42 protein-coding genes are annotated in these 48,664 nt (G+C 72.0%); 27 read left to right on the forward strand and 15 right to left on the reverse strand.

The window, feature by feature from the left end:
• Positions 1 to 1,483, forward strand: a 1,483-nt coding sequence (locus ACFQGU_RS17350; protein ID WP_386768956.1) for a DUF7059 domain-containing protein, incomplete at its 5' end; no start/stop codon positions are given.
• Between the two features lie 15 nt (positions 1,484 to 1,498).
• Here ACFQGU_RS17350 and ACFQGU_RS17355 read toward each other — a convergent pair.
• Complete coding sequence (locus tag ACFQGU_RS17355; protein ID WP_386768957.1) at positions 1,499 to 2,017, reverse strand: MarR family winged helix-turn-helix transcriptional regulator; 519 nt, start codon at positions 2,015 to 2,017, stop codon at positions 1,499 to 1,501.
• 88 nt (positions 2,018 to 2,105) lie between these two features.
• On the opposite strand from ACFQGU_RS17355, the gene ACFQGU_RS17360 reads away from it, so the two are divergent.
• On the forward strand, positions 2,106 to 2,480 hold the full coding sequence (locus tag ACFQGU_RS17360) for a DoxX family protein (protein ID WP_386768958.1): 375 nt from the start codon (positions 2,106 to 2,108) through the stop codon (positions 2,478 to 2,480).
• Between the two features lie 55 nt (positions 2,481 to 2,535).
• Here the strand turns inward: ACFQGU_RS17360 and ACFQGU_RS17365 are convergent, their stop codons facing one another.
• Positions 2,536 to 3,879 carry a glutamine synthetase family protein gene (locus ACFQGU_RS17365; RefSeq protein ID WP_386768959.1) on the reverse strand — a complete coding sequence of 448 codons (1,344 nt, stop codon included), beginning with the start codon at positions 3,877 to 3,879 and terminating at the stop codon, positions 2,536 to 2,538.
• A gap of 169 nt (positions 3,880 to 4,048) precedes the next feature.
• On the opposite strand from ACFQGU_RS17365, the gene ACFQGU_RS17370 reads away from it, so the two are divergent.
• Together ACFQGU_RS17370 and ACFQGU_RS17375 are read left to right on the forward strand one after the other, a co-directional pair.
• Positions 4,049 to 4,762, forward strand: coding sequence for a type 1 glutamine amidotransferase (locus ACFQGU_RS17370; protein ID WP_386768960.1), 714 nt, complete (start codon positions 4,049 to 4,051; stop codon positions 4,760 to 4,762).
• Positions 4,763 to 4,804: 42 nt separating this feature from the next.
• Complete coding sequence (locus ACFQGU_RS17375; RefSeq protein ID WP_386768961.1) at positions 4,805 to 5,479, forward strand: MarR family winged helix-turn-helix transcriptional regulator; 675 nt, start codon at positions 4,805 to 4,807, stop codon at positions 5,477 to 5,479.
• A gap of 71 nt (positions 5,480 to 5,550) precedes the next feature.
• Here ACFQGU_RS17375 and ACFQGU_RS17380 read toward each other — a convergent pair whose 3' ends face one another.
• A complete protein-coding gene (locus ACFQGU_RS17380; RefSeq protein WP_386768962.1) occupies positions 5,551 to 6,255 on the reverse strand; it encodes a gamma-glutamyl-gamma-aminobutyrate hydrolase family protein in 705 nt (234 codons plus the stop codon).
• A 95-nt stretch (positions 6,256 to 6,350) separates the two neighbouring features.
• On the opposite strand from ACFQGU_RS17380, the gene ACFQGU_RS17385 reads away from it, so the two are divergent.
• The 4 genes from ACFQGU_RS17385 to ACFQGU_RS17400 all read left to right on the forward strand — a co-directional run bounded on the left by ACFQGU_RS17385 (position 6,351) and on the right by ACFQGU_RS17400 (position 10,727).
• Positions 6,351 to 7,823 (forward strand): aldehyde dehydrogenase family protein, encoded by a 1,473-nt coding sequence (locus ACFQGU_RS17385; RefSeq protein ID WP_386768963.1) that lies wholly within the window; start codon positions 6,351 to 6,353, stop codon positions 7,821 to 7,823.
• Between the two features lies 1 nt (position 7,824).
• On the forward strand, positions 7,825 to 8,718 hold the full coding sequence (locus ACFQGU_RS17390) for a DODA-type extradiol aromatic ring-opening family dioxygenase (RefSeq protein WP_386768964.1): 894 nt from the start codon (positions 7,825 to 7,827) through the stop codon (positions 8,716 to 8,718).
• Positions 8,719 to 8,809: 91 nt separating this feature from the next.
• Positions 8,810 to 9,685, forward strand: coding sequence for a fumarylacetoacetate hydrolase family protein (locus tag ACFQGU_RS17395; protein ID WP_386768965.1), 876 nt, complete (start codon positions 8,810 to 8,812; stop codon positions 9,683 to 9,685).
• Between the two features lie 106 nt (positions 9,686 to 9,791).
• Positions 9,792 to 10,727, forward strand: a complete 936-nt coding sequence (locus ACFQGU_RS17400) for an LLM class flavin-dependent oxidoreductase (protein ID WP_386768966.1) — start codon at positions 9,792 to 9,794, stop codon at positions 10,725 to 10,727.
• Between the two features lie 36 nt (positions 10,728 to 10,763).
• Here ACFQGU_RS17400 and ACFQGU_RS17405 read toward each other — a convergent pair whose 3' ends face one another.
• The 3 genes from ACFQGU_RS17405 to ACFQGU_RS17415 all read right to left on the reverse strand — a co-directional run bounded on the left by ACFQGU_RS17405 (position 10,764) and on the right by ACFQGU_RS17415 (position 15,637).
• Positions 10,764 to 13,400: a phosphoenolpyruvate carboxylase gene (locus ACFQGU_RS17405; RefSeq protein WP_386768967.1), complete on the reverse strand. Its 2,637-nt coding sequence runs from the start codon at positions 13,398 to 13,400 to the stop codon at positions 10,764 to 10,766.
• 153 nt (positions 13,401 to 13,553) lie between these two features.
• Positions 13,554 to 15,080 carry an APC family permease gene (locus ACFQGU_RS17410; protein ID WP_386768968.1) on the reverse strand — a complete coding sequence of 509 codons (1,527 nt, stop codon included), beginning with the start codon at positions 15,078 to 15,080 and terminating at the stop codon, positions 13,554 to 13,556.
• A 230-nt stretch (positions 15,081 to 15,310) separates the two neighbouring features.
• Positions 15,311 to 15,637 carry a helix-turn-helix transcriptional regulator gene (locus ACFQGU_RS17415; RefSeq protein WP_386768997.1) on the reverse strand — a complete coding sequence of 109 codons (327 nt, stop codon included), beginning with the start codon at positions 15,635 to 15,637 and terminating at the stop codon, positions 15,311 to 15,313.
• Between the two features lie 74 nt (positions 15,638 to 15,711).
• On the opposite strand from ACFQGU_RS17415, the gene ACFQGU_RS17420 reads away from it, so the two are divergent.
• Positions 15,712 to 19,845 (forward strand): putative inorganic carbon transporter subunit DabA, encoded by a 4,134-nt coding sequence (locus ACFQGU_RS17420; RefSeq protein ID WP_386768969.1) that lies wholly within the window; start codon positions 15,712 to 15,714, stop codon positions 19,843 to 19,845.
• Positions 19,846 to 19,975: 130 nt separating this feature from the next.
• On the opposite strand, the gene ACFQGU_RS17425 is transcribed toward ACFQGU_RS17420, so the two are convergent.
• The 5 genes from ACFQGU_RS17425 to ACFQGU_RS17445 form a co-directional block, all read right to left on the reverse strand.
• Positions 19,976 to 20,611, reverse strand: a complete 636-nt coding sequence (locus ACFQGU_RS17425; protein ID WP_386768970.1) for a response regulator — start codon at positions 20,609 to 20,611, stop codon at positions 19,976 to 19,978.
• Positions 20,608 to 21,906, reverse strand: coding sequence for a sensor histidine kinase (locus tag ACFQGU_RS17430; RefSeq protein WP_386768971.1), 1,299 nt, complete (start codon positions 21,904 to 21,906; stop codon positions 20,608 to 20,610). The genes ACFQGU_RS17425 and ACFQGU_RS17430 overlap by 4 nt, the downstream gene beginning before the upstream one ends.
• Positions 21,907 to 22,603: 697 nt before the next feature.
• Complete coding sequence (locus ACFQGU_RS17435) at positions 22,604 to 24,112, reverse strand: S8 family peptidase (protein ID WP_386768972.1); 1,509 nt, start codon at positions 24,110 to 24,112, stop codon at positions 22,604 to 22,606.
• Positions 24,113 to 24,600: 488 nt separating this feature from the next.
• Positions 24,601 to 25,566 carry a DUF1254 domain-containing protein gene (locus ACFQGU_RS17440; protein WP_386768973.1) on the reverse strand — a complete coding sequence of 322 codons (966 nt, stop codon included), beginning with the start codon at positions 25,564 to 25,566 and terminating at the stop codon, positions 24,601 to 24,603.
• The gene (locus ACFQGU_RS17445) at positions 25,557 to 26,219 is read right to left on the reverse strand and encodes a hypothetical protein (RefSeq protein WP_386768974.1); all 663 of its coding nucleotides are present in this window, start codon (positions 26,217 to 26,219) and stop codon (positions 25,557 to 25,559) included. The genes ACFQGU_RS17440 and ACFQGU_RS17445 overlap by 10 nt, the downstream gene beginning before the upstream one ends.
• Positions 26,220 to 26,413: 194 nt before the next feature.
• On the opposite strand from ACFQGU_RS17445, the gene ACFQGU_RS17450 reads away from it, so the two are divergent.
• Both ACFQGU_RS17450 and ACFQGU_RS17455 read left to right on the forward strand, forming a co-directional pair.
• Complete coding sequence (locus ACFQGU_RS17450; RefSeq protein ID WP_386768975.1) at positions 26,414 to 28,135, forward strand: SulP family inorganic anion transporter; 1,722 nt, start codon at positions 26,414 to 26,416, stop codon at positions 28,133 to 28,135.
• Between the two features lie 434 nt (positions 28,136 to 28,569).
• Entirely contained in the window at positions 28,570 to 29,775 is a 1,206-nt protein-coding gene (locus ACFQGU_RS17455; RefSeq protein ID WP_386768976.1) for a tyrosine-type recombinase/integrase, read from the forward strand.
• On the opposite strand, the gene ACFQGU_RS17460 is transcribed toward ACFQGU_RS17455, so the two are convergent.
• On the reverse strand, positions 29,752 to 29,985 hold the full coding sequence (locus tag ACFQGU_RS17460) for a helix-turn-helix domain-containing protein (RefSeq protein WP_386768977.1): 234 nt from the start codon (positions 29,983 to 29,985) through the stop codon (positions 29,752 to 29,754). The two genes, ACFQGU_RS17455 and ACFQGU_RS17460, sit on opposite strands and share 24 nt — an antisense overlap.
• A 358-nt stretch (positions 29,986 to 30,343) precedes the next feature.
• Between ACFQGU_RS17460 and ACFQGU_RS17465 the strand changes: the two genes are divergently transcribed.
• The 15 genes from ACFQGU_RS17465 to ACFQGU_RS17535 all read left to right on the forward strand — a co-directional run bounded on the left by ACFQGU_RS17465 (position 30,344) and on the right by ACFQGU_RS17535 (position 44,901).
• Positions 30,344 to 30,727, forward strand: a complete 384-nt coding sequence (locus ACFQGU_RS17465; RefSeq protein ID WP_386768978.1) for a hypothetical protein — start codon at positions 30,344 to 30,346, stop codon at positions 30,725 to 30,727.
• 38 nt (positions 30,728 to 30,765) lie between these two features.
• Positions 30,766 to 32,106: a hypothetical protein gene (locus tag ACFQGU_RS17470; RefSeq protein ID WP_386768979.1), complete on the forward strand. Its 1,341-nt coding sequence runs from the start codon at positions 30,766 to 30,768 to the stop codon at positions 32,104 to 32,106.
• Between the two features lie 493 nt (positions 32,107 to 32,599).
• Positions 32,600 to 33,415: a hypothetical protein gene (locus ACFQGU_RS17475; RefSeq protein WP_386768980.1), complete on the forward strand. Its 816-nt coding sequence runs from the start codon at positions 32,600 to 32,602 to the stop codon at positions 33,413 to 33,415.
• Between the two features lie 173 nt (positions 33,416 to 33,588).
• Complete coding sequence (locus ACFQGU_RS17480; protein WP_386768981.1) at positions 33,589 to 34,167, forward strand: hypothetical protein; 579 nt, start codon at positions 33,589 to 33,591, stop codon at positions 34,165 to 34,167.
• Complete coding sequence (locus ACFQGU_RS17485) at positions 34,161 to 35,075, forward strand: hypothetical protein (protein WP_386768982.1); 915 nt, start codon at positions 34,161 to 34,163, stop codon at positions 35,073 to 35,075. Before ACFQGU_RS17480 ends, ACFQGU_RS17485 begins: the two co-directional genes overlap by 7 nt.
• A 40-nt stretch (positions 35,076 to 35,115) precedes the next feature.
• Entirely contained in the window at positions 35,116 to 35,799 is a 684-nt protein-coding gene (locus ACFQGU_RS17490) for an SAF domain-containing protein (protein ID WP_386768983.1), read from the forward strand.
• Positions 35,796 to 36,632 carry a hypothetical protein gene (locus tag ACFQGU_RS17495; RefSeq protein WP_386768984.1) on the forward strand — a complete coding sequence of 279 codons (837 nt, stop codon included), beginning with the start codon at positions 35,796 to 35,798 and terminating at the stop codon, positions 36,630 to 36,632. The genes ACFQGU_RS17490 and ACFQGU_RS17495 overlap by 4 nt, the downstream gene beginning before the upstream one ends.
• A complete protein-coding gene (locus ACFQGU_RS17500) occupies positions 36,629 to 38,089 on the forward strand; it encodes a CpaF family protein (protein ID WP_386768985.1) in 1,461 nt (486 codons plus the stop codon). The genes ACFQGU_RS17495 and ACFQGU_RS17500 overlap by 4 nt, the downstream gene beginning before the upstream one ends.
• Entirely contained in the window at positions 38,086 to 39,000 is a 915-nt protein-coding gene (locus ACFQGU_RS17505) for a type II secretion system F family protein (RefSeq protein WP_386768986.1), read from the forward strand. The genes ACFQGU_RS17500 and ACFQGU_RS17505 overlap by 4 nt, the downstream gene beginning before the upstream one ends.
• Positions 38,997 to 39,884, forward strand: coding sequence for a type II secretion system F family protein (locus ACFQGU_RS17510; RefSeq protein WP_386768987.1), 888 nt, complete (start codon positions 38,997 to 38,999; stop codon positions 39,882 to 39,884). The genes ACFQGU_RS17505 and ACFQGU_RS17510 overlap by 4 nt, the downstream gene beginning before the upstream one ends.
• Before the next feature lie 62 nt (positions 39,885 to 39,946).
• Entirely contained in the window at positions 39,947 to 40,147 is a 201-nt protein-coding gene (locus ACFQGU_RS17515; protein WP_386768988.1) for a hypothetical protein, read from the forward strand.
• 95 nt (positions 40,148 to 40,242) lie between these two features.
• Positions 40,243 to 40,605: a TadE/TadG family type IV pilus assembly protein gene (locus ACFQGU_RS17520; protein ID WP_386768989.1), complete on the forward strand. Its 363-nt coding sequence runs from the start codon at positions 40,243 to 40,245 to the stop codon at positions 40,603 to 40,605.
• Positions 40,602 to 41,078, forward strand: a complete 477-nt coding sequence (locus tag ACFQGU_RS17525; RefSeq protein WP_386768990.1) for a TadE/TadG family type IV pilus assembly protein — start codon at positions 40,602 to 40,604, stop codon at positions 41,076 to 41,078. The genes ACFQGU_RS17520 and ACFQGU_RS17525 overlap by 4 nt, the downstream gene beginning before the upstream one ends.
• The gene (locus ACFQGU_RS17530) at positions 41,075 to 41,521 is read left to right on the forward strand and encodes a hypothetical protein (RefSeq protein ID WP_386768991.1); all 447 of its coding nucleotides are present in this window, start codon (positions 41,075 to 41,077) and stop codon (positions 41,519 to 41,521) included. Before ACFQGU_RS17525 ends, ACFQGU_RS17530 begins: the two co-directional genes overlap by 4 nt.
• A 41-nt stretch (positions 41,522 to 41,562) precedes the next feature.
• A complete protein-coding gene (locus ACFQGU_RS17535; RefSeq protein WP_386768992.1) occupies positions 41,563 to 44,901 on the forward strand; it encodes a LysM peptidoglycan-binding domain-containing protein in 3,339 nt (1,112 codons plus the stop codon).
• A gap of 300 nt (positions 44,902 to 45,201) precedes the next feature.
• On the opposite strand, the gene ACFQGU_RS17540 is transcribed toward ACFQGU_RS17535, so the two are convergent.
• The 3 genes from ACFQGU_RS17540 to ACFQGU_RS17550 are packed head-to-tail and all read right to left on the reverse strand — an operon-like array spanning position 45,202 to position 47,396.
• Complete coding sequence (locus ACFQGU_RS17540) at positions 45,202 to 45,924, reverse strand: hypothetical protein (RefSeq protein WP_386768993.1); 723 nt, start codon at positions 45,922 to 45,924, stop codon at positions 45,202 to 45,204.
• 1 nt (position 45,925) lies between these two features.
• Entirely contained in the window at positions 45,926 to 46,564 is a 639-nt protein-coding gene (locus ACFQGU_RS17545; protein WP_386768994.1) for a hypothetical protein, read from the reverse strand.
• Positions 46,554 to 47,396, reverse strand: a complete 843-nt coding sequence (locus ACFQGU_RS17550) for a TIGR04255 family protein (RefSeq protein WP_386768995.1) — start codon at positions 47,394 to 47,396, stop codon at positions 46,554 to 46,556. Before ACFQGU_RS17550 ends, ACFQGU_RS17545 begins: the two co-directional genes overlap by 11 nt.
• 340 nt (positions 47,397 to 47,736) lie before the next feature.
• Here ACFQGU_RS17550 and ACFQGU_RS17555 point away from each other — a divergent pair.
• Positions 47,737 to 48,664, forward strand: a 928-nt coding sequence (locus tag ACFQGU_RS17555; protein WP_386768996.1) for an ATP-binding protein, incomplete at its 3' end; no start/stop codon positions are given.

The following is a 48,664-nucleotide window of genomic DNA, read 5'->3' on the forward strand; positions in this document are numbered from 1 at the left end:
GAGCACCGCCGATCTCGCCGCCGCCAGCCGTCTGCGCTCCACGTTCCTCGACGCCGGGTTCACCGCCGACGGGCTGCTCGCCGTCCTGGGCCCGAGCGCGTACGCCGCCCTCGGGCGCGGCGAGCCCGTGCCTGCCCGGCGGATGCTCGCCGGCCGCAGCGGTGCCGACGTCGTGCTCGCGCACCTGTTCGTCCTCGGCGACGCCGTACCCCGCGAGGCCGTGGCACGGCACCTCCCGCTCGACGACCTCCTCGCCCTCGGGCTCGTCGGCGGGGGAGCCGAGCTCAGGGCAGCCGTGGACGTCCGGCCGTACGGCGAGCCCGACACCGACTGGTACGTCGTGAGCGACCACGGGCCGGACTCGAGCGGCCACACGGTGCCGGAGGTGGCGGTCGACCACGTGCTGGGCGTGGGCGGGGCGAGCCTGACCCTCGCGCGCATCACGCCGCGAGCGCAGGTCGACCGCGCCCTCGACCTCGGCACGGGCTGCGGCGTCCAGGCCCTGCACCTCGGGCGGCATGCGCGCGAGATCGTCGCGACCGACCGCAACCGTCGGGCGCTGCGCCTCGCGGCGCTGTCGGCCGCGCTCTCCGGGCAGCAGTGGGACCTGCGCGAGGGGTCGCTGTTCGAGCCGGTCGGCGGCGAGCAGTTCGACCTCGTGGTCTCCAACCCGCCGTTCGTGATCTCGCCCGGGCACCGCTACACGTATCGCGACGCGGGCCTGCCCGCCGACGACCTCGGGCGGCTCCTGGTGCAGCAGGCGCCGTCGCACCTGCGCGACGGCGGCACCGCGGTGGTGCTGGCCAACTGGCTGCATGTGCGCGGTGAGGACTGGCGCGAGCGCGTCGCCACCTGGGTCGAGGGCACCGGGTGCGACGCGTGGGTCGCCCAGCGCGAGGTGCAGGACCCGGCCGAGTACGTCGGGCTCTGGCTGCGCGACGCGGGCGGCGGGGAGGACCGCGCCGAGCACGACCGCCGCTACGGCGAGTGGCTCGACGCGCTCGCGGACATGGCCGCCGAGGGCATCGGCTTCGGCTGGATCGTGCTGCTCAAGGGGGGCACGTACGGCGCGCAGGGCCCGCGGGTCGAGGACGTGGCGCACGCGCCGCGCCTGCCCGACGGCGCCGAGGTGTCGGGCCTCGTGTCTGCGCGCGCGGCGTGGGCGGGCACCGACGCGTTCGCGCTGCTGGAGTCGACGCCGCGGCGCGTCGAGGGGCTGCGCCTCGTGGAGTCCGACGTGGCGGGGTACGACGGGCGGCTCGGCGCGACGCCGCCGCGGCTCTCGGTGCTGGACGGGTGGCGGCCCGAGGTCGTCCTCGACTCCGTAGGCGCGCACCTCGTCCGCACCTTCGACGGCGCCACGACCGTGACCGAGGCGGTCGACCGTGCCGCCGTGGTGTTCGACCTCGACGCCGACGACGTGCTGCCGGGTGCGCTCATCGCCGTACGCGGCCTGGTCGAGGAGGGCTTCCTCCGCCTGTAGCCGCGGTGACGCGGCTCAGGCGCGGCGGGGCTTGGACGCCGTGGGCGCGTGCCCGTGCGCCACGATCTCCGCGGTCTGCGGCGCCGCCACCTCGAGCACCTTGCGCGCGATGCGTCCGAGCTGGTCGAGCTGCGTCGGGGTCAGCACGTCGACCACGAGCCGCCGGGCCTCGCGCACGTGCGCCGGCGCGCACTCCTTCATCTTCGCGCGGCCGGCGGGGGTCAGCACGGCCTCGACCGCGCGCGGATCGTCGTCGGCCTGACGGCGGACGACGAAGCCCTGCTTCTCCAGCCGACCTACGGCGTGCGAGAGCCGCGACGGCGAGCCGCTCGCGAAGGCGGCGAGCGCGCTCATGCGGATGGCGTGGTCGGGGGCGTCGGACAGCCCGGCCATCACCTGGTACTCGAACGAGTTGAGCCCTGCGTCGCGCTTCAGCTGCGCGTCGATCGCGGCGGGCAGCGCCTCGAGCAGCACCGAGAGCGCGATCCACGAGCGCAGCTGCTCGGGGGTGAGCCAGGGGACGTCGTCAGCCATGGGCGAAGGTTAGCGGAGAGTGATACTTGAACATTCAACTCAAAGGGGTTACGGTGATTTCAGTTGAACATTCAATACAGGAGCTGACATGAACATCGCACTCTGGATCGTCGCCGGGATCGCTGCTGCGGCCTTCCTCGCCGCCGGCCTCATGAAGATCACCGGCAAGCGCGAGCAGCTGCTCGAGCGCATGGCCTGGGTCGCCGACTACTCGCAGACGCAGGTCAAGGTGATCGGCGTCGTCGAGGTGCTCGGCGCGCTCGGCCTGATCCTGCCGGCCGTCACGGGCATCGCACCGATCCTGGTGCCGGTCGCGGCGACCGGTCTCGTCATCGTGATGGTGCTCGCGGCAGCCATGCACCTGCGCCGCGGCGACGGCTTCGCCGCAGTCGTCCCCAACATCGTGCTGGGCCTCATGGCCGCCTTCGTGGCCTGGGGCCGCTTCGGCGCCTACGCGTTCTGATCGCGACGGACGCATGACGGAGGCCCCCGCCGAGGCGGGGGCCTCCGTCATGCGGCTACAGGTGGTAGGCGTACTCGCGGAACTCCCAGTCGGTGACGAACCGCGAGAAGCGCTCGACCTCGTTGCGCTTGTACGTCAGGAACGAGTTCACGAAGAACTCGCCGAGCACCTCGGCCAGCGCGGTGTCGGCCTCGAGCGCGTCGAGCGCCTCGGGCAGCGACTGCGGCAGCATCGGTGCGCTCTCGGGGTCGTAGCCGTAGCCCTCGAGCGGCGCGGCGGGCTCGAGCGTGTCGCGCACGCCGAGGTAGATCGCCGCGCTGACGGCGGCCATGGCGAGGTACGGGTTCGCCGTCGCGTCGCCGAGGCGCACCTCCATGCGGGCAGCACCCCCGCGCTCCGGCGGGATGCGGACCATCGCGCTGCGGTTGTCCAGGCCCCAGTCGATGAGCCAGGGGGCGAGGGTGTCGGGCCCGAACCGCTTGTACGAGTTGATGGTCGGGTTGAGGATCGCGGCGAGCGCCGGGGCGTGCGCGAGGACGCCGGCGATGGCGGCGCGACCGGTGGCCGAGAGACCGTCCACGCCGGCGGGGTCGCCGAACACGTTCGTGCCGTCGGCGTCGACGAGCGAGATGTGCAGGTGGAAGCCGCTGCCGCCCTCCTCGTTGAACGGCTTCGCCATGAACGTCGCGAGCATGCCCTCGTGCCGAGCGATCTCCTGCACAGCCGACTTCATGCGGAACGCGCGGTCCGCGGCGTCGAGCAGGTCGGAGTGGTTGAGGTTGATCTCGAACTGGCCGGGCGAGAACTCGTGGTTGGCCGCCGTCACCTGCAGCGAGGCGTCGCGCATGTTGCGCAGCATCGTGAGGAGCATGCCGCGGGGGTCGCCCTTGCGGCCGACGACGTACACGTTGCCGGGCTGGTCGGCGTACCGGCTCCAGCCCGTCGGGCTCGAGGAGTCGGGCTCGAGGAGGTAGAACTCGAGCTCCGGGCCGATCACCGCGCTGACGCCGAGCTCGCTCAGCTTGGCCGAGACGCGGCGGGCGACCTCGCGGGGCGACTCCTCGGCTGCGAGGCCGCCGAGGACGCTGGTGTCGGCGAGGCACCACGCGGCGCCCGGCTCCCACGGCAGGTTCGTGAGCGTGGTGAGGTCGGGGCGCGCGCTGATGTCGGGCAGGCCGCTCTCGATGCCGCCCTGCACCGGGACGACGTCGCCCATCGGGGTCGTGTGGTAGACCGCGCGGCAGAACGCGATGCCGTGGCCCATGACGCTCTGGAGCTCGTCGATGAGCACGTCGCGGCCGCGGTCGACACCGATGAGGTCCGGGTACGACACGCGGATCACGTCGATGCCCTTGGCGCGCAGGTCCTCGACCAGCGAGCTCACGTCAACCTGGTCCATGCGGGGCTCTCCTGGTCTCGAGCGACGGGAACAGTCGTTCGGATGCGAACGATGGGGGAACGATAGTGGGAGCGATGCCCCGTGGGAAGAGGCTCGCGCAAACTCGCCCGCGCCCTTGCGGCACCGGGGGTCGGGCCATATGTTCGGGCCCGAACGAGAGGAGCCGCCCGTGCGCGCGCTGTTCATCCAGCAGGACCACGTCTCGCCCGTCGGGCCCGTGGGCGACCAGCTCGAGGCGCGCGGGTACGCCATCGAGGAGTTCGTCGTCGTCCCCGAGGACAGGTTCCACGAGCCCAATGTGGCAGCGGTGTTCCCGGACCCGCGCGACTTCGACGTGATCGTGCCGATGGGCGCCCCCTGGTCGGTGTACGACGAGCCCACGATCGGGGCCTGGATCCTCGAGGAGCTGACCTTCCTCCGGACGGCGCACCAGGCGGGCGTGCCCGTGCTCGGCATCTGCTTCGGCGGCCAGGCGCTCGCGAGCGCGCTCGGCGGTGGCGTGGAGCGCGCGCCTGAGGCCGAGGTCGGCTGGTACGAGGTCGACAGCGCCGACCCGGCGCTGGTCGAGCCGGGGCCGTGGTTCCAGTGGCACCACGACCGGTGGATCTCGCCACCCGGATCGGAGGTCCTCGCGCGGACGCCGCGGGCCGAGCAGGCCTTCACCATCGGGCGCAGCATGGGCGTGCAGTTCCACCCCGAGCTCACGCCGTCCTCGCTCCAGGGGTGGTTCGACAACGGTGGGGCTGCGTACCTCGAGGCGCACGGCGAGGACGCCGACGCCCTCATGACGCGCACGGTGGCGACCGCGGCCGACGCGCAGGCCCGCAGCCGCCGGCTCGTGGACCGCTTCCTCGACCGGGTCGCCTCGCGGCCAGTGGGCTGAGCCGGGCGTGCGGACCCGAACGACTCTCGTAGACTCCGCTGCGTGGCTGCCGTGAGCTCGTCGGACAAGGCTGGGTCGCGGGCCGCCTCGGGCGCGCGCCGCGTCGCCGCGCACGTCGTCCACCCGGACGACTGCGACCCGAGCACCTGCCCCTGCGACGACGCGGAGTGCTCGTTGAGCAAGTACGTGCGGGCCACGAATGCGGCGGCCGACCCCAGCCCCACCGGCGAGCACACGCTCGAGGCCACCGAGCAGGCGGTCGCCGAGCGGCTCAAGGGCCTCGAGGTCGACATGGGCGCGATGGCCGCCGTCTCGAACATCTACCGGGCCGCGAACGCCGTCCGCAACCACCTCGAGCGCACGGTGCTCGCCCCGCACGAGCTCACCTGGACCGGCTGGGTCGTGCTCTGGGTCGTGTGGATCTGGGGCGACATCGAGAGCCGGCACGTCGCCGCCGAGGCGGGCATCTCCAAGGGCACGCTGACCGGCGTCCAGAACACCCTCATCGCACGCGGGCTCGTGAAGCGGCGGGTGCACCCCGACGACGCGCGCCGCGTGCTGCTCTCGCTCTCGCCCAAGGGCCAGCGCCTGATGTCCGAGGTGTTCCCGAAGTTCAACGCCGAGGAGGCGTTCGTCTCGAGCCAGCTCGACGCCGCCGCCAAGCTCGCCATGGCCCGCTCCCTGCGCACCGTCGTCAAGCAGGCCGAGAACGCCTGACTCGCTCTGTGTGCGATGAAGGCGACCTTCATCCAATAGAGCCGAACAATTCCGGCCATCACGGCCGGTGGTCAGCGGGCGGCGTCGACGAGGGCGCGGAAGAGGGCCAGCTGCGCGGGGTCGGTGCCGTACGTGTCCTCGGGGTGCCACTGGACGGCGAGGAACCAGCCCTTCGCGTCCGGGAGCACCGCACCCTCGACCGTGCCGTCGGCCGCGTGCGCCACGGGCACGAGGCCGTCTGCCAGGCGGCTGACCCGCTGGTGGTGGTAGCACGACGCAGCGACGGTCGGCCCGACGACGTCGGCGAGCACGCTGCCGGCGTCGACCGACACCTCGTGCACCACGTGCCGGTGCGGCTCGGCCATGTGCTGCTCGAGCTCGCCGCCGAGCGCGACGTTCACTACCTGCCATCCGCGGCAGACCGCGAGCAGCGGCGTACCCGACTCGACCGCCCATCGCGCCACCGCGAGGTCGAAGGCGTCCTGCTCGACGTCGACGTCGTACACGTCGTCGCTCTGGATCTCCTGCCCGTACGTCGACGGGTCGAGGTCGCCGCCGCCCGGGAGGAGCACGGCGTCCACGAACGACAGCCGCCGCGCGACGTCGTCCGCGCTCACCACGCCGTCCGGCGCCCAGGGGTGGATCGTCACGGGCTCGCCGCCGGCCAGCAGCACGGCCTCGGACAGCGCACGCGCGTTGGTGATCGCGCGGTGGCGGTGCGCGGACGCCGAGGACGAGAACCGAGCAGGGATCGCGACGATCGGTGTCCGCGACATCTCTTGACGCCTCCGCAGCCGGGCCATACGTTTGTGTCCGAACGATAGCCCGGACCGGCTCGCTCGACCACCCCATCCTCGCGGAGGCCCGCTCCATGACCAAGGCAGTCGTCGCCGGCGTCGAGATCGACACCCGGCACTGGATCGGTGGCGAGCGCGTCGCGAGCGCGACGACGTTCGAGGACGTCTCGCCGCTCGACGGAACGGTCATCGCCGAGGTGAGCCGGGGAGGCCAGGCCGAGGTCGACGCCGCGGTCGCCGCGGCCAAGGCCGCGTTCCCCGCCTGGGCCGCGCTTCCGGTCGCGGAGCGCTCGGCCATCCTGCTGAAGGTCGCCGAGGGCATCGAGGCGCACATCGAGGACCTCGCGCAGGTCGAGACGCGCGACAACGGCTCGCTGCTGCGCTCGCACCGCCGCGGCGTCATGCCGCGCGTCGCGATGAACATCCGCTTCTTCGCCGAGTACGCCATGACGGAGCTCGGCCACCCCGACTTCGACACCCGCGGCCACCGCAACCACGTGAGCTGGGACCCGGCCGGCGTCACCGCGATCGTCACCCCGTGGAACGCGCCGCTGATGCTCGCCACCTGGCGCATCGGCCCCGCGCTCGCGGCGGGCAACACCGTGGTGGCCAAGCCCCCGGAGTGGGCGCCGCTGACCGCGTCGCTCTTCGCCGACATCGCGCACGAGGCCGGGCTCCCCGCCGGCGTCTTCAACGTGGTGCAGGGGCTCGGTACGGAGGCAGGTGCGCCGCTCGTCGCGCATCCCGACGTACGCCGGGTCTGCTTCACCGGATCGGTGCCGACGTCGATCAAGATCGGCGAGTCGGCGGCGCGCAACGTGACGCCGGTGAGCTTCGAGCTCGGCGGCAAGTCGCCGCTGCTGGTCTTCGACGACGCCGACCTCGACCTCGCGGTCGATCTCGCGGTGGAGCAGTTCGACAACTCCGGCCAGGTCTGCCTCGCCGCCGTCCGCCTCCTCGTGCAGGACGGCATCTATGACGAGTTCCGCACGCGGTTCCTCGAGCGCGCTGCGCAGGTGACGCAGGGCGACAGCCGCGAGGAGTCGTCCGACATCGGTCCGCTGGTGAGCCGGACGCACTTCGAGCGCGTCGACGGCTTCGTGAAGCGCGCGGTCGCCGACGGCGCCCAGGTGATCCTCGGCGGCGAGCCGAACCACGAGCTCAACAATGCGACCGGCGGATTCTTCTACAAGCCGACGGTGTTCGAGGGCGTGGACAGCTCGATGGAGATCACCTGCCAGGAGGTCTTCGGCCCGGTGCTGACGCTGCAGCGGTTCTCCACGGAGGAGGACGGAGTACGCATGGCCAACGACACCGAGTTCGGCCTCGCGGCCACGCTCGTGACGGGAAGCCAGGAGCGTGCCGAGCGAGTGTCGTCCCGGCTGCGGGCAGGCACGGTGTGGATCAACTGCTTCTTCGTCCGCGACCTCTCCGCCCCGTTCGGCGGCAGCGGCCGGTCGGGGATCGGTCGCGAGGGCGGCATCTGGTCGTTCGACTTCTACTGCGACGTCAAGAACTCCGTGTTCGCCCCGAAGGGATGGAACTGACATGGGTGAGGTTGTCGGAGCGGGGCTGCTGTCCCACGTGCCCACGATCATGGCTCCGCTCGAGGAGCGGCTCGCGCTCAACGGCGGCAAGGAGATCTCGCTCGTCCCCGCCCTGCACCGGCTGCGCGCGGAGAAGTTCGAGCAGCTCGACTACGACACCGTGATCGTCCTCGACTCGCACTGGTTCACCACGGTCGAGTTCATCGTGACCTCGCAGGACCTCCGCGCAGGCCTGTTCACGGCCGAGGAGCTCCCGCGCGGAATGTGCCGCATCCCGTACGAGTGGAAGGGCGACCGCGAGCTCGCCGAGGCGATCGCGGCCGAGGGCGAGCCGGCCGGCACCTGGATCACCGCGATCGACGACCCGTACCTCCCGCTGTACTACCCGTCGATCAACCTCTGGTCGTACCTCGGCAAGGGCATGGACAAGCAGTGGATCTCGATCTCGGTCTGCCAGACCGGTGAGACCGACGACTTCCTGCGCGTCGGGCGCGCCATCCGCGCCGCGATTGAGAAGACCGACCGCAAGGTGATCATCATCGCGACCGGCTCGATGTCGCACACGTTCTACAAGCTCAAGGAGCTGCGCAAGCACGAGAGCAGCGACCCGTCGCACATCATCACCCAGAAGGCGCGCGACATGGATCACGAGCGCCTCGAGTGGTTCTTCGAGGGCCGTCACGACCGCGTCCTCGAGACGATGCCGGAGTTCCTCGCCGTGCGCCCGGAGGGCATGTTCGCCCACTACCTCATGATGGCTGCGGCGCTCGGTGAGGACGACTTCAGCGCACCCGGGGTCCAGTACGGCGACTACGAGAACGCCATCGGCACCAGCCAGGTCCACGTGTGGTTCGACCGGCCCGAGGCCGGCTGGACCGCGCCCCGAACCACCTGACCGACGTACGACGCGACGGCGCCCTCACCGGGGGCGCCGTCCGTGCATCCCGACGCACCACCCGCGCTGCCTGAGAACCCTGGGAGAGAACGTGACCGAGTACCGCCGGATCCTGCTCGAGGGCAGCGCCGTCCAGGTCGTGCGCCACGGCGACACGCTCGTCGCCGCCGACGGCCGCGAGGTGGGGGTCGAGGATGCGATCCACCTGCCGCCGTCGGAGCCGACGAAGATCATCGCGGTGCACCTGAACTACGACAGCCGCACGCAGGAGTTCATGACCAAGCTGCCGCCGGCGCCGACGTACTTCCACAAGCCGATCACGGCGATCAACAGCCACAAGGGCGCCGTCGTGCGGCCCGAGGGCTGCCGCTGGCTCAACTACGAGGGCGAGATCGTCATCGTCATCGGGCGCACCTGCCGCAACGTGTCGCCGGCCGAGGCGGGCGACTACATCGCCGGCTACACCGTCGGCAACGACTACGGCCTGCACGACTTCCGCGACACCGACGCAGGCTCGATGCTGCGCGTGAAGGGGTCCGACACCCTCGCGCCGGTGGGCCCGGGCCTCGTCACCGACTGGGACTTCCGCGGCAAGCAGATCCGCACCCTCGTCAACGGCGCCGTCGTCCAGGACGACACGACCGACGGCATGGAGTGGGACATGAACTACCTCGTCGCCGACCTCGCCCGCACGATCACGCTCGTGCCCGGCGATCTCATCTACTCCGGTACGCCGGCCAACTCGCGACCGGTCGTCCCCGGCGACGTCGTCGAGGTGGAGGTGGAGGGCCTCGGGAGGCTCACGAACCACATCGTCACCGGCCCGACCCCGATCCGCACCGACGTCGGCGCGCAGCCGACCGAGAGCGAGGAGGTCGTCTCCACGGCCCTCGGCGGCGACTGGGAGTTCCGCGGCATCCGCACCCCGTCCAAGGACCTCTACCCGAGCACCGTCCAGGAGAAGTAGCCCCCGCAGCCCGCTGAAGGACGCGAGTTACTGCCCAAATGCACGCTGAACGACGCCGCTCAACGAGCATTTGGGCAGTAACTCGAGGAAGAAGGGGTAGGGCGGGATGGCGGACGTGCGGTGGCTCATGGTGCTCACCGAGAACGAGGCGATCCTCGACCCGCGCGACCTCGGGGCGCTGGTCGACCTCGCGGCGACCGCCGGGGCGAACGGCGTCGACGGCGTCCAGGTCTCCGAGCACGTCGTGCTCGGGCGCGACTCAGGTGCTGCAGGCGAGATGCACAACCCGCGCGACTACGCCGCGCCCGGCAACCAGTCGCCGACGTACCCCTGGCCCAGCAGCATCGTGCTCATGTCGGCCATCGCGCAGGCGACGTCCAGCCTGCGCCTGGTCGCCGGCGCGATCATCGCCCCGCTGCGCCACCCGCTGCTGCTGGCCAAGGAGCTCGGCACCCTCGACCTGCTCTCCGAGGGGCGCCTCGTCGTGCTGCCGACGGTGAGCTGGTCGAAGGACGAGTACGCCGCCCTCGGGGTGCCCTTCGCCGAGCGCGGCCGGATCCTCGACGAGCAGCTCGAGGTGCTCGCGAAGTCGTGGGGCCCGTTCCCGATCAGCCACGACGGACCGCGGTTCCCGTTCACCGACGTCTGGCTGGAGCCGGGCGCCCACTCGTCGGCGGGCCCGCCGTTCTGGTTCGGCGGCCAGGGGATGCCGCCGCACGTCGTACGCCGCATCGCGCGCTACGGCAGCGGCCTCAACCCCTTCGGCCGTCTCACCGACGCCGACATGGCAGCGCTCGCGACGGGTATGCGCGAGGTCGGACGCGACATCGCCGAGCTCGAGCTCGTCGGCGGCATCCAGGGCGCGTTCACCGGGCCGGACGACGTCGCCGACGTCGACGTCGCGCTCGCCGACCTGCCCCGCCAGCTCGAGCAGGGCTTCACCACGATCTGCTTCAAGCCGTCGATGTTCGTCCGCAGCGTCGACGAGGTGCCTGCGCTCTGCCGCCACCTCGTCGCCGAGGGCGCCCGCCTCACGGCCTGACGGCGACGGTCGATCGGGGCGCGTGAGGCTCGCCGCTCAGCCGGTGTTCTGCAGCCCGGCGGCCGAAGCGTTCACCGCGAGCAGGAGCACGCTGCGCCACGGCGTGCTCTCGCCGTCGGTCCGCACATGTGTCAGGGCGCGCAGCTCCAGCCGCGACAGAGCGTCGACGAAGGGCGCCCGAGCGGTCACGGTCGCGGCCAGGACCCGCTTGCGCTCCAGCAGCTCGGACTGCCCCATCACGTCGAGCACCAGGGAACGGGTGAGGTCCATCTCGGCCAGGATCTGCTCGGTGATGTCGCTGCGACCTCCGAGGCTGAGGAACAGCGAGGCGAGCATGCGGTTGCTCTTCGCCAGGCTCATCTCGGCGACGTCGAGCAGCGCGGCCATCAGCGGCCACTCACGGTAGGCGCGCTGCAGGAGCTCGATGTCCCCCACAGCCGACAGGCCCGACCCGATGCCGTACCAGCCCGGAAGGTTCGCCCGCGTCTGGCTCCAGGCGAAGACCCACGGGATGGCCCGCAGGTCCGACAGCGACCGACCGGACTCGGCGCCGCTGCGCCGCACGGGGCGGGATCCGAGCCGCAGCTCGCCGATCTCCTCCAGCGGGCTGGCGTCGGCCAGGACGTCGGCGAAGCCGGGAGTCTCGACCAGCCGTCGGTACTCCTCGCGGGACGCCCGCTCCACCGTGGCAGCGAGGTCGGCGTACCGCTGGGCGGCCGAGGCGTTGCGCTCGGCCACGGCGGCGGTGTCCGCCAGCAGCACCGCCGTCGTCATCCGCTCGAGGTGGCGCTGGGCCACCGTCGTGTCCCCGTAGCGGGCGAAGATCACCTCGCCCTGCTCGGTGACCTTCAGCCGGCCGTCGACCGACCCCGGGGGCTGCGCCGTCACCGCGCGGTGGAGCGGCCCGCCGCCGCGTCCCAGCGAGCCGCCCCGACCGTGGAACAGCGTCAGCCCGACCGCATGGCGCCCTGCCCACGCCACCAGTCGGCTCTGCGCCTCGGACAGCGCGATCGTCGCCGCAGCAGGTCCGACATCCTTGGCGGAGTCGGAGTAGCCGAGCATGACCTCGACGGCTCGACCGGTGCCGGCGAGCCAGTCCTGGGTCGATCGGAGCGGCAGCCACCCGTCGAGGACCGCGGTGGCCCCGTGCAGGTCCTCACCGGTCTCGAACAGCGGGACGACGTCGAGCCGCAACGGACGGTCGCCCACCGCGAGCCGCGCCAGCGCGCGCACCGCGACCAGGTGCGCCGACGTCTGGCTGAACGAGACGACGTACCGGCCGCATGACCGCTGACCCCACCGGCTCTGCAGCCACTCCAGCACGCGCAGCGTGTCGAGCACCTCGGCCGCACGGTCCGAGCGGGCCACGACGCCCTCCGGCCAGCCGTCGGTGGCCAGCCCGTCGAGGAACGCCTCGTCGTCCGCCGCGGCCGCGGCGTCGTGCACGCCAGGCAGCTGGCCGATGAGCTCGATGAGGGCCTCTCGGTGGATCGCCGAGTGCTGCCGCACCTCGAGCTCGGCCAGGTGGAAGCCGAACGTCTCCACGACCCAGATGACGTGCTGCAGCTCCCCGTTCGCGGCCCGCGCGGCACCCGCCTGCTGCAGCGACTCCTGCACGAGCCGCAGGTCGTCGAGCAGCTGCTCGGGGCCGGTGTAGGAGTGCTCGGTGAGGCCGGCGCGGGTGGCACGGATGCGCTCGGCCATGACGAGGAGCTTCTGACGGTGGGGCTCCCCAGGGCTGGCCAGCCGGATCTGCGACATGCGGTCGGGCATGCCCACCGCGTCCCGTGCCAGCGACTCCTGCAGCGCCCGGGAGGGCGCGGTGTCCGACTCGTCCTCGGTCAGGGTGCGTCCCACGCGTTCCACCGCGTCGAGCAGGGCCGCGAGCGCGTGCTCCGCCTGCAGCGCCATCGCCTGACGGGTGACATCGGCGGTCACGTAGGGGTTGCCGTCGCGGTCGCCACCGACCCAGGACCCGAACCGGACGAAGGCCGGGACCGGTGTCGGGATGGCGCCGCTGCGCTCGCCCACCAGCGCCACCTCCGTCGCGCGGTACAGCCGCGGAACGGCGCGGACGAGCGTCTGGTCGAACACCGTGAGGACCGTGCGGACCTCGTCCAACGGGCCGGGCCGTGTCGTGCGCAAGGAGGACGTCCGCTGCAGCGTCTCGATCTCCTCGAGCAGGCGACGTCGGGCCACCCATCGCTCGGCCGCACCCACGCGTGGGTCGTCGTGCCGTGCCAGCTGGTCCGCCACCCGCCGCACCGCCGTCGCGACTGCACGGCGTCGTGCCTCCGTCGGGTGGGCGGTGAGGACGGGGTGGATGCGCAGACGGCCCAGGACCTCCTGCGTGCCCTCCGCCGTCGCCGACACGACGGCGGGCCACAGCTCGTCGCCGAAGTCGGCGTCAGGCGCCGCCGGCTGCTCGTGCTGGATGGCGCGGGCACGCTCGCGCTCGTCGGCCAGGTTGGACAGGTGCAGGCGCACCGCGAGCGCGCGGGCGAGACTGCCGGAATCCTCCGGCCCGAGCGCGTCGATGGCGGTCTCCGCCGCCGCGGGGTCCGCGGTGATCTGCTCGAGAAGCAGGGCGATGTCCGCGGCGCCGGACTCGCGCAGGACCTGGTCGTGTAGCGTCGACAGCAGGTGCAGGTCGGCTGCCAGCAGCTCGGCCACCTCGGTCCTCCCACGGTCCGGATCGAGCGAAGCAAGTTTCCGGTATCACCCTACGTGAGTCAGAGTCAGGGCATGGTCGTATCCGATGCCGTCGTGACGGACGGCACGAGGCCCCGGACCGTGCGGTCCGGGGCCTCGTGGGTGCGCTGGCGATCAGCTGACGAGGTCGGCGATCGCGTCCTCGTTCTCGTCCGTCAGGCGGAGCTTGCCCACCAGCAGGCCGAGGGCGAACATCGCGAACGGCGTCAGCACGAGGATCCAGCCGGTGGCGTTGAGGCCCCACGGCGTCACGGTCGGGTCGACCCCCTCCGCGACCGTGCCCGCGAGCAGGCCGAAGCGCGAGGCCAGCAGCCACATGCCCACGGTCAGGCCGATGATCGAGAGCAGCGGAGCGATGACCGATGCCCACACCCCGACGTCTCCACGATGGCGGGAGAAGAACGCCACGACCGCGAGCGACACGAGGATCTCGACGAAGACGATGGCGAGCACCGCAAGGCCGGAGAACCAGTAGAAGAGGTTGAGGATCGGGTCGAGAGCAGCCACCCAGAAGATGACGATCACGACCAGGGAGATCACCGAGGTGACCAGGGTGCCGGCCCAGGGGGCGCCGCGGCCGTTCACACGGTCGAGCGAGGTCGGCAGAACACCGGAGCGGCCCATGGCGTAGAAGTAGCGCGCGGCGGAGTTCTGGAACGCCAGCAGGCCCGCGAACAGCGACGAGATGACCAGCCAGCTCATGAGGTCGACGATCCAGGTGCCGACGTACTGCTCGGCCACCGCGAACAGGACGCCTGCCGGATTGGCGAGCGGCACGCCCTCGACCGTGGAGAGCTCGACGGTCCGGTCGATCACGGTCGAGGCCCCGAGGCCGGTGACGACGGCGAACGCGGTGAAGCCGAACACGATGGTGATGGTGATGACCGCCAGGTACGTCGCCCGCGGCACCGTGCGGTGCGGGTCCTTGGCCTCCTCGCCGTAGATGGCGGTGGCCTCGAAGCCGATGTAGGAGGCGAAGGCGAAGGCGAGCGCGATGCCCGCGGTGCTCGCAAGCCCTCCGGCGAAGATGTTGGCCGGCGCGAACGAGGCGCCGAGGTCGATGCCCTCGGGCTTGTCGGAGGAGAAGAAGACGGCGAAGCCGGTGACGACCAGCGACAGGAGCTCGAGGGACATCAGGACGCCGAGGAGCTTGGCACCGACGTCGACCGAGAGTGCTGAGAGGCCGAGCACGAGGGCCCAGGCGATGAGCGTCCAGGCGTACCACGGCAGGTCGATGCCGAACTTCGCCTTCATCTCGCCTGACACCAGGCCGCCGAAGAACCCGAAGATCGCGAGCTGGACGGCGAGATATGCGACCAGCGACACGAACGCCGAGCCGACGCCGGGGATGATCCCGAGGCCCCGCCCGACGTAGGCGAAGAAGGCCCCGACGTTGGTCACGCGGCTCGCCATAGCGGCGTAGCCGACGCTGAACAGCAGCAGGACGAGGCCGACGACGACGTAGGCGCCGGGGGCCGCGGCACCGTTGCCGAGGACGATGGCGACCGGGACGGCGCCGGTCATGCCGACGAGCGGTGCGGCTGCGGCGACGACGAAGAACACGATGCCGAGGACGCCGAGGCGTCCGTGGTGCAGCGCGGTCTCCGGGGTCTCCTGCGGCGGGGGCTGGAGCTGGGTCATGGCTCTCCTCGTGGCGCCGGGACTCGGCGAGGTCGGCGGATCCGTTCGGATCCGAATGACTGCGCAAGAGTGGCGCGTGCCACAGCCCGAGTCAAGGGTTTCGGGGCGATTTTGTCCGGGTGCGAACGACTCTCGTCAGCACGGGTGGGCAGAGTGCGCAATGCAGCCTGCGGCGACGTGCGGAGAGTGACCGAACGTGGTCAGTCGTGCGCGGAGCGGAACCGGATGGCTCAGGTGCGGCGGGGCGCGTCTGCAGAGGCGAAGAGCGCGAGCAGCTCGCCGACCTCGTGGTCGGCCTCGGCCGGGTGCCGGAACCGCCCCGCCGGGTGCAGCTCGTAGGTGTTGCGGCGTCCGACCCGGGTGCGGGTCACGAAGCCGGCCTCCTCGAGGTCGCGCACGATCGCCTGGGCGGCGCGCTCGGTGATCTGGGCGGCGTCGGCGAGGTCGCGCAGCCGTGCGTCGGGGTCGCGCGCGATGAGCAGCAGGACGCGCGCGTGGTTGGTGAGCAGGGTCCAGGAGCGGGTCGGCGACTCGGAGGGCGGCTGCACGGCGCCCATTGTGGTCCGTCCATGGGCCACGGCGGAACCGCGACTCGCTAGACAGGAAGTCAACTTCCTGTATTATTCTTCGCATGTCACCCCTGCGCGTCACGACGACGGCCCTCACCCTCACCGCGCTCGGTTCCGTGCTGCTGCTCGCGACCGTCCTGGTCAACGGCCCCGTGACGGCCGACCTGGGCGCGGTCGACGCCGGTCCGTTCGGCACCGCGACGGTCGGGCTCGGCCTGGACGCCGTGCGCGCGATGCTGCTGGTGCTCGTCACCGGCGTCGGTGCGGTGGTGGCGGCGTACTCGCGGCGCAACCTCGCCGGACAGGCCCGGCTGGCCCGCTTCGCGGTGCTGCAGCTCGTGGTCGTGCTCGGTCTCGCCCTCGCCGTCAGTGCTGCGAGCCTGCCCCTGCTGGCCCTCGGCTGGATCGCCTCCGGTCTCGCGATGTCGGGGCTGGTCGAGCACGCGGGCGGCGACCGGGCACGCGCGGCGAGCCGCTGGGTCCGGCGCAGGCTGCTCGTCGGCGATCTCGCCCTCGTCGCCGCGGTGGTGGTGTCCGGTGCGTGGCTCGGCGTGCTCGACGTGGCGGCGCTCGGCGCGGCCGCAGGGACGGGCGCCGCTGCCGAGGTCGTGGCCGTGCTCGTCGTGCTCGCAGGTGCCGTGCGCAGCGCGCTGGTGCCCGCGCACCGCTGGCTCCCCGAGGTGGCCGAGGCGCCCTCGCCGGTGAGCGCCCTGCTGCACGCCGGCTTCGTCAACGGGATCGGCATCCTCGCCCTGCTCCTCTGGCCCCTGCTCTCGGTCAGCGGTGCGGCGCGCGGCCTGGCGTTCGCTCTCGGCCTCGCCACCGTCGTCATCGCGACCGCGCAGCTGCGCGTGCGCTCCGACGTCAAGGGCCGGCTCGCATCGTCGACCTCGGCGCAGATGGGCTACCTCGCCGTCACGCTCGGCCTCGGGCTGCCGGCGGCGGCGCTCATCCACCTGCTCGGCCACGGCATGTGGAAGGCCGGGCTCTTCCTCGGCGCCGGCGGCGCGATCGAGCGGGCCCGGGCGGCCCGAGCCCCGCACGCGTCGCGCCGCGACCCGCGCGCCTGGCTCGCCGCCGCGCTCGGTGTGCTGGTCGTCCTTCTGGCGGCGGGCCTCCCGCTGGCCTGGGCCGAGCCGCTCCTCTCGATGCCGGCGTACCTGCTGCCCGTGGCGGTCGCGGCGCTGGCCGCGGCTGTCGCGGCCCGGGCCGCGGCGACCGGCCGGCGTGCCGGCAGCGTCGTCGTCGCCCTCGCTGCTGCGACCGGCTATGTGCTCGCGGTGCGGCTGGCCGACCATGCGCTCGCCGACGTGCTCGGCTGGAGCCCGCCGGCCTGGGGCGAGCCGGGCACGGCGCTGCTCGCGGGCGCCGTGGCGGGCCTCCTGCTCGTGGGCGCCGTGGGCTGGCTGCTCGACGCGCGGCTGCGGCGGGGCGCCATGCCGGGCCTCGCCGCCCGGGTCGGTCGCTCGGTCCACGCCCCGGTCGCCGCCCTGCCGCGGATCGCGCTTCCCGCGCCCGTTCCGGGCAGCGGCCTGCCCGCACCGGAGCCCGCCCTGGTCGTCGAGGCCACCGTCACCGCCGCCGAGGTCGTGGCGCCGAGCTGGCCGCTGGCCGCGTTCGTGGCGAGCAACCCCCTCGCCGGGCTCGAGCACCTGGACTTCGCCGACGCGGTCGACGCCGCTGCAGCCACCTGGGGTGCGCGCACCGAGATCGACGCTGCGCTGCTGCGGGCGTCCCTGGACGACGGCGTGCTCGACCCGGCTGCGCTCCAGCGCGTCGCCGCCACGGTGGCCCCGGGCCTCGACCTCCCGCTGCAGGGGTGCGTACGCGAGCGGTCGGCCCTCGTCGCCGCGGCGCTGCTCGCCGAGGAGCCCCCGCAGGACGACGTCGACTGGGTGCGGTCGGCCCTCGGTGCCCGGTCGTGGGGCCGGTCGCGCCGCCGGCTCGTGTCGTCGCCCGCCGAGGCGGCCGCGGACGGACGTCCCGAGCTGGTCGCCCTCGACTCACGCGGCCGCGACCTGGTCGCGACGTACGCCGCCCGCAGCTACGGCGCGGCGTCGTGGCCCTCGCCGTACCCCGGTGTCTGGGACGCCGTCCGCGGCGACGCCGCGCACCTCGACCGCCTGCTCCGCACGCGCGGCGCCGCCGGGTGGGTCGCCAGCATGCCGGTCGCACCGGCCGAGGCCGTGGCGGAGGCGCTGGCGCGGTGCGGCGTGCTCGCCGACGACGTCGTGCCCGCGCTGTCGCGGGTGCTCGCCCGCGACCCGGGCTGGGTCGCGCACCTCGCGTGGCGGCGCCGGGTCGGCCGTGCCGACGGCGTGGTCGAGCTGCTCGACCTGCTCGCCGCCCGCCTCGTCCTGGAGTCGCTGGTGGTGGCGGCCGCCGGCCCGCGGGCCGCGCTCGTGCGGGACGTCGAGGACGACCTCGCTCCGGTGGTGGCGATGCTGATCCGCGCATCCGGCGCGCCCCGGGACTCCGTCGCGCCGGCCGCGCTCGACGCGCTGCGCGAGATCGCGGTCGAGATGCTCGAGGAGGGCCTCGGGCTGCTGCGGCTGCGCGCGCTCGAGGAGTCGTACCGGCGTCCGCTCATCCAGCACCTCGCCGCGCGCGCCGAGGTGCTGGCCGGCGCACCCGTCGCCGGGCAGGCGGATGCTCAGGTGGTCGCGTGCATCGACGTGCGGTCCGAGCGCCTGCGCCGCGCGCTCGAGGCGCGCGGTCCCTGGGAGACCCTCGGCGCGGCCGGCTTCTTCGGGCTGCCGCTGGCGCACTGCTCCGCCTCGGGTGCTCTCACCGAGCGGCTGCCCGCGCTGCTGCGTCCTGCGCACGTGGTCTCCGAGCCGCAGCGTGCGACGCCGTGGGCCGAGTCGGTCCTGGGCGAGACGTCGGACGCTGTGCACGCGGTCGAGCTCGCGCCGGCGGCGCCGTTCGCGCTCGCCGAGGCGGCCGGCTGGGTGTCCGGCCCGTCCGCCCTCCTGCACACCGTCCTCCCCCGCCTGTGGGGCCAGGTCCGGCCGGGCGGGGAGTCGGTCCCTGAGGGCGTGCTCGACCTCGAGCAGGGATCCGGCGCGCCCGCGGGCTTCGGGCTCGACGAGCTCGTGGCGGCTGCGGCGGCGTTCCTGCGCACGACGGGGCTGCTCCACCCGGCCCCGGTGGTGCTGCTCCTCGGGCACGGCGGTCACGCGGCGAACAACCCGCACGTCGCGGCGTACGACTGCGGCGCCTGCGGCGGCTTCGCCGGCGACGTGAGCGCGCGGGCCATGGCCCAGGTGCTCAACGACCCTCGGGTGCGCGACGGCCTGCGGGCCCAGGGCATCGATCTGCCCGCCGCCACCTGGTTCGGCGCTGCGCTGCACGACACGACCCGCGACCGGGTGAGCATGCTCGTCGACGTCCCGCCCGCGTGCGCGGACGTGGTCGCGAGGCTCCTCGACGACGTGGCGGGCGCGTGCGACGCCGTGGCGGCGGAGAGGGCGCCGCTGCTGCCCGAGCGGCTGCCGGCCGACACCGCGCGGCTGCGCGGCGCGCTCGACTCGCGGGCCGTCGACTGGGCGCAGGTGCGGCCCGAGTGGGGCCTGGCCCGGAACGCCGCGATCGTGATCGGGCCCCGGAGCCTGACCGATGCGCTCGACCTCGACGGCCGGGTGTTCCTGCAGTCCTACCGTGCCGAGCTCGACGAGGACGGCTCGTCGCTCGACTTCCTCATGAGCGCGCCGCTCGTGGTGGCGCAGTGGATCTCGTCGCAGTACTGGTGCTCCACCGTGGACCCGCTGCGGTTCGGTGCCGGCGACAAGACCACCCACAACGTCCTGACGTCGGCGTCCGGCGAGCCCGCACCGCTGACGGCCGTCGTCACCGGTGCCCGCGGCGACCTCCGCATCGGGCTGCCCTGGCAGGCCGTCTCGGCGAGCGCGCCGTCGGGCGGGCGGTGGACCGAGCGGCCGTTCCACGAGCCGCTGCGTCTGCTGGCGGTGATCCACGCGTCGACCAGCGCGGTCGAGGCGGTCCTGGCACGGCGGCCCGAGGTCGCCCGGCTGGTGCTGGGCGGGTGGGTGTCGCTCGTGGTCCTCGACCCCGCGACGGGTGCGGCCTGGCGACGCGATCCGGAGGCCGGCTGGGTGCCTGCCGAGCACGTCGTGGGCGGCCACGCCGTCCTCGATCGAGCAGGGGACGAGGTGCCGGGGTCGAACGTCGGGTGAGCCTGCGGCGCATCTCTCGGTCGGCTCACGGGCGGGGGTAACCCCCAGGAGGAGCGAGCCGGAGCCGATGGCGCGAGCGGGACGCCCTCCCGCACGCCCGGCTCCCGGAGGCTCTTCCTGCACGTCCGGGTCAGGCGGGGCGGTCGACCAGGTGCTCCTTGGCCCACACCGCGGCGCTGGTGCGGTCGCCGACCCCGAGCCGTGTGAAGACGTTCGTGAGATGCCCCTTCACGGTGCGCTCGCTGATGCCGAGCCGACGCGCGATCTGGCCGTTGGTGAGGCCGCGCACGACCAGGAGCAGCACGTCGCGCTCGCGCTCGGTGAGGTCGTCGGCCGGGGTGGTGGTGGGGGCCATCCGTCGGTTGAGGGCCACGCGCGCGGCCTTCGGGTGCAGCGGCGACTCGCCACGTGCGGCCGCGCGGACGGCACCCACGATCTCGTCCGGCTCGGAGTCCTTGAGCATGTAGCCGACCGCGCCGGCGTCGAGCGCGTCGAGGATGCGCTCGGGGTCGGAGAACGACGTGAGCGCGACGACCGCGACGGTGTCGTCCATCGCGACGATCTCGGCCGTGGCGCTGGTGCCGTCGCGGCCGGGCATGGACAGGTCCATGAGCACCACGTGCGGCTGGTGCTCGCGCACGGCGTCCACGGCGTCGCCCGCGTTGCTCACCGCCGCGACCACGCGGATGTCGTCCTGGGTCTCGAGCATGAGCGCCACACCGTGCCGGAGCACGGGGTGGTCGTCGACGACCACGACGTCGATCACAGGGGGATCCTCGCTGTGAGCTCGGTGCCCTCGTGGGGCGCCGTACGGACGGACAGGGTGCCGCGGACCTCGGCGAGCGAGTCCTCGAGCAGCGCGAGGCCGAGGTGCCCGGCGGGGGTGGCGGCCGAGGGATGAGCGGGGTCCTCGAGCGCGAATCCCTTGCCGTCGTCGGCCACGGTCAGCGTGACGGCATCGGCGCTCTGCACGATCGCGACCCGCACCCGCGTGGCCTCGGCGTGCTTGACGATGTTGCGCACCGACTCCTGCGCGACGCGGAACAGCGCGGTCTCGACGTCCTCCGGGAGGTTGGCCGCGCCATCGACGTCGAGCTCGACGTCGATCTCGCGGCTCGCGAGCTGCGCGGTGAGGTCGCTGAGCGCCGCGGCGAGCCCGGCACGGCGCAGGCCGGGCGGGTAGATCTCGACCAGGAGCGAGCGGAGCCCGCGCACGCCCTGGCGCAGCTCGGTCGCTGCGTTGCGCACGGTGCTCGCCGCCCAGCTCTGGTCGGCGGAGGTCAGCTGCTCCGAGCGCAGCTTGTCGGCGACGCCGGACAGCGCATAGCTCGATCCCGCGAGCGACTGCACGATGCCGTCGTGCAGGTGCGCGGCGATGCGCCGGCGCTCGGTCGTCGACGCGTCGAGCGCGTGCTGCAGCAGCCGCATCCGCTCGGCGCGCGCCCGGTCGAGGCTGCGCGCCAGCGACCACGCGACGGGGACGAGGACGAGCAGCAGCAGCACCATGCCGCCGATCGTGATGGGCGCGAACTCGCCGAGGACGTCGCCCTGACGGGCGTCGACCGCGGTGCGCGTCTGGTAGGTCTCGAACAGCAGCGTCTCGCCCGCCGGCGTCCACACCGGGAGGTAGACCTCGAGCAGCGGGCCGCTGCCGCCGTCGAAGCGGTTCTCCGGACGTTCGAGGTCGCTCGCCTCGGCGACCGCGACCCCGCCGGTGTCGATGACCTCGAGTTCCTCGTCGCCGAGGGCGTACTGCGAGCCGATGAGACGCGGCTCGTCCGACCACACGATGACGCCGTCGCGGTTCCAGATCTTCACGCGGACGACGTCAGCGCTCAGCATCCGCTCCTGCACCAGTGCCGCGAACTCGGCCTGGGCGACGGCGTCGCCGTCGATCAGCGCCTGGGTGAGCTCGGGCTGCACCAGCGCGGCGGCGAGGGTGATCGTGCGCTGGCGCGCGTCCTCGATCGCCTCCCGCTCGGCGGCGCGGCTCGCTGCGAACCACACACCGGCGGACACGAGCAGCAGGGCGACCACGCCCGCGGCGATGAAGCGGGTCATGGCCTGACGCACCACCGTCTGAGGGGGATCAGACGGTGGCGCGCCAGGGGCCGAGGTCGCTCGCTCGAGCATGTCCACCTCGTCGACCTCCGGATCCCCCTGGGCCCAGGACCCACCGGAGGTCGGAGCCTCGCGGTGGGCGGGCTCGTCGGAGTGGGCGACGGAGGCCATGACGGTGGCCGACGTCGACGACGAACCCGGTGCCCAGGGCGTGAGGCGCCGACCGGCGGACCGGACGCGAGCACCCTGCGGCACCGCGGGTAGGGCCCACCAGCCGTCCATGAGTACCGGTACCTCCCGCTCGGGTCGTCGGTGTTCGCCGCGTCGTGAGCAGACTGTGCGCCCTGCCGAGAGGTGGTTGAAGGGTCACCGACGGACCGTGCCCGAACCTTGGACGAATCTGTGACGTCGCTCCGACGCTCGTTCGCTCTGACCGGTCGTGCCGCGCACTGTCCCCACGTCGGACGCAGCAGGTCCCCGGTACGTCTCGACGGGCCACCTGCCCGACGCAGCGGACATCGCCAGGCTCGTGGGCGATGCGTGCGCGGAGGCGCGCGATGTCCAGGACGGCACCGTCTCGCAGGTGTATCCGGCGCTGGCCCGCTCGCCCGCCGACCTCTGCGGCGTCTGCGTCGTGGGCGCGGCGTCGGTCAGACGAGCGACGAGAGGGCGAGCCGAGCGGACGTGCTGCTACGCGTCACTTCGTGACGGTGGTGGTCGCCGTCCCGCCGTCCCATGAGGTGCCGGCCTTGACCACGCCCGTGACCGTGTACGTGACGCTGGTGACGTTGAGGCTCAGCGAGACCGACACGCTGCAGGAACCGGTCGAGCCGGTGGTGCAGGTGGCGGTGCCGGTCGCACCTCCCGATCGGGTCACCGTGACAGTGGCCCCGCTGACCGGCCCGCCGGTGGCCGTGTCCGTCACCGTGGTGGTGGCGGTGGCCGTCCACGACCTCTTGGCCAGCTTCTTGCTCCCACTGATCGATGCGGCGGTCGTGATCATGGGCGCAGGAGCGGGGGCGGTGAAGAGCAGGCGGTTGGGCGACCCGGTGCCCGGGGAGCCGACGACACCTGTGGTCGCCTGGCCGACGAGGGCGTCGCGCACCTGCGCCGGAGTGAGGTTCGGCGACTGCTGCAACAGCAGGGCGGCGGCACCTGCCACGTGCGGGGCAGCCATCGACGTTCCGCTCTTGCTCGTCGACCCCGTGTCGCTCGTGTACGACGCCGACACGATGCCGGCGAACAGCCCGTCGCCACCCGGCGCGAACAGGTCGAGGCAGGCGCCGTAGTTGGAGTAGTTCGCGCGCGCATCGCTCCTCGTCGTCGCGCCGACGGTGACCCCTTCTGCGACACGGGCGGGGGAGAAGGTTGCGCAGCCGTCGGTGTTGTCGTTGCCGGCCGCGAGCGTGTAGGTGACGCCCGCCGCGATGGAGGCGCGGACGGCGTCGTCGAGAGGCTGGCTCGGGTCGCCGCCCAGGCTCATGTTGGCCACCATCGGTACGCCCGGGCTCGCCGTCTTCTGCGACGTGACCCAGTCAATGCCGGCGATCACTTGCGCGTCGGTGCCGTTGCCGGTGCAGTCGAGCACGCGAACGGCCTTCAGGGTCACGGCCTTCGCGACCCCGAAGCTCGAGCCGCCCACCGTGCCGGCCACGTGCGTGCCGTGCCCCTGGCAGTCCGCAGCGCTACCGCCCGCCGTGATGGCGTCGTACCCCGTCGAGGCGCGACCACCGAACGTGGTGTGCGTGAAGCGGATGCCGGTGTCGAGCACGAACACCGTCACGCCCGCGCCCGTGGCGTCGTAGCGGTACGCCGAGTCCAGCGGCAGGGCGCGCTGGTCGATGCGGTCGAGTCCCCAGGACGGCGGGTTGGTCTGCGTGGTGTCGACATGCTTGCGGCCGTCGCGCGCGACGTAGGCGACCTGCGGTGAGCGCGCCAGCGCCGCGGCGGCGGCCGCGGACGCCGTGATCGAGAAGCCGCGCAGCGCATGCTGGTACACGAACCCCACCTGGCCGCCCACTCGGCGGGCCTGCTCGGCCGCGACATCGGGCACCTGGTAGCCCGCCACCCCGTTGAGGACGACGATCCAGGTCGACGTGGGTGTGGCCGCCTGCGCCGGTGCCGCGAGACCCGTAGCCGCCAGGGCCCCGAGGGCCAGGCCGACGGTCGCCGTCAACGCTGTCGTGCCTCGTCCGAGCATGCTCATGGGTTCTCTCCGTCGCCTCGCGGGACCCGACCCCCGTCGGCCAGGGTAGGGCCCACCAGCGGCCACGACCAGGCTTCCACGGGCGGGCAGGGTGCCGCGGCGACGTCAGCGCGGTGGGCTGAGAGGACGTGGTGGCTCCACCCGATTCTGAGCGGGTGACGGGATCCGTCCCGCGTCCCCCTGCGGAGCGACGAAGCCCTGTCCTGGCCGGCTTCGCCGGCGGGGACAGGGCTTCGAGCGGAGAAGTGACCGCGGACGTAGGGGTTCTGCGCGGCCTGGCGGCTCCCAGAGGCGGATCCGGCTGGACCGCGGACGTCCGTTCCAGAGGCCCGAATCGCTGCACGCTCTGGCAAAGCAACGTGTGGAAGGTGCGGCCCGCCCGTGTGGCTGCGAGGAGCGATGCAGGGGCTGCCCCTGGAGAGGTGACGTTGTCAGCGTCACGGCGTCACGGCGTCACGCCGCTCGGCGTCCAGCACGACCGCGGGTCGTCAGGCCGATTCGATCTCGGGGAACACCCAGCCGCCGTCGAGGACCTCGGGTCTGGGTCGGTAGAGGCGCACGGTGTAGTTCCAGCCGTCCATGATCCGCAGACAGTTGGGGCGCCCGTCGCCGCAGCCGCCGAAGTGCACGACGACGGAGCCGTCGTCCTCCACCTGCGCGGTGAACTGGTTCACGCTGCAGCCGCCTTCGTCGCTGGCCTCGAAGAAGCCGTCGGCGTTGTAGACGGAGAGGGACCAGAACGCGTCGACGGGCACGTCGCGGACCACGAGCCGGTACTCGCCGACGGGCAATCCGGGGTCGACGGTGAGGTAGTGGGCCTCGGTGTCGGGAAGGCCGCCCCACCCGATGGCTGTGCCGATGAGGTGCCGTACCGGGTCCACGTCGTCCTTGCGGCCGAACATGCCGGTCGCGCCGTCCACGGTCCGGCCCAGCGCGAGCAGTGCGGCCCGGACGCTGTCGAAGGAGGCCTGGTCGTAGCTCGGCATGGCGAGCGGCACACTGGACGCCGCGACCACGCTCAGCCCGTCCTGGACGGCGTTCGCGGAAGCCACGTCAGCGGCGTCGGCCGGGTCGGCCAGGACGCGCGCAACCAGGGTGACGTAGCGCGTGCCGTGGTCGGCCTGTTGGAGACGGTGCTGGCCGGCGTCGTGCAGCACCTGGTTGATGTAGTGGTCGGCGTTGACGACCGCGACGGACAGGTAGCGCCCGGAGCTGTCGGGGACGGTGACGGTGGCGCCGTCGGCGAGGTCGACGACGGCGAAGCTGTAGAGGGTGTCGCGGTTCATCCGGACGACGGTCTGCTGGTCCAGCGGCGTGGGGACCCGGACGTGGTGGAAGCGGTTGATGCCGCCACCGCCGGCCATCAGGTTGGTCATCATCCGGGCGGTCTCGGCCGCGACGAAGTTGTCGACGCTGACCTTGATCGCGGCGCCCGCTGGTGTGGTCACGACCACGGGTCGAAGCTGCCGACGCCGTCGATGAGGCCCTGGTACATGTTCGCCAGGTCATCCGGAACGATGTTGGCGACCCCGTCGGTGGTGATCGCGAAGTCGCGGTCCAGCGTCACGGTGCGGTAGGTCCAGCCCTCCGGGAGGTCGAGGCGGTCTCCGAGCGTGGCCAGCCCGTCCACGGTGAGGTCGGGTGACTTGGCGTTGGTGTAGGTCTGCATCACCCAGGTGACGTCGTCGGGTGAGCGCAGCAGGTGGACCTGGCGCCCGGCATTGAACTCCCAGACGTTGGTGCGGTGGATCTGCTGGGGCTGGTACGCAAGGGACGACTGGTCCCGGGTCGGGTCGAAGCCGGCTGGCATGTGCATCTTGGCGAGCAGGTTGAAGTCGACGCCGCCGAGGGTGGCCGGCTCCCCGACGATGTCGATGGTCAGCGCGTCCATCAGCCAGAAGCGGCGCGGGTTCTTCCACACCAGGTCGCACCCGTACTCGACGCGCAGCTTGTCGACGTCGATCGCGGCGAACGCCTCGTCCGGGCACGGGCCTCGCCCTGTGGTGTTGTACACAAGAGCGTCGTAGCCACCGTCAGCCTCGGTGAGCAGGAAGATCTCACCCTGCGGATAGTCGTGCAGGCCCTCGACGCGGATTGTCTCAGTCATGCCTGAACGCTACGCCGCTCCGTGGAGGCGATGCGCGCTCACGTCACGATCCGAGCTCACCGCGATCTGCGCGTTGGGTGACGTGAGGTGCGCGCCATTCCGACTGCTGCTGCGCAACGCGCCATGCGCAGTCGTAGTGTCCGTTCGGGACGTGCATCCCCGTCCGCAGCTGACCTGAGTGGAGGCGGTGAGCGATGCCCGCGCGAAGCCCGCTGCTGCTCGCATCGCTGCGCGGCTACCGCCGGCCGTGGTTGACCGCGGACCTGCTGGCCGGGATGTCGGTGTGGGCCGTGCTCGTGCCCGAGTCGCTGGCCTACGCGACCATCGCGGGCGTACCCCCGGTCGTCGGCTTGTACGCCGCCGTGCCGGCGCTCGTGCTCTACGCAGTGCTCGGGTCCTCCCGACACCTGGTCGTGGCGACCATGTCCGCCACCGCGGCCCTGTCCGCCAGTGTTGTCGCCGTCTATGCGCGCCCGGGCTCCGGGGACTACGTCGCGATCACGGCGATGCTGGCCATCGTCACGGGCGTGCTCGGCGTTGTCGCCGGGCTGTGCCGACTGGGGTTCCTCGCCACGTTCATCTCCGAGCCCGTGCTCCGGGGCTTCATCGTCGGTCTTGCGCTGACCATCATCGCCGGGCAGCTGCCCGCGCTGTTCGGAGTGCCCAAGGAGGCCGGCGACTTCTTCGAGCAGATGGCTGGCCTGCTAAGGCAGCTCGCCCACTCCAACGCCGCGACGCTCGGCGTCGGGCTCGTCAGCCTCGCAGTTGTGCTCGGCTGCCGGCTCTGGCTGCCACGGCTGCCCGGTTCGCTGATCGCGGTGCTGCTCGGCGTCGCCGCAGTGCCGCTGCTCGACCTCGTCGACCGCGGCGTGGCGATCGTCGGACCGATCCAGGCCGGTCTTCCCACCCTCGGAATCCCCAGCGGACACGGCCTGGCCGACTACCTCGGGCTGGTGTCGGCAGCCGCCGGCATCCTGCTCCTCGGCTTCGTCGAGGGCCTCGGACCCGCCAAGGCCTACGCCGCGCGGGAGGGCCTCGAGATCGACGCGAACCGCGAGCTGATCGGGGTGGGCGCGGCCAACATCGGCGCCGGGATCACAGCGGGCATGGTCGTGAACGGCACACTGGCCAAGACCGCGGTCAACGTCAACGCCGGAGCCAAGAGCCAGGTCTCCGGACTCACGGCCGCCTCGCTGACGATCATCACGCTGCTGTTCCTCACGGGCTTGTTCGAGAACCTGCCCGAGGCCACCCTCGCCGCCATCGTGATCGCCGCCGTCATCGAGCTGGTGAACATCCCGGCGCTCGTCCGGCTCTACCGCGTCTGGACCGGGCATCTGGGCCGGATCTACGGCTGGGCCGCCCGCGCCGACTTCATCGCCGCCCTCGCCGCGCTGCTCGGCGTGCTCGTCTTCGACACGCTGCCGGGCCTGTTCATCGGCATCGTGGTCTCGATCCTGCTGCTGCTCTACCGCGCGTCACGCCCGCAGGTGGCCACCCTTGCGAGCACCGCCACGACCGACGGCCGCGACCACATCTGGGTCGATGCCGCACGCCACCCCGACCTCCCCGTCCGCGACGACGTCCTCGTCGTCCGCGTCGAGTCCGGGCTCTTCTTCGCCAATGCCGACAACGTCCGCACCGCCATCCGGGACCGCATCACGCCCACCACGACGGCTGTCGTCCTCGACGCCTCCACCACCCCGGCCATCGACGTGTCGGCCACCGAGATGCTCGCCCAGCTCGCCGGCGACCTGCGCCGCGACGGCATCGCACTGCTCATCGCGCACGGGATCGGCCAGGTCCGCGACGTCCTGCGACGTGCTGGTGCCGAGCAGGACGTCCTTCAAGCCCTGTACGACACCGTCGACGAGGCCGTCGCCGCGGCACCCCCCGAGCGCGTCCCAGGCACGTAGGACGACCGGGTGCCCGTCGACCGTCAGGTGCAGCGAGGCAGGGACTGTCTCCCGCCACGGTCGGCGGTCATGAGCTCGATGCTCGCAGGCTCGGACGACGGATCCGGGCCGTATCGCCAGCACCGAGCACGGAGACACTCGCGCGGGATTGCACCGGACGAGTGCGCGATCGGTGCCGTCGCCGCGGGTGAGGTTCGTGAGCCTTCCTGACGGAGGGCCCGCGACAACCGGACGTCCCCGACCCGGACGGGACGGGGCTTCGAGCGGAGCGGGTGACGGGAATCGAACCCGCACTGTCAGCTTGGGAAGCTGTAGGCAGGCTGGACTTGTAGGGTGCTGACCTGCAGTTATACACATCTGCGATCCTTGCGTGGGCTACACGTGGGCTAACCTAAGGGCGAGTAGAGGTGCTCGTCAGACCCTGAGGGGGCGAGGTGGCGACAACGGCGGGGGCCGCCAAGCGGAAGAGATCGTCGGCCTTCGGGACGGTAGAGCAACTGCCGTCCGGGAGGTTCCGAGTCCGTTGGCAAGACGACAACGGACGTCGTGTCACCGCACCGCACACCTTCGCGACCAAGTCGGACGCGCGGCGCTACCTCGCCACGGTGGAGGCCGATCGCATCCGCGGGACCCTCGGAGCCCGACGGCAGGTCAGCGAAAACTTGAGCACCTACGGGAGCGCCTGGATCGCACAGAGGCCGCAGATCAAAGACTCCACCCGCCACCAATACGACATCGACTTCCGGCTTCACATCGAGCCGTTGCTCGGCCAGCTTCGCCTCATCGAGATCGACGCGGAGGCTGTGCGCCGCTGGCACGCGGATGAGTCACTCAGGCTGCGGGAGGAACTGGCTGGATCGGGACGGTCCGGCGCGGCAACCGTCGCGCGTGCGTACCGGCTGCTCAGGTCCATCCTGCAGACGGCAGTCGACGACGAGATCCTCGGTCGAAACCCGTGCCGGATCTCAGGCGGCGGAGACGCCCGTTCGACGGAGCGGCCGGTCCTCTCCGCTGAGGAGATCGGGTGGTTGGCCGAAGCGGTGCCCGGGCGGTACCGAGCCTTCGTGCTCGTCGCTGGTTTCACCGGACTGCGCGCCGGCGAGATTGCGGCTTTGCGCATTGCCGACCTCAACCTGCGATCCGGCAAGGGGAGCGTCACGGTGAATCGTCGCTTCTATCGCGTCGGAGGTGCCATCACCGTCGACACTCCCAAATCGCGGGTCGGTGCCCGCGTGGTTGCACTTCCGACCTTCGTCGCCACGGAGCTGCGTGCTCACCTCAATGCCTACAGGCCCAGCGCGGATGGTGCTGATCTGGTCTTTGTCACAGCCGGAGGCCGCGACGTCATCGACGGCTACTCCCAGGTGCTGCGCCGGGGCCTCAACCGAATCGGCCGCAGCGACGCGCGAGCGCACGACCTCCGTCATTCGGCGTTGACGTCCGCAGCCGAGCACGGGGCGACCCTGGCAACGCTGATGCAGATGGCCGGGCACTCGACGCCGGCGGCGGCGCAGCGGTACCAGCATGCGACGCTCGAGCACGCGCGTCGAGTGGCCGCGGCGATGGACAAATCGGCAGCGGGATTCGTCTCGCGTAGCGGGAGCAAGAGCAAGGCTTCAGGACCCGCCGACAGCACCTGATGGCTCGACAGTCCCCGCAGCGATGAAGGCGTCCAGATCTCTCCGGTCGATCCTGACGTACCTCCCGATCTTGTAGAACCGGATGCGACGCTCGGCGACGAGCCGTCGAACGAATCGCACCGGCGTGCCCAGTGCTAGCGCGGCTGTCTCGACGTCCAGAAGCGCGTCGGACGTCGTCGCATCACGCGCCCTGGTCTCCACGTTCGGCACGTCGCCTCCCACTCAAGCGGTCTGCATCAAGATGCGCGGTCGAGTGACTCGAGCGGTGACCGACGTGTCCAGATAGCGAGCCTGGTCGACGAACTTACGGCGGTGCTTGCAGCGCGCGCCGAGGTTCCTAGCAATTCGGCGTTGCGCACGTGCACCCAGCTGCAGAGAACCGCGGTGGCCACCCACCCAACCTGCGGCCAATTCCCCGCAGGTGGGCGACGGGACCGACCGGCTGTGGCTCGACAGGAGCCCTCGCACATCTTCATGCGACGGCGTGTTGTCCCCAACCTCGTCCACCGCCGCTGGGTGCGCGCTCGCCGTAGGTGGACTCTTCCCGCTGGCCTAAAGGAGGCATCGCATGACTGCACTGGATTCGTCGGCTCCAGTTCGGCTCTGGGGGGCTCTGGCGTCCAGCCTGACGGAGCTGTATCGCCGCACGTTGACCGCGTCGGCGATGCGGGACGACACCGAGGCCATCGTGGTGGCGATCGGCCTGCGGGAGGCGCTGGAACGCATCGCCGACCTGACGGCGCCCGACCCAGGCTCGCCGCTTCCCGTGGCGACCTCCGGCGACTCGAGCCACGACGCGGGCAGGTGGGTGCGAGGCGGACGAGTGGCGATCACGGAGCTGCTCGCTGTCCCCGTCGTGCATGACGTCGCGCCGACGGACCTGCTTTTGCTGGCCCGGGTGGCGCACCTGCTAGGGCGGGCGGAGGACGTCCTGGCCGAGGCCGCGGCGTGACAACCCCAGCTTCAGCGGGTGCCACCTACGGGGAGCTCATGCACGCTGCGACCCGGCATGTCGCGTGGGCGGCGATGACCGTGAGCACCGAACGCTTCTCCGACCGTGCCGCAGCGTTCAGCGCCCTCGACGCTCATCGCGCGGTGCTGGTGGCCGCGGGCGGGCATCTGCTGTTCCTGGCTGGCGGGCTGCACCGTGGCGAAGGGCTGGTGTCGGCGCCGGACCAGTCGGACCGGCCTGCGTTGGCGCTGGCCCGGGCACTGCAATCGCTGCAGGCCCGCGACGTGGCCGACCGAGATCAGGGCCGTGGCGGGCCGGCGCAGTCCTGGGTCGCTGCCGTGAAGGCATTGGGCGCGGCCCGGGACCTGGTCGCCACACACCGGGATGCCCGGGGCGCGGACCGCACCCCGGACGCTGGCGTCTTGGACGACGGCGCCGAACGCGCAGCCGGGTACCTGCTGGTCGCCGACCTCGTCGACACGGTCGCCGCTGCAGACCGTGACCTGGCGCTGCGCGCCGCCCAGGCCGGCATCGCATGGTCGAAGGTCGAACGCGCGATGCCCGGCCTGACCCGGGTGAGTGAGGCAGTGCGGGTGCTGCGCATGCAGGCCGCCTACCCCGCCTCGGGCGCTGCTCGCCTCGCCCGCCTCCCCTTGGCCCGGCCGGGCGTCACCTCGCCCACGCCAGCCGGTGCGCTGCTGCAACGCACCGACCGGCTGCGTCTCGGGGCCTGGACGCTGGCGCGGCATCCGCGGCGCGCCAACGCTGCGGACCTGGTCGAGTACGCCGCAGCAGCGGCCATCCTGCACACCCACCTCGCTGCGCACGCTTCCGCCCTGGAGGATCCCGCCCTGGCCGGGGCGTGGTCGCAGCAGCGCACGGCTTGGGTCGACCAGCACCGACTGCTCGCCAGGTTCACCAGCGGCACCCCCGCGACCCTGGGCTTGCGGGCCGACGTCGCGGCGCTGCCCGCCTCCGCGGCGATCGCCCTTCCTCTGACTCGTGACGCCGCCGGGATTCGCGCCTTCGGCGCGGCGCAGCTCAGCCCCGCGCTGATGCTGGAGCTATCCGCAGCCTGCACCGATCTCGCGGTCACGAACCAGACGACGCTGCGCGCCCTGCTCGATCGGGACGCTCTGTTCATTGATGCCCGCTACCTGACCGGCGACCAGGTCACCGACCACACCGACCTGATCGAGGCCAAGATGGCCGGGCGGTACGTCCCCGCCGCTGCAAGCGACTTGGCGCCCGCCCTCGCCGGCTACACATCGCTCGCCGCAGCCCAGCCCACCGCATCAACCTTCCCGCCGGACAGGGCTCCCGCCGATCGCCTGGCAGCGACCAGACGCGTCGACCGACCCACCCTCGAGCGCACGTGACCGGCTCGCCGACTTCCGGCGAGCCCGTCACCGACTCCGTCACGAGCACGAACCGACTCCGTCACGAGCAGGTGCGGACTCCGTCACCGACTCCGTCACCGGCGTCAAGGGCCGCCATCGCCGCAGGTCAGGGCGCTACCGAAGTTCGCGACGGAGTCCATGACGGAGTCGGCCACCACGCTTGCCACACACCGGATACATCGCAGAGGAGGTCGCCGTGGCTACCCAGCACATCCTCGATGTTGAGCCCCGGTCTGGCGGTCGCCGGCTCCGACCTGGACTCCGTCATCGACTCCGTCTCGAAACTAATCGGTCGGTCGAGAGGCGGTTCCTTCCTCGGAAGTCGCCCGCGACGGAGTCCATGACGGACCCCCTCACAACGCTGGCCCTGCCATCGACCAACCCGATGCAGGAGGACCACATGACCCCCATCACGACCCTGGATCACGCCCGCCCCGCGGGTGAGCCCACCGCGGTCCTGGACCGCACCCGCATGAGCCTGCTGGCGTACCTGGACCTCGTCGACGTCCACGGCTGGGATGGCCCTGCCGGCTGCGCACTGCTCTCGTACGTCCGCGACACAGTGGTGCGTCCCCAGGTCTCCTACCGCGGTCTGACCGGCCCCGTCGCCGCACAGGCCGAGGCCACTGCATGGACGATGACGTGGCGAACGCTGACCTCCCCCCGGATCCGGGATGCCGAGTCGCCCTGGGGGATCCTGTGGTCCGCCGCGCGCCGGGCGATCGAGGACGAGTCGATCGCGGCCGCTTACGGCACCCAGCCGCGTAAGGCCTGGCAGCAGCGTGCGAGTCAGCGTCTCGCCGCCCGCAGTTCCGACCCGTGCCTTGTCAGCGTGTCGCTGCCGCCGTTGAGCTGGGAGCTCCTCTCCGAACATGGGCTGGAGCCCGCATCTAGCGTGGGCGGAGGGACTTGGGCGGCTGGCGACGCGCCGATCCTGACCGCGGTGGTCGCGGTCTTGCTCGAGGCCGGTTGGCAGCTGGAGCCGGCCTCACGGGCGCTGCTGTCCGTCGCCGCCCGCAGTCGCCACCGCGGCGGCCGTCCGCACGTCCTGGGCGGGTACCGCGGGGTCGCAGCCGACGCGACGATCCCCGGCTGGCAGGCGCGCCGACTGGTGCACGTGCTCCTCGGCACCCAGCAGTGGCCCGGCCTCATTGAACGTCTGGCGGTACGGCCCGACCGGGGAGCGATCGACGCCGTCATGCACGCGGCCCTCCGAGCCACGCTCGACAAGACACTCACGAGCCCAGACATGCTCATCCGCAACGCCACCCTTCAGGCCGCGTCGTGACCCGGCCCATGAGTCGCGCGGCGACCGGCCGTTCGAGGTCACTCGATCGAGTACACCCGGAGCGCGCGCTGTCCACAGGTTCCGGCGAACAGGGTGCCGCGCGTCAACGAGAGGGGGTACAAAGAGCGGATCGACGGGGGAACGTCCCGTCACACCGACGCAGCAAGGCGGTGGTGACGATGATCAGCGGCCATGCCTGCCGCGCGGTGCTCGCAGCGCTACTCGGAGCCTTCGTCCTCGTCGGCTGCACCGAAGCCCCGCAGGACCCGCTGCCTACGTCGTCGTCGCCCGGTACGCGACCGTCAGCGTCCTCGACCGCCCCGACGGTGTCGACTACGCCTACCGAGTCCGTTGAGGCACTCGCCGCTTACGACCGGTTCTGGGCGGCGAAGGTTGCGTCGCAGGCGGATCCGACCAAGCAGCCGCCGAAGGCCTTGCGCGCCAACGCCATCGACAAGGCCTTGTCCGATGCTCTCGCGACGGTGCTCCTGCTGCGCCGCAATGGAGTGGAGATGCGCGGGGAGCCCGTTCACGAAACATCCGTGGTCTCAGTGACGGCTGGGGCGCGACCCGAGGTGGCCATCACGGACTGCCTGGACTCCACTGAATGGCTTCCCGTCGTCGTGGCGACCGGCGAGTCTGCGCTCGCCCCAGGCCAATCACCGCGCGTCGTTGTCGAGTCGGTGGCGACCATCTTCGATGGGCGCTGGGTCATCAAGACTTCGACTGCGTTCCGGGATCGCTCGTGCTGACGCGGGTCGTCGTGTCGCTCGCTGTGGCGGCGATGGCAGCGCTCGCGACCGCCGCCAATGCGGAGGCGACCGGCACCTCCGGCGGCGTCACGTGTCCACCGGATCAACCCATCTGCATCATCGTCGTCGAGGGTCCCGGCAGTCCCGGGTCGACGCCGACTCCCACACCGGGCGGCGGTACGACGCCCGAGTGCCGCCTGCCGATCACCGGCGAGGCAGTCGACTGCTACGACCCCACCTTCGGCTGGTGGAGCAATTCCCAGGGCTGCTACTTCATGCTGGTCGACCCTCAGCCAGTCAGTAGCGACCCAGTCTGGTCCGGACGCCCAGCCGGGGGCGCCATCTACCTGGCGACGTGCCTCAGCACGGGAGGCTCCGGCGGGGGATGGGTGTGGCTGTCGGGACCTCCTGACGGTTACGGCGGCACCGCGACGCCGGCGACGTTGGCGCAGCGGGCGCTGGACTCGATGCGCCTGGACGGTCCGGACATCGGCATGGCACCGGATCCCTCGGGCACAGGGCTCGTCGGTCTGCCGGTGTGGATGTGGACCGAGGTGCGTGCCTCGACGTGGGGTCCGACGTCGGCGACGGCGTCGATCCCGGGAACGTCGGTGACCGCGACGGCGCGGGCGTCGAAGGTGGTGTGGGACATGGGCGATGGCTACACGGTGACGTGCACGTCGCCCGGCACCCCATACACGACGTCGGCCGGCGATACGCAGTCCCCGACGTGCGGGCACGTCTACAACCGGTCCTCGGCGTCGCAGCCCGGCCACGCCTACGCAGTCACGGCGACCACGACGTGGGTGGTGTCGTGGGCCGGCGGCGGGCAGTCCGGCGTGCTGACGGTGACCCGGACGTCGTCGACGAGCGTGCGCATCGGCGAGCTTCAGGTGCTGGTCACATGAGCACCGGCGCGCGGCGTGCCATGCGACGGGAGGTGGGGCGGTGACGACCACGAGCAGGTCGAGCACGGCACGTGCCGACGGGCCGACGCGGGCGATGCCGGTCGCTGCAGCGCTGCGCGCCCCACGGCCGCGGCGCCGCCCGGGGCTGCTGGCCCTGGGCGTGGCCCTGGTCGCGGTGGGAGCGCTCGCGGCTGCGTGGCTGGTGTCGACCAGCAGCGCCCGCGTCGCTGTGCTGGTCGCGGCGCGCGACGTTCCCTATGGGACGGTCCTGACCGACGCCGACCTGTCGACCGTCGAGGTCTCCGGCACGAGCGGGGTCGCCGTCATCCCGGCGGGCGAGCGTGACCAGGTCGTGGGCCAGGTCGCTGCGACGACGATCGTGGCCGGGTCGCTGCTGGCGCCCGCGCAGCTCACCGACGCAGCACCCCCGAAGGCGGGGGAGGTCCTGGTCGGTGTTCCGCTCAAGGCGGACCGGCTGCCCGCCGGTGGTCTGACGCCGGGGGACCGGGTCCTCATCGTCGAGACCCCTGGCGTGGACGGCGACCCGCCGATCGGGCTGCCCGCGACTCTGGCGGCGACTGTCGTGCGGGTCGGCCCGGCTGACCTGAACGGGGTGTCGGTGCTCGACGTCACGGTCGCGGCCGGGGACGGTCCGGCGCTGGCCTCGCGGGCCGCGACCGGGCGCATCGCGCTGGTGCTGCTGCCGCGGGTGGCCGGGTCATGACCGTGATCGCGGTGTGTTCGGCCAAGGGTGCGCCCGGGGCGACCACCACCGCGCTGGCCCTGGCCCTGGCCTGGCCGCTGAACGGGGGCTCGGTGCTTCTGGTCGACGCCGACCCGGCCGGCGCGGATCTGGCCTCGGGCTACCTACAGGGCGCGACCGGGCCGGGCGCCGGAGCCGGCGCCGTCGCGACGGCACGCAGCGACCTGCTCGACGCGGTCCACGGTTCCGCGGTCGCGCTCGACGCGACCGGGTCCCGGCTCCTGCTCGCCGGGCCCGCACCGTTCCCGCCGACCAGGCCTGGTGCGGCCCCGGCCTGGTCGCGGCTGCGCGACCTCGACAGCACAGGCGAGGGGAGCTGGTCGGTCCTCGTCGACCTCGGACGACTGCCTGCCGGCGCTGACGCATCGCTGCTGGCGGCCGCGGACCTCGTGGTGCTCGTGACCGGGTCGTCGTTGCGCGCGGTCGCGGCAGCACGCCCCGCCGCGAAGGCGATGCGCACAGCCGAGCCGGCACACTCGTCGTCGCCGCGGGGGTGGCTGCTGGTCGTCGGGGAGCGACGCCCGTACCCGGCCGATGAGGTCGCATCCTCCCTGGGGCTGCCGCTGCTCGGATCGCTGGCCTGGGATCCGCGGGCGGCGGCGGTGCTCAGCGACGGCGCGCCTGCCGGGCGGTGGTTCGCCCGCACCGCGCTGATGCGTTCCGCGACCGCAGTGACCGCTCGGCTCCGCGACAGCGCCGAGCGTCGCACGCCGTTGTCCGCCCCGACGTCCGACGAGTCGCTGCTGCACACCTCCGTAACGGCCCCCGACGCGGCGACGGTGGTGGGCTCGTGACCGAGCAGCTGCGCGCCGGGCAGGTCGACGACCTCGACGCCCCCGCGCTTCACGCGTGGCCCGAACCCGAACCGCCCGCAGCCGACCCGGGCGTCGGGTTGTCCGTCGATCACGGGCTGGTCCGTGAGCTGCGCCGCGAGGCCGCCGAACGCCTCGCCGCCCGCCTGCAGGCGAACCCGCTGACAGACGCGACGGCCCGCCAGGAGCTGTGCCGCTCCCTGCTCGCCGATGTCCTAACGGCCCGGTCCCGCGACGCGGCCCGCGCGGGCGCCCCGGGGTGGAGCGTGGAGGAGGAGTTCGCGCTCGCCGACGCGGTCATGTCGGCGCTGTTCGGCCTGGGACGGCTGCAGCCGCTGGTCGACGACCCGATGGTGGAGAACATCGAGGTCAACGGCCACGACCAGGTCTGGGTGTCCTATGCGGATGGCCGGGAGGAGCGCGGTCCCGCCGTTGCGGACTCCGACGCCGAGCTCCTCGAGCAGCTCCAGCACCTGGCCGCTCGGGTGGCGGGCAACGAACGCACGTTCACCACTGCGAACCCGCGCTTGCACCTGCGCCTGGAGGACGGGTCCCGGCTGGCGGCGATGGCGTGGACGACACCGCGCCCTCAGGTGGTGGTGCGCCGCCACCGGGTCCGCGACGTCGACCTTGACGACCTCATCGCCCTCGGGATGCTGGACACCGCGCTGGTCGCGTTCCTGCGCGCGGCGCTGCGGTCGGGGAAGAACATCATCGTCACCGGGCTGCAGAACGCGGGCAAGACCACGTTGATCCGGGCGTTGGCCAACGAGTTCGACCCGATGGAGCGGTTCGCGACGATCGAGCGGGAGTACGAGCTGCACCTGCACGAGCTCCCCGACCGGCACCCCCGGGTGGTGGCGATGGAGGCCCGCGAGGGGTCCAGCGAACGCGACGCTTCGGGCCGCCGCGCGGGCGAGGTGACGCTGTCCGAGCTGGTGGTGGATGCGCTGCGGATGAACCTGCGCCGCATCATCGTCGGCGAGGTCCGCGGCAGCGAGGCCGTCCCGATGCTGGAGGCGATGTCGACCGGCGACGGGTCGCTGTGCACGATCCACTCCCGCACCGCCGCGCACGCCCTGGACCGCCTGGTCACCCTGTGCCTGTCCGCGGACATCGGGATGACCGACACGTTCGCCTACCGCCTGGTCGCAGGCTCCGTGGACCTCATCGTCCACGCCCGGCTGCTAGACGAGACCCACATCGGGGGGCGGCGGCACCGGTTCGTGTCCGACATCGTGGAGATCAACGGGATGGGCGAGTTCGGCCGCCCCACCACCACGACCGTCTTCGCCCCCGGACCCGACGGGCGCGCCGCCCCCACCCACGCACCGGCATGCCTGCCGGAACTGATCAGAGCCGGGTTCGACCCCGGGTTCCTCGACCACCGCACCGGCACCTGGACCATGCCGCTGGACCTGGTCGGGGCACCGTCATGACCGCCGTCCTGGCCGCGGTCACCGGCGCGATCCTTGTCGCCGGATTGCTGCTGGTAGTCGCCGGGCTGTTCCCCGCGCTCGCACCCGCACCGGTGCCGCGTCGCACTGCGACGACGCACCCGCGGCGGCTGCCGGCCGGGTCGACGGCGCGCGCCATCGTCGCGGTTCTGGGTGCGGCCGTGGCGTGGCTGGTCACCGGGTGGCCGGTCGCGGCGCTCATCGTCGCCGCAACCGTGTGGGGCCTGCCGATCCTGCTCGGGACCTCGACCGTCGCGGCCGCGGGTATCGACCGGATCGAGGCGCTGGAGGAATGGACGAGGCGCCTGTCCGACGTGCTGGTGGTCGGTGTCGGTCTCGAGCAGGGCATCGCCGCGACCGTGCGCACCTGCCCGCAACGCCTGGAGGGCGAGGTGTCCGCGTTGGCGGCGCGGCTGGACGCGCGCTGGTCGACAGAGGCCGCGCTGCGCGCGTTCGCCGACGACCTCGACGACGCCACCGGCGATCTCGTCGTCGCGACGTTGATCCTGGGCGCCCGTCGTCGGGGCCCCGGCCTGGCACGGGTCCTGGCCGCGGTCGCGGACTCTGTCGCCGAGGAGGTCGCGATGCGCCGCCGGGTCGAGGCCGAGCGTGCCAAGCCCCGCACCACCGCCCGCGCGGTCACCGTCATCACCTTCGGCGTGGTCGCCGTCGGCGCGCTCAACGGCACCTACCTCGCCCCCTACGGCACCGTGCTCGGGCAGCTGGTGCTCGCGGTGATCGCGTGCGGGTTCATCGCCTCGCTGGCGTGGATGCGGGCGCTGACGTTGACCCGACCGCAGCCGCGGCTGTTCCAGCCCACCGGCTCGACGCGACTCGGCGACGCGGCAGGACTCACCAGCATGCCGGCCGTCGCTGTAAGGGGGGACTCGTGATCGACCCGTGGGTGATCGCCGCCGGCGCGAGCGTGGGCGCGGGTGTCGCGGTGCTGATCCGCGCCCTGGTCCCCGACGTCCCCGACCTCGCTGCGGCCCTGGCCCGCCTGGACACCGCCGATCCCGAACCCGTCGCCGTGGTCGGGGCGTCGCGGTGGCATCGCACCAGCACCAGCGTCTTCACCGACCTCGGTGCCCGTCTGCACCTGGACCGCTACGCCCGCGACCTCGCCCTGCTCGGCGAGACCCCGGCGACGCTGGCGGCGCGCAAGACCGGCTACGCGCTGCTCGGGCTGGCGTTCCCGCCGGTCCTGCTCGCCGCGGTCGCGCTGCTGGGCATCGTGCCCCCGATCGTCGTGCCCGCGGCGGTGTCGCTGCTGCTGGCGGCGGTGCTGTTCTGGGTGCCCGACGCGGACCTGCGCCGCCGCGCGCAGACCGAGCGGGACGCGATGCGCCTGGCGGTGTGCGCCTACCTCGAGTTCGTCGCCCTCGAGCGCGCCGGCGACGCCGGCACCGTGCAGGCTCTCGAGCGCGCCGCCTGGGTCGCCGATGCGCCGGGGTTCGTGCGGATCCGCGACGCCCTGACCCGCGCCGAGCTCGCCGGGCGCCCGCCGTGGGACGCGCTCGGCGACCTCTCGGAGCAGGTCGGCGTCCCCGAGCTCGGTGACCTCGCCGACATCATGCGCCTGTCCGGCACCGACGGCGCCGCCGTCTACGCCACCTTGCGCGCCCGCGCCGCCTCGCTGCGCCACCAGCTGCTGGCCGCGTCCGCGGCGGAGGCGAACGCCGCAAGCGAGCACATGATCATCCCCGTCGCCCTGCTGGGCATCGCCTTCATGGCCCTGATCGGCTACCCCGCCTTCGCCCGGATCCTGTTCTCCTAGAAACACGTCCCATCCCACCGTGCAACGCCCATGCACGCCGTACCGGACAGGAGCACCTCCCGATGACCAGCACCCTGCTCGCCGCCCGCGTCCTGCTCGTCGGCCACCTCGCCCGCACCCGCCGCACCCTGCGCAATCGGGGTGAGGACGGTGTCTCGACCCTGGAGCTGGTGATCATCGTGCTCGGGCTCATCGCGGTCGCGACGCTGCTGGTCACCGCGATCACCCTGGCCGTCACCCGCCGCACCGACCAGATCAACTGACCAGGCCCGCCGCAGCCATGCCCGCCCGCCCACTGGCAGGAACCGTCGGCACCGCCCGGTGCCGTCGGTGGCATGCCCGGGGGCAGGACGGGTCGGTGAGCCTGGAGATCGCGATCCTCGCGCCCGCACTGCTGCTGCTGGTGTTCTCGATCGTCCAGGGCGGCCTGTGGTTCCACGCCCGCAACCTCGCCCAGGCCGCAGCGCAGGAAGGCGCCGCCGCGGGCGCTGCCTACAACTCGACCACCGGCGCGGCGGTGGCGCGGGCCCGGTCCTTCCTCACCGACCACGCCGGGGACTCGCTGACCGGGACGTCCGTCACGGCCGCAGGCACCACAACCGCGTTCGTCCGGATCGAGGTGAGCGGCCGGGCGCTGTCGGTGCTGCCCGGTGTCCCCGGCCTGACCGTCACCCAGGACGCCCTCGTCCCGGTCGAGCGCTTCACCCCGGACATCCCATGACCGGCAGACGCCCGGGACAGCGGCGCGCCGCTGACCACGCTCTGGGCGCGGCCCGCCGCGCCGACGCGGGGTCGGTGACCCTCGAGCTGTCGATCCTCGCTCCTGCCGTGCTGGTCCTGCTCGCCCTCGTCGTCGTCGCCGGCCGGCTGTCCATCGCGCACCAGGCGGTCGACCACGCCGCCCAGACCGCCGCACGCGCCGCGACCCTGGCCCGCGACCCGGCGGCCGCCACCAGCACCGCGACCAGCGCCGCGCGCCGCGAGCTCGACACCGGCGACCTGCACTGCGCCACCGTGCGCGTCACCGTGGATACCAGCGGGTTCGCCGTCCCCGTCGGACGCCCGGCATCGGTCACCGCGACCGTCACCTGCACGGTGTCGCTGTCCGGTCTCGCCGTGCCCGGCATGCCCGGATCGCGGCAGGTCACCGCGACGGCGACCAGCCCGCTGGACACCTACCGGGGCCGGTCATGACCCCCCGACGTCCCACGCGGCACCGAAACGGCGGGCGCTGCGATGAGGGGTCGGCGACGGTATTCCTGTCCATCACCGTCCTCGGGCTGCTCGTCCTCATCGGCCTCGTCGTCGACGGCGGCGCCAAGATCCGCGGCATCCAACGCGCCGACGCCCTGGCCGCCGACGCCGCCCGCGTCGCCGGGCAGCGCATCGACGTCCCCGACGCCATCACCGGCCAGGACCCCACCCTGGACACCCGCGCCGCGACCGCAGCGGCCCGCGCCTACCTCACCGCCCGCGGCGTCACCGGGACCGTCACCACCACCGGAACCACCGTCACCGTGACCGTCACCGATTCGACCCCGACCGTGTTCCTCGGCCTCATCGGCATTCACACCCTCACCGTGAACGGGCGTGCCAGCGCCACCCTCGTCCCCGGCATCTCCGGAGCCGCACCATGACCAGAGCCACCACCCTGGCGACCAGCCGAGGGGCAGAGTCCGTGACCCACGCCGGGCGCCGCCGGCGCGGCGCCGAGATCGTGCGCGCCGTGGCCGCCCTGCTCGTGCTCGCAGCGCTCATCGTCGGCATTCCCGCACTGCTGCTCGTCGTCGCCCCGGCGCTGGACTGGCCCACCCTGTCTTGGCAGGCAATCACCTCCGCGCTGACCCGCCCCGACGACGGGCACCTCCTGCTGACCGCGCTGACGCTGCTGGCATGGGCTGCGTGGGCGGTGTTCGCCGTCTCCGTGGTCGTGGAGACGGTCGCGATGCTGCGCGGCCTGCCCACGCCACGACTCCCGCTGGCCGGTGCGCCACAGAAGCTCGCCGCGTCCCTTGTCGCCTCGGCCGCGATGCTCCTGGCCGCACCCAGCGGTACCGCACCCGGACACATCCCGCCTGTCCCGGCCGTCGCCGCAGACCCGGCACCAACCGGGTCGGCTTCGTCGGCCCAGCTCCCGACCTCGGCCCCGGCTACGGGGCGCCCTGCGGCGCAGCCGACGGCCGCCCCGACCTCGCCTCAGCCGCGGGCCGACCACGGCGCAGCCCGCGCGTCCGCATCCTCGACCTCGGTGCACGCCCATGCGAATGATCAGGTCCATCAGGCGGGCCGGGCTGCTCGCGACCTCACGATCACCGTCGTGCGTGGCGACACCCTCTGGGACCTCGCAGCCACTCACCTCGGCGACGGCGCACGCTTCCGCGAGATCGCCCGCCTCAACTACGGGCGCCCCCAGCACGACGGCCGCACCCTCACCGACACCCACTGGATCCACCCCGGCTGGGTCCTGCTCCTGCCCGAGCAGCACGCGGCCGCACCCGACACCGCCCACGCGCCGAAGCCGACGCCGCAACCGGCGACGCAGAACGGCGGCTCGGAGCACCGCACCTATGTGGTGCAGCGTGGCGACACGCTCTGGGACATCGCCGCCCACCAGCTCGGCGACCCCCTGCGCTACCGGGAAATCCACCAGCTCAACCGCGACCGCACCCAGCCCGACGGCCAGCACCTCGACGACCCCCGGCTCATCCAGCCCGGCTGGATCCTCCTGCTGCCCGCCCGTCACGACGCCGACCCGGCTCCTGGGACCGCACCGACGGCACCACCCCGGACGCCCGAAGCGCCTCCCGTCGACGAGCCGGACGGTCGAGCACCGGTGATACCTGCCCCGACGACGCCGCGAGCTGTCACGGCCCCGCCCCACCGCACCCCCGCAGTAGAGCCCGAGCGCACAGCCGCAGCGACGCCCGCCCCGACGGAGCCGAGTGCACAGCAGACAGCCACCCCGGCAGCGGAGGCCGAAGCCGGAGATGCGATCAGCAGGAGCTGGTCGCAGATCGTTCTCGGACTCACCGCCCTGACCGCCACCGGGTTTCTCGCCGAACTCGCCCGACGACGACGACGCCAGCAGCAGCAACGCCGCCCCGGGCAGCGCCTCCCCCTGCCCACCGGGGACCCCGCCGCCGCGGAACGCATCCTGCGCAGCGCCCGGACTCCCGTCACCCTCGACACCGTCGCGTCGGCACTGCAGCAGATGGCCGACGGCTGCCGCACCACAGGACGGCCCATGCCACGGCTTCTGGCCGTCCTCGTCGGCCAGCACCAGCTCGACATCATCGTCGACGTGTCGATGGGGAACGGTGCCGCTGGCGACGAGCCTCCCCCTGCTGCACCGTTCACCAACGCGCCAGCCGGAGAGGCGCCCGTCGGCGACAACGTCGTTCTGTGGCGGCTCGACCCGACGGCGCTGGAAAGCGCACCCGGTGAGGATTCCGCGCCGTCGATGTCCGGGATCGTCGCCTATCCCGCCCTGGTGACCCTCGGCACGGTCGAGGACCGCATGTTCCTGCTCAACCTCGAAGCGGCCGGCACCTTCGAGCTGGTTGGCGACGACCACGCGACGGCGGCAGTCCTTCGGACGCTGGGCGTCGAGCTGGCCACCAGCCCCCTCTCCGCGGCGTCCACGCTCATCCTCACCGACCATCTGCGCGACCTCGCCGACGTCGCCGATCCCGACCGCGTCGCCGCCGTCGACGACACCGCCGCTGCCCGTCGCGCGGACGTCCGGCTCGCCACCGTGCGCCAAGCGCTCGACGCTGAGGACCTGCCCGACCTGCATGACGCGCGCTCGACCGGACGCGCACTGGACCACTGGGCTCCCGAGGTGCATCTGGGGCACGACAACGCCATCTGTCCGGCACCGTGGTCGGGTGTCGCCGTCGTCACGACCGCCAGCGCGTCACGGGAGAGCGCTACCGGGTGGATGATGCGCGTCCACGCCGACGCGGACGCCGTCCTCGAACCGCTCGGCGTGCACATCGTCGCGTCCCGGCTCTCCGACACCGACTACGAATCCCTGCTCGCGCTGCTGGACGCCGCCAACCAGCAACCCGAGTACGTCACCGAGGTTGCACCCGGCTGGGAACGGCCTGCGACCGGCTCGACCGCGCATATCGGCGAGTTGGACGAATCCGAGGAGGCCGACGACGTCGAGTCGCTCATCGAGCAGCTCATCTCGACCGCCCCGCTCGCCCTGAGATCACGGCGAGCTGCCGTCATAGCGGCCCTGCCCGACATCCCCGGCACGGCCGACGAGCGAGACCTCGAGCCGGACCCGGACACCCCCCGGATCATGCTGCTCGGCCGCGTCGACGTCGCCGGCGCCAGCACCCCCGCCACGGCGCGCCGAGGCCGCTCACTGGAGCTGCTCGCCTACCTCGCCCTGCACCCCGGCGCGAGTGCCAGCGAGCTCGACGACGCACTCTGGCCCGGCCAGCGCGTCACCTACGACATGCGGAACTCCCTCATCTCCCGAACCCGCACCTGGCTCGGCACCGACCACGACGGGCGGCCCTACCTCGAACACAGCAACAACTCCGGCCGCGGGTACCGGCTGCACCCGGCCGTGCGCACCGACTGGCACGACCTGCTCCGTCTGGCCCGCCACGGGCTTATCAAGGACGACGGCGACCAGCTGAACGCGGCACTCAGACTCGTCCGCGGCCGCCCCTTCCTCGGAGTCGACCCGGCCGGCTACGCGTGGGCAGAGGCCGACGCGCAGACGATGATCAGCACCATCGTCGACATCGCCCACGACACCGCCACCCACCTCATGGACAACGGGAGACCGACCGCCGCTCGGTCCGCACTCGCCACAGGACTCACCGTGGAGCCCGCCAGTGAGGCCCTCGCCTACCAGGCCATGCTCCTCGCGGCACGAACCGGCGACCGCTGCGAACTCGAGCGGCTTGCCCACCGACTTCGCGAGCAAGTCAGGGCTATCGACCCCGACGCGACACTGGACGCGACCTTGAGCGCACTACTGACGACGAGCAAATGACTCCGCCGGGAAGCCGCCGAGGCTGGACGTGTCCACGGAGCATTGCCGGAGCGGGCTGGACGAGATGCAGGGCATTCACTTCAGCTTCCGCGGTGCGATGCTGGGCATCCGCAATCCCGAGCTCACGAACTGTTCGGACACGAGGACCCAGAGAGCGCCCGTGAGTACCTCGGGTCCGCGAGTCTGCTGCACCGCCGCCTCGATATCGCTCAACAGAAGCTCGACGCGGGCTGATCTGGTCGCCTCAGCCATCTCCCCCAGGTCCCTATTCGCGAACTGCGTAGAGTTGATGGCGATCGGCTAGGCAGGCAGCAAGGGCAGGGCGAGTTGTGCCCTCGCAGCTCGCCGGACTTCGGACCTTCTCTGTGGGTCGCGCAAGGCGTCCTGCCGTGTCGGCCCGTCGGCGCTTGGCTGGCTGCGGAGGAAGTCGTGACACTCGTGTTCGGCGGCGGCGGGGTCGGCCCCCTGGGTCACACGCTCGCTTACCCAGTCCTCGGTCAGTTCCGCTTCGGCAGAAGGCCCCGCGGTGACTTCTGCGAAGAGATGGGTCGGGACGATGACTCGGCTGTTGTGGTGGACCCACCGCTGAAGGAGGAGGTTCACACCGACCTCGGAAAGGCAGGCGACACGGTCGTACGCGGCAAGGTCCTCCGGGGTGACCACCAGGATCTGGTTGAACTTGCCCGCGCGGTGACCGGAGTCGCCTCCGACGGCTTCCAGCAGCTCAGGCAGTGGCATGAGCTTGAAGCTCCCCTTCCACTGTTCCGTGGAGAGCAGCGGTGCCGGCTCGACCTCCGCTACGAGAATGCGCGGGACAAGGTCAACTCCGTTGATGCGGAGCGCGCAGGGGTGCTGGAGTACGAGCAGCTGCGAGGGACCGACGGCCTCGCTGGCCTGGCCCTCCGCAAGCGGGCGCGGAGTGAACACGTCTCCGGTGAAGACGGGCCGCTCATCAGCGACGTCCTCTCCACGCGCGAGATACAGCTCTCCCCAGTCATGGGGTGCCTCGAGCTCACTGGGCATGTCAGCCCTTGGTCCGGATGGACAGTTGCCCGTCCTCGGCCGCGAACACTTCGAAGTCCGAGCTGTACTGCTGACGCCAGTCGGGGTTCAGCTGGTTGAGGACGGTCTCCGTGTCTGTGTGGTTGCCCGCGTAGTCGAACAGAAGCTGGTACTGCTCCTGTGCGTAGAGGTCGACGGGGGTGACCGGGATGCCCGTGACCAACGGCATCTCGAACCAGGACGCGACCTCACTGACGAGGTAATCCTCGGTGATCAGGTCGCAAGCTGCGACGAGGTTGGCGAGCATGCGCCGGTTGTCTCCAGTGACCTTGCCGCCCCGCCGCCACTTCTGCACTGACGGCACGCTCACGCGGACCATGCGGGCGATGTCTCGCCAGGAGAATCCGAGGTCTGACAGGTGACCCAGGAGTTCGAGGGGTGCCTCCTTGCCTCGACGCATTGCCCGGTCGGTCCACTCGTTGAGCTGGGTGTCGAGGTGTAGCCCTTGGGTGTCGTCGCTGAGCTGGCGCACCTGATGGCGTAGGAAGCCCGCCTTCTCCGTGAGCTGAGTCGATGTCTGGGTCGAGGAGCGCTGCGCTGCTTCCAGGCGGGGCACGCCGAGCTGCGACTCGGCTGTGGCCAGGTCGTTGTCACTTGCCATCGCGGCGAAGCACCTCGTCTCGGAGTCGGTCGGTGATCGAGCTTTCGAACAGGGTTCTCACTGGTCCGTGGAGCGCCTCCAACGCGCTCGTGACCGCGTTCAGGTCAAGCTCCGGAACCGCCTGTGTGGCCGGACCCCAGTAGCTGTCGATGTCGATCAGGAAGAAGGGTCCGGGCGGCGGGGTCTTGCGCCGTAGATCGCCGTCGGGGGCGAGGGCGTATCCCTCCCCGGTTCCGTAGCGCAGGACGAGCGACATCTGCTCGAAATCGCCAGCGTCCAGCTTGCCGGAGTAGGTGGAGATGCCCTGCCACGCGTCGTTCGTCAGCTCCAGCTGATCAGCCAGGTGGTTCGGCCCCAGAAGGGTGGGTCCGATCCAGTCTCTCCATGAGCTGGTGTCGCCGACGCTGGGTACTCGGATCTCGTCGATGTAGCGCAGACCGAGTCGTTCCACCCCGTCGAGCGATCCGACGCTCAGCCGGGCTGAGAGCACCCGTTGGGTAAGCGCAAGAAACGCCTCGAACCCAGGGTATTCAGTCGTCTCGATGACCACGGCGTCCGCATGGAACGTCGCGCTCGTAATCAGGTCGCGGCTGAGGAAGCGGGGGGAGCTGATGGCCGTGGTGGGTTGGAACTGAGGGGCGGCGACGCCGGGACCGATGGTGGCGACCATGCCAGCGGGGCGATTGAGCGGCCTAGCCACAGGCAGTTCGTCTGCCAGCGCACGCTTGAGTTGCTGCTTCTCCCTGTCGCTCAACGTGCCGGCATCGGGGTGGCGGATCTCCGCTGCCACCAGGACCAAGGGCGCGTTCGGGTAGACCTCGCGGCTGGACACGTTCGAGATGGTACTCCTCTCGCTACCCCAACGACAACCGGAACAACAACTGAAACAGTGACCGCAATGTCGCAGGTGGCAATTGGGTTGGCCCCAAGACATCCCGTCGACCCAGCTTGGAGCCCCGCGCTGCCGCAGTAACAACAGTAGGAACCGGTCGGCCGCCGGCAGCTGGGCTGCACGGTGTCCCGGGTGGGTGCTTCACTGCCACGCCAGCCGTGGGGTGCTATGGCGCCATGTGTCGCAGCTCGACCCGGACTTCGTGCACCATTGCCTTTGGGGGGTTACCGAGGTTTAGAGAATCTGGCTAAAGCGAACTAACATCGATAACATTGCCTGTGTGGACCCGCTGCGCAACCCCTACACGCCCAACGCTGGCGCGCGACCGCCGGTGATTTTGGGTCGCGACGACCAGTTGCAGACCTTCGCGCTGCTGCTGGCCCGGATGGCGGCCGGTCGCACCGAGCAGTCGATGATCATCACCGGTCTTCGCGGGGTTGGGAAGACGGTCCTGCTGGGAAGCTTCCGCACGGAGGCGCTCGGGCAGAGCTGGGTCGTGATCGACAGCGAGGTGAGCAAGCACTCCGACGACGCGTTCCGCCGCGACCTGGTGTCGGACTTCCGGACCGCGCTGTTCGAGCTGTCCCCGAAGGCGCGGTGGAGCGATCGGCTCAAGCGCGCTGCCTCGGTGTTGCGTTCCTTCTCGATCTCCGTCGACCCGTCCGGGTCGCTGACGGCTGGCGTCGACGTGGCTGCGCTGGAGGGGCAGGCGGACAGCGGCAACCTGCACCGCGACCTGAGCGATCTGTTCGTCGCGATCGGCGAAGCGGCGCAGGAGCAGGGCCGCGGGGTGGTCCTGCTCTACGACGAGGTGCAGTTCCTCACCCAGCCCCAGCTCGAGGCGCTGATCGCGGCTCTGCACAAGACGGTGCAGCGCGGCCTCCCGGTCACTCTGGTTGGTGCGGGCCTTCCCCAGATCGCTGAGTTGGCAGGGGACGCGAAGTCGTACGCCGAGCGCCTGTTCAAGTTCCCGCGGATCGGCAGCCTGAGCGACGCGGACGCGAGCCGCGCGCTGGCCGACCCGGCCGAGAGCGAGGGCGCGACCTTCAGCCCTGGTGCGCTGCACCTCGCCGTCGAACTGACCGAGGGCTACCCGTACTTCATCCAGGAGTTGGGCTACGCCGTGTGGGGTGTGGCGGGCGGGCCGACGATCACCCCCGATGACGTCGAGGCGGCTCTGCCCCTATACGAGTCGAAGCTGGACTCCT

Source organism: Longivirga aurantiaca, assembly GCF_042660085.1.
GTDB lineage: Bacteria > Actinomycetota > Actinomycetes > S36-B12 > CAIYMF01 > Longivirga > Longivirga aurantiaca.

Excerpts from the sequence above, each read along its gene's own strand:
- ACFQGU_RS17385 (WP_386768963.1), top strand. The coding sequence starts at position 6,351 with ATGACCAAGGCAGTCGTCGCCGGCGTCGAGATCGACACCCGGCACTGG.
- ACFQGU_RS17470 (WP_386768979.1), top strand. The coding sequence starts at position 30,766 with ATGCACGCTGCGACCCGGCATGTCGCGTGGGCGGCGATGACCGTGAGC.
- ACFQGU_RS17415 (WP_386768997.1), bottom strand. The coding sequence starts at position 15,637 with ATGGGCGCCGTGCAGCCGCCCTCCGAGTCGCCGACCCGCTCCTGGACC.
- ACFQGU_RS17380 (WP_386768962.1), bottom strand. The coding sequence starts at position 6,255 with ATGTCGCGGACACCGATCGTCGCGATCCCTGCTCGGTTCTCGTCCTCG.
- ACFQGU_RS17545 (WP_386768994.1), bottom strand. The coding sequence starts at position 46,564 with ATGGCAAGTGACAACGACCTGGCCACAGCCGAGTCGCAGCTCGGCGTG.
- ACFQGU_RS17540 (WP_386768993.1), bottom strand. The coding sequence starts at position 45,924 with ATGCCCAGTGAGCTCGAGGCACCCCATGACTGGGGAGAGCTGTATCTC.
- ACFQGU_RS17360 (WP_386768958.1), top strand. The coding sequence starts at position 2,106 with ATGAACATCGCACTCTGGATCGTCGCCGGGATCGCTGCTGCGGCCTTC.
- ACFQGU_RS17475 (WP_386768980.1), top strand. The coding sequence starts at position 32,600 with ATGAGCCTGCTGGCGTACCTGGACCTCGTCGACGTCCACGGCTGGGAT.
- ACFQGU_RS17450 (WP_386768975.1), top strand. The coding sequence starts at position 26,414 with ATGCCCGCGCGAAGCCCGCTGCTGCTCGCATCGCTGCGCGGCTACCGC.
- ACFQGU_RS17435 (WP_386768972.1), bottom strand. The coding sequence starts at position 24,112 with ATGAGCATGCTCGGACGAGGCACGACAGCGTTGACGGCGACCGTCGGC.
- ACFQGU_RS17445 (WP_386768974.1), bottom strand. The coding sequence starts at position 26,219 with ATGACTGAGACAATCCGCGTCGAGGGCCTGCACGACTATCCGCAGGGT.
- ACFQGU_RS17515 (WP_386768988.1), top strand. The coding sequence starts at position 39,947 with ATGACCAGCACCCTGCTCGCCGCCCGCGTCCTGCTCGTCGGCCACCTC.
- ACFQGU_RS17355 (WP_386768957.1), bottom strand. The coding sequence starts at position 2,017 with ATGGCTGACGACGTCCCCTGGCTCACCCCCGAGCAGCTGCGCTCGTGG.
- ACFQGU_RS17465 (WP_386768978.1), top strand. The coding sequence starts at position 30,344 with ATGACTGCACTGGATTCGTCGGCTCCAGTTCGGCTCTGGGGGGCTCTG.
- ACFQGU_RS17525 (WP_386768990.1), top strand. The coding sequence starts at position 40,602 with ATGACCGGCAGACGCCCGGGACAGCGGCGCGCCGCTGACCACGCTCTG.
- ACFQGU_RS17430 (WP_386768971.1), bottom strand. The coding sequence starts at position 21,906 with ATGACCCGCTTCATCGCCGCGGGCGTGGTCGCCCTGCTGCTCGTGTCC.
- ACFQGU_RS17505 (WP_386768986.1), top strand. The coding sequence starts at position 38,086 with ATGACCGCCGTCCTGGCCGCGGTCACCGGCGCGATCCTTGTCGCCGGA.
- ACFQGU_RS17410 (WP_386768968.1), bottom strand. The coding sequence starts at position 15,080 with ATGACCCAGCTCCAGCCCCCGCCGCAGGAGACCCCGGAGACCGCGCTG.
- ACFQGU_RS17365 (WP_386768959.1), bottom strand. The coding sequence starts at position 3,879 with ATGGACCAGGTTGACGTGAGCTCGCTGGTCGAGGACCTGCGCGCCAAG.
- ACFQGU_RS17420 (WP_386768969.1), top strand. The coding sequence starts at position 15,712 with ATGTCACCCCTGCGCGTCACGACGACGGCCCTCACCCTCACCGCGCTC.
- ACFQGU_RS17495 (WP_386768984.1), top strand. The coding sequence starts at position 35,796 with ATGACCGTGATCGCGGTGTGTTCGGCCAAGGGTGCGCCCGGGGCGACC.
- ACFQGU_RS17530 (WP_386768991.1), top strand. The coding sequence starts at position 41,075 with ATGACCCCCCGACGTCCCACGCGGCACCGAAACGGCGGGCGCTGCGAT.
- ACFQGU_RS17390 (WP_386768964.1), top strand. The coding sequence starts at position 7,825 with ATGGGTGAGGTTGTCGGAGCGGGGCTGCTGTCCCACGTGCCCACGATC.
- ACFQGU_RS17400 (WP_386768966.1), top strand. The coding sequence starts at position 9,792 with ATGGCGGACGTGCGGTGGCTCATGGTGCTCACCGAGAACGAGGCGATC.